The organism is Aeromonas sp. R3-1, assembly GCF_040908345.1.
Classification (GTDB): domain Bacteria; phylum Pseudomonadota; class Gammaproteobacteria; order Enterobacterales; family Aeromonadaceae; genus Aeromonas; species Aeromonas veronii.
In genome coordinates this window covers 1-45,300 of record NZ_JBFODN010000182.1, presented here as the reverse complement: position 1 = coordinate 45,300, position 45,300 = coordinate 1, and the positions used below count along the sequence as shown (strand labels likewise).

The window sequence follows — 45,300 nt, the reverse complement described above, 5'->3', positions numbered from 1 at the left end:
GAAAGAAGCCCGCAACTGCGGGCTTCTTTCATATTGGGCAACACTTGGAGTTAACTGGCGGCCTGCGTCTGCACCGTCTCCACGTTGGCCAGCTGCTGCTTGCCCAGCAACCGCTTGGTGATCATCGCCGCCATGATGGAGCCGTTGACGTTGAGAGCTGTGCGGCCCATATCCACCAGTGGCTCGATGGCGATCATCACCCCCACCAGCGCGATGGGGAAGTTGAGGGTGGAGAGCACGATCAGCGCGGCGAAGGTGCCGCCACCGCCGACGCCGGCCACCCCGATGGAGCCCAGCGCAATCACCGGCAACAGAGTCAGCAGGAACAGGGGATCAAACGGGTTGATGCCGAGTATGGGGGCAATCATCGCCACCATCATGGCCGGATAGATACCGGCGCAGCCGTTCTGGCCGAGGTTGGCACCGAACGAGGCGGCAAAGTTGGCGATGCTGGCGGGCACACCAAGGCGCTGCTGGGTCTCGATGCTGAGCGGAATGGAGGCGGCGCTGCTGCGGGAGATAAAGGCGAAGGTGAGCACGCCCCACACTTCCCGAAGATAGTGCAGCGGGTTCTGGCCGATCAGCAGCAGGATCACCATGTGCACCGCAAACATCGCCAGAATGGCGACGTAGCAGACCAGAATAAAACCGAGCAGGCTGAGGATCTCGCTCAGCGGATAGTGGGCCACCACCCGGGCGATCAGCGCCATCACGCCATAGGGGGTGAGCGCAATCACCACCCGCACCATCTTCATTACCCACAGTTGCAGAGTGTCGATGGCGACAGCGGCGCGGGCACCCGCCTGTGGATGCTCCGCCTTCATCTGCAGCAGAGCAACCCCCGCCAGCACGGTGAAGATCACCACGCCGATCACCGAGAGACCGCGGCTACCCGCCATATCGGCGGTAAAGTTGGTGGGCACCAGCGAGAGCAGCAGGGCCGGCAGGGTCTGGGCACTGTCGAGGGTGCTCATGCTCTGTTGCAGGGCTGCCGTGTCGCTGCCGTGGCTCAACAGCCCCTCGGCAGTGAGGCCACTCAGATGGGTTACCGTCATCCCCACCACACCGGCGATCATCACCAGGGTCAGCATGGAGCCGATCAGCACGGCACTGATCTTGCCGAATGACTGGGCCTGCTCCAGCTTGTTGATGGCGGAGAGGATGGAGGTGAACACCAGCGGCATCATCACCACCTTGAGCAGGCTGACATAGCCACCGCCGATGATATTGACCCACTCCAGAGTCTGCTGGACGCCGGCATCATCGGCGCCCCACCCCAATTGCAGCGCCAGCCCGAACAGGGCGCCAAGCAGCAGACCCGCAAGCACCTTACGCGAGAGCGGCAAACCGGTAGGCAACCGGGTGAGAGCAAAACAGAGCAGACAGAAAACAAGCGATGCAATCAGGACAAACATCATGAATACCTGTAGCGGCCATCAGGCCGAAAGTGGATAGAAACGAAGGGAGATGCGGGCTGGGCCGCAGAACAAAACGCCGGAATGCAGGAGAGTGCAGGCGTGAAAAAGCAGCGGACGCCCGAGGGGGCGTCCGCTGGCAATCGGGTGAATTACTTCTTTATGGGGGCGTCGTACTGTTCGGGTTCGTCGCTATAGACGCAGACATTCCACTTGGCGGCCAAACCATCTTCCGCCAGACAGTAACGCTCGAAGAAAGCCTTGATCTCCGCTCGCTGGCAGTGGGCTTCGAAAGCCGCCATATCTTGCCAAATCTCGTTGAACACGATGGGGAAGCTCTCCCCCTCGGCAAACGGACTCGCGATGTGGCGGGTCACCCGATATTGCAGGCAGCCATCCTCACGCAGGGTGTTGGGCTCGAGCGCCTGCAGCACCTGAAACAGGGCTTGCTCCTGACCGGGTTTGGGCAGGAATTGGGCAATGCAGTAAACCTTCTTGGACATGGGGTCCTCCTGGTTGTGGCGAGCTCAGGCTTGCTGCAGCGTGACCACTTGATTGTCGATAAGGCGGGCCTTGCCAAGATAAGCGGCCATCAGGATCACCAGCTGCGCGCTCTCGTCAGTGGCGGACTCGAGGGTGGCGGCATCGACGATGTCGATGGCATCGGTACGAAAACCGACATTGTCGAGACGCTGGCTGGCCTGCGCCACCAAGGAGGGCAGGTGGTGATCACCCGCTTCAATCTGCTCGGCGATCCAGTTCATGGTGCGCGCCAGCTCGGGGGCAATGGCCCGCTCGGCGGCAGTCAGGTAGCCGTTGCGGGAAGAGAGCGCCAGCCCGTCTTCGGCCCGCACGGTGGGCACGCCAACGATCTCGATGGGCATCGCCATGTCGGCCACCATCTTGCGAATAAGCGCCAACTGCTGGTAATCCTTCTGGCCAAAGCAGGCCACATCCGGCTGTACCAGATTGAACAGCTTGGTGACGACGGTACTGACACCACGGAAGTGACCCGGGCGCAGCGCCCCCTCCAGCAGATTGGAGAGACCCGGCACCTCGACGAAGGTCTGACTGGCCAGCCCCTGCGGATACATGATCTCCGGGGTCGGGGTGAACACCATATCGACGCCAGCCGCTTCCAGCGCAGCGCAATCCTGCTCCAGAGTGCGCGGGTAGTTGGCGAGATCCTCGGCCTTGTCGAACTGCATCGGGTTGACGAAGATGCTGACCACCACCTTCTCGGCGTGGCTGTGCGCCTCTTTCACCAGCGTCAGGTGGCCCTGATGCAGATTGCCCATGGTGGGCACAAATGCGATGGCACGGCCTTCACGGCGCCATTGGCTTATCTGCTCACGCAGAACGACGGGATTATTTACGACCAACATCAGCAGTTCACCTTCCGATAAATCAAAAAGAGAGACGGGTTGCATCTACCGGTAGCACTCGGGCGGGATGGGGCACGAACATTGCTATCAGCAGTTCACCTCTAGATGAATCAATAAGATACGGATTCGCTATACGGATTAACTGTGCGAGGCTGAGAAGCAGAGACGGGGGCCGCAGCCCCCATCATGCAACCGCCAGGATCAGTTGAAGCAGTGCTCCGGGCCGGGGAAGCTCCCCTCGCTCACCTGCTGGACATAGAGGCGGATGGCGGCACGCACATCGCCGGTCTCGGCCAGGAAGTTCTTGGTGAACTTGGGCACATAGCCGGAGGTGACGCCAAAGGCATCGTGCATCACCAAAATCTGACCATCGGTCGCGGGGCCGGCACCAATGCCGATCACCGGGATGCGAAGCGCCTTGGTGATGCGCTCGGCCAGCGCAGTGGGCACACACTCGAGCACCAGCAGCTGGATACCGGCCGCTTGCAGTTCGAGGGCCTGACGGTAGATCTCCTGCGCCTGAAACTCATCGCGCCCCTGCACCTTGAAGCCACCAAAGACATGAACGGATTGCGGAGTGAGGCCGAGGTGACCGCACACCGGCACCCCGTTGCGGGTAAGGTGGCGGATGGAGTCACACAGCCAGTCGCCCCCTTCCATCTTCACCATGCGGGCACCGGCCGCCATCAGGCGGGCTGCGTTCTGGTAAGTCTGCTCGGGAGTGGCGTAGCTCATGAACGGCATGTCGGCGACCACCAGTGCCTTGCTGGCACCGCGCGCCACACAGCGGGTGTGATAGACCATCTCATCCATGTTGACCGCCAGGGTATCCTGACCCCCTTGCAGCACCATGCCCAGCGAATCGCCGATGAGCAGCACGTGGGCACCCTCGTCGTCGAACAGCTTGGCAAAGGTGGCATCATAGGCGGTGATGGCGGTGAACTTTTGACCTTCCTGCTTCATCTTCAGCAGGCTGGCGGTGGTGATCTTGCTCATAGAGGCTCCTGTAGATCTGCACTCGGCGCAATGATGGCCAAATCATTGTGCGGGCAGCGGGCAACCAGTCGGGCGAGCGGGGTGCCGCAGGGCAGCACCAGAGCAGGCGCAATTTCGGCAAGGGGCAGCAGCACGAACTCCCGCTCCTTCATGCCGTAGTGGGGTACGATCAGGCGCTCATGGTTGATCACCTGATCCCCATAGAGCAGCAGATCGAGATCCAGAGTTCTCGGCCCCCACCGCTCATCTTTGCGCACACGTCCCTGTTCCAGCTCGATTTTTTGTAATTGATCCAGCAGCGCAAGGGGCGCGAGCCGGGTATTGAGCCGGGCCACGGCATTGACGTAGTCCGGTTGGTCAGCAGGCCCCATGGGGCGGCTGCTGTAAAACGACGAGGCCTCCACCAGCACAGATTCCGGCAACCTTGCCAACACGGCAACGGCGCGACGAGCCTGACCCAGCGGATCAGACAGGTTGGAACCAATGGCGATGAAGACCTCGGTCATCACGTCTGTTGTCACTCGGCCACTTTCGGTTTGCGGCGACGGGGGCGACGGCGGTTGCGGCTGTTGCTGCTGCGCTTCTCGCCATCGTGGCTACGGGCCTCGCCGCGCTCACCGCTGGCCGGGCGACGGGTCGCTTCACGCTGCAGTTGCGGGCGCACATCCGGATTGGAGGCAACATAACGCTCCCACCAGCTGGCCAGCTCACCGAGACCACGCTCGACCCGGTTGCGCAGCAACAGGAAGTCGAACGCCGCGCGGAACTTGGGATGCTCCATGGCGCGCTCGGGGTGCTTGCCCTGACGACGGGTCAGCCGCTGTTGCAGTGCCCAGATGTCGCGGACATCTGTGGTGAAACGGCGGGGAACGGCGATGATCCGCACCTGATTGTCCAGCACCTCGTTGATCGCCAGCATGAAGGCGTCATACCAGGGCAGGCCGCTCTCGTTCTCCAGCACCCGACCACGGGCCTCGACGCAGCCCCACAGCAGGGTGGCGTAGAGGAAGGCGGGGGTGACGCGCTTATCTTCACGAACGCGGGTGTCGGTATCGATCAGCGCCTGCTCGATAAACTGCTCGTAGGGCGAGTTGCCGTGCGGGGTAAACAGCGCAGCCACTTGCGGGAAGAGCTGCTGGAACAGACCATACTCGCGCAGTAATTTGTAGGTCGCCAGGCCATCGCCAGCCAGGAACAGCTTGAGGGTCTCCTCAAACAGGCGGGCTGCAGGGATGTCTTGCAGCAGTGGCGCCAGCTCCTTGATGGGGGCGGCGGTTCGCGGGCTAATGGTCATATCCAGCTTGGCGGCGAAGCGCACGGCGCGCAGCATGCGCACCGGATCTTCACGATAACGGGTCTCGGGATCGCCGATCAGCTCAAGCTTGCGCTCGGCCAGATCTTCCAGGCCCCCTTCGAAATCGTGCAGGGTGAAATCTTTGGCGCTGTAGTAGAGGGCGTTGACGGTAAAGTCGCGGCGCTCGGCATCCTCTTCGATGGTGCCGTAGACGTTGTCGCGCAGCAGCATGCCTTCATCAGACTGGGCCGACACATGTTTGCTGGTATTGACCTGATGGTGGTGACCCCGGAAGGTGGCCACTTCGATCACGTCACGACCAAAGACAATGTGAGCCAGGCGGAAACGACGGCCAATCAGGCGGCAGTTGCTGAACAGCGCCTTGATCTGCTCCGGCGTCGCATCGGTTGCGATGTCGAAATCCTTGGGCGTCTTCCCGAGCAGCAGATCCCGGACTCCGCCGCCGACTAGGTAGGCCTCATAGCCCCCTTTGTTCAGGCGATAGAGCACCTTGAGTGCATTCTCGCTGATCTCTTTGCGCGAAATAGGGTGCTGATCACGGCTTAAGGTACGACGTTGACCGGCGACACGGGCTGGAATGGGGGATTCCACCGACTGCTCGCCGTCTTCCTTGCCGAGCACCTTGCGGCAAAAGTTTGCGATCTGGGAAAAAATGGTACACCTCTTCATGACTTCTAAATTGACGGGAGGCCAAAAAATAGCGGCCTATGATAGCTCACGCCTAACCAAATGAAAAACCGTGCTGACAATTGATCCCGCATGAAACCGTCTGTCAGCGAAAATAGCGGTCTATCTGCACATAGCTCACGCCTGCACAAATGAAAAACCATGTGGCTACTTCAGCTCATTTGAATCAAACAGAGCCAAAAAATAGCCGTCTATCTGCGCCCAGCTCACGTCTTATTACACGAAAACCGGCTCTCTTTACTCAATGTCCAGCGGGATCTTCTCGCTGGCTGGCACCCGTTCGAGCAGCCAGTTGGCGATGCCCCACTCGATGATCTCGTCGATCCGGCTTGCCATCAGCTCGGGCGGCGGGCACTGGCCGAGGAAGTGCAGTGCCTGCCACAGGGCCGGTCGCACCTCATCAAGCGCCAGCGCAGGCGCATGGTTCTGCTTGGAGAGCTTGTTGCCATCTGCCAGCACCGCCAGCGGCAGGTGCACCCAGTCGGGCACCGGTGCCCCCAGGGTCTGGTAGAGGGCAATCTGGCGCACCGTGGGCTCCAGCAGATCGGCACCGCGCACTATCTCGGTGATGCCGCTGTCCATATCATCCACCACCACCGCCAGGTTGTAGGCGTAGAGCCCGTCGCGGCGGCGGATAATGAAATCCTCCTCGGCGAGCGCCGCCGGGACCGCGATATGGCCCTGCAAGCGATCATCGAAGTGGTAGACCGGATGGTGCTGGCGCAGCCGGGCGGCGCAACCTTCGGCCGCAAGCCCGAGGGTGCGGCAGTGGCCGCTGTAGAGACCGCCCGCGGCCATGATTTCGCGCCGGGTGCAGCGGCACCAGTAGAGATCCCCCGCCCGGTAGAGCTGGTCGATGATCTCGTCATAACGGCGGTGGCGCGCGCTCTGGAACATCACCTCCCCATCCCACTCGAGGCCATATGCTTCAAGAGTCTTGAGGATCAGGTGCGCTGCCCCCGCCATCTCCCGCGGCGGATCGATATCTTCGATGCGTACCAACCAACGTCCCTGCTGCGCTCTGGCCTGCAAAAAGCTGCCGAGGGCGGCGATCAGCGAACCAAAATGAAGCGGGCCTGAGGGTGAGGGGGCAAAGCGGCCGACATAGGGGCGCACAAGGGGTGAGGATGGGGAATTCACTGGCATGACTGTTCGGGTAAGCGATTCATTGAGGCTGCATTCTGGGGCTCGACCGCCAAAAGCTCAATAAAAAAGGGAGCCCGCGAGCTCCCTTTTTCATATACCAGAGGGTCGGGATCAACCGGCCATCTGTTTTTCCTTGATCTCGGCCAGCGTCTTGCAATCGACACAGAGGTCGGCAGTCGGACGGGCTTCCAGACGACGGATACCGATCTCGATACCGCAATGTTCGCAGTAACCGAAATCATCGTCTTCAAGCAGCTGCAAGGTCTTCTCGATCTTCTTGATCAGCTTACGTTCACGGTCGCGGGTACGCAGTTCAAGAGCGAACTCTTCTTCTTGCGCGGCACGATCCACGGGATCCGGGAAGTTGGCAGCCTCGTCTTTCATATGGTCGACGGTACGATCAACTTCCTGCATCAGTTGGTTGCGCCAGGCACCCAGGATCTTGCGAAAATGCGCCTTTTGTTGGTCATTCATGTACTCCTCACCCGGCTTTTCCTGGTAAGGCGCGACACCCGCAATGGCCAGGGGGCCCAGAGATTTCCTGTTTTCGCCTGTTGGCATGCCCTGTCTCCTAATTCAGCACGCTACCCGTGCCATCCATAAATTGAGGGCGACATCTATAGCAGAAGGGTAACGGGTAAGCAAACGAGCCGTACCAATAATGTTACCCACTCCAATATTTATGCACTCCCCTCGGGTAACAGGTGACCAGATTCAAACGGGATAAACCCTTGAGCCACCATGCCTTGCACCCCAACATGGGGCCGATAGCATAAAATTTCAACCCCCGCCGCGATTGCCTGCTCAATTAGCAGACTATAGTGCGGATCTATATGGGTTGCAGGGCGCATCCGGCTTATTCCGGAGTGCAGCACCATAAAGAGCAGCACGGCCCTGTGGCCCGCCGCTTTCATGGCCATCAATTCACGCAAGTGCTTGGCACCACGGGCGGTGACCGCATCAGGGAAGTAGCCCATGCCTGCCTCCTCCCGCTCGTCGAGCAGGGTGACCGATTTTACCTCGATGTAACAATTGCCCTTCTCGTCATCTTCCAGCAACAGATCGATGCGACTGTTCTCTTCGCCATATTTCACCTCGGTACGCAACCGGCTGTAACCCGCCAGCGGAGCGATAGCCTCCTGCTCGATCAACTCCCGGGCGATCTGGTTGGCGCGCGCCGTGTTGACGCAGATAAAGTGGCCCGCCGGGCTCTCGGCGATCTCCCAGCTGTTGGGCAGCTTGCGCTTGGGGTTATCGGAGGTGGAGTACCAGACCCGGGTGCCCGGATCGGCACAACCGGTCATGGCACCGGTATTGGCGCAATGGATGGTAATGACCTCGCCGTTATCGAGTTGCACATCGGTCAGAAAGCGCTTGTAGCGGGCCACCAGCTGGCCCGATTGCAGGGGGGGATCAAAGATCACGGGTTAGCCCTCCGCGCGTCTTCTTTTACCCGGGCGCGCAGCGGCCAGCAGGCAAGCGGCTCGTAGCGCACCCCGTCCGGAGTCGAGATGGATTGATAGAGGCAGAACTCATCTGCCTGCAGCAGAAAATTTGGGGCAGGCAGGATGGCAGGCGCCTCACCCGCCTTGCGCGACAGGGTGACATGGGGGCGATAACCCTGCTCGCCATTGCCAAGACGCAACTTCTCACCGTGGCGTCGCAGCGCCTTTGCCAGCACGGTCAGCTCGTTGGGCCACTCCTTCGGGCCAATCCAGGCAGCCTTGGCCCGGCTGAACCAGCCGGTCTCATCCAGCCTGATGGAGAGCGGCGGACAGTGCTGACGCTCCACGGCGGCGATCAGGCGGCGGGTGGTCAACTCGTCCGCCTCCCCCAGAAAGGCGAGGGTCAGGTGGAGGTTGGCTTGCGGCACCGGCTGACCGGGCCAGGGCAGCTGATCGCGCCAGGCGATGAGCTCGGGGGCGAGCTCCTTGACGGGCAGGGCAAAGAAGAGTTTGGCCATGTGGTGATAATGCCTTTTTCACGCTCATTGGATGAGCCCATTCTATGGCAGCCATCCGGCCATGTCTCGCCAGCCTCCCGCCCGAGTGGCCATCTCCTCACATCCACTCACGGTGGCGCGGGTGGCTGTGGCAGAATAGGCGCCGTTTTACCGGTTGCTACAGAAGGTGCTCATCGCTTTGTCCCAGCTCCCCATCGTTTCGGTATTGCCCGAACTCTTTGCCGCCCTCGACAGCCACACCAGCGTGATCCTGCAGGCGCCACCCGGCGCGGGCAAATCGACCCTGCTGCCGCTGGAGCTGGTGCGTCAGAACCGGCTGCCCGGCCGCATCATCATGCTGGAACCAAGGCGCCTGGCTGCGCGCAATATCGCCACGTTTCTGGCCCGTCAGCTGGGGGAGAAGGTGGGCGAGCGCATCGGCCTGCGGGTGCGTGGCGAGAGCCGCACCAGCGCAGCGACCCGGCTCGAGATCGTCACCGAAGGGGTGCTGACCCGGATGTTACAGCAAGACCCGGAGCTGACTGGCGTCTCGCTGGTGATCTTCGATGAGTTCCACGAACGCAGTCTGCACGCCGATACCGCGCTGGCCTTCGCCATCGAGAGCCAGCAGGGATTGCGCGATGACCTCAAGCTCCTGGTGATGTCCGCAACCCTGGATGGCATGGCACTCGAGACCTTGCTGCCGGATGCCCCAGTGGTTCGCTCCGAGGGGCGTGGTTTTCCCATCGACTATCACTACCGCCCCGCCAATCGCCAGCAGTGGCTGGAGCCGCAGGTCGGTGCCGTGGTGCTCGAAGCGCTGGCCGCCCACCGCGGCAGCCTGCTGGTCTTTCTGCCGGGACAGGGTGAGATCGAGCGACTGGCGCAATGGTTGGCAGACAAACTGCCGGACGACATGACCCTCGCCCCCCTCTACGGCCGCCTCGACATGGCGGCGCAGCAGGCAGCCATCGAACCGGCACCTGCGGGCCACCGTAAGCTGGTGCTCACCACCAATGTGGCGGAGACCTCCCTCACCATCGAGGGGATCTCGGTGGTGATCGACAGTGGGCTGGAACGACGGGCCTCCTATGATCTGAAAAGCGGTGTCACCCGACTGGAAACACGCCAGATAGCCAAATCCTCCGCCACCCAGCGGGCAGGCCGTGCTGGCCGTCTCGGCCCCGGCGTCTGCTACCGGCTCTGGAGCAGCGAGGTGCAGGAGCGGCTCGCCGAGCAGAGCCCGCCAGATATTCTCACTCAGGAGCTGACCGGCCTGCTGCTGGATGCCGCCCAGTGGGGGGCAAAAGTGGAAGATCTGCCGCTGCTCGACATGCCGCCGCCGGCGGCCGTCGCCAGCTCCCAGCGGCTGCTGGTGGCCCTCGGCGCCATGAAGCCGGAGGGTGAGCAACAACTTACCCCGGCTGGTCGTGCCATGGCGGCCTTCGGTACCCATCCCCGTCTCGCCCGCATGCTGCTGCGCGCCCGCGAGCTGGAAGCTGAAGGTCTGACAGGGATTGTCGCCGATGCCGCATATCTGGTGGCGTTGCAGGAAGAAGATCTGCGAGGATCGGAGCGCCTCTCTGTGCTGTTCCACCGCCGTCAAAACGCCCTGCGCCAGGGCGCGGCCCGCTGGTTTGAACGGCTTGGCGTACGCCCTGCCACTGCGCAGGGTCAGTGGCTGGGGCTACTCTGCGCCCTCGCCTGGCCGGATCGCATCGGCAAACTGCGCAGCGGCAGTCGCTATCAACTCAGTGGTGGAGTGAGCTGCGATCTGGTAGAAGGTCATCCCTGTCAGGGACAAGGGGCCCTTATCGCCATCGAGATGGGGCAGAACGATCGCGGTAGCCGCATCTTTATCGTCGAACCGGTCGATCTTGACGAGCTGGTACGCCTGCTGCCGGAACTGGTAAGCGAACGACAGTGGTTCGACTGGGATGAACGGGAAGAGCGGGTGCGCGCCGAACGCCAGCAGGTGATCGGCGAGCTGGTGCTGAGCCAGCGACCGCTGACCGAACTCTCTGACGAGCAGAAAGGACGCTGCCTGCTGCAAGGCATTCGCCGCAAGGGGCTGCATGTGCTGCCGTGGGACGAGAGCAGCGAAGGGCTGCTGGCCCGTCTGCGCTGCGCCCGTGAGTGGCTGCCTGATGAGGAGTGGCCAGCCATGGATGACGACAGCCTGCTGGCCACCCTCGAACAGTGGTTGCTGCCAGCGGTGAGCGGCATGACCCGGCTGGAGCAGCTGAAGAGGCTCAATATGAGCGACATCCTGCGCCAATCCCTGCCCTGGCCGTTGCCCAAACGGCTCGACGAGGCGCTGCCAAGCCACTTTGCGGCACCGACCGGCAGCCGGGTGCGGATCCGCTATCAACCGGGGCAGGCACCGGTGATCCCGGTGCGCATTCAGGAGATGTTCGGTCAAGGTTCGACCCCCTGCGTGGCCGATGGCCGGGTGCCGCTGGTAGTGGAGCTGCTCTCCCCCGCCCAGCGACCACTGCAGATCACCGCCGATCTGGCTGCCTTCTGGGCAGGCTCTTACGAGCAGGTGAAAAAAGAGATGAAGGGGCGCTATCCCCGCCACTACTGGCCGGATAATCCGCTGGAAGCGATGCCGACCAAAGTCACCAAAAAGAAGATGGGCATCTAGGTTCGATGGGTTAATCCCGCTCGAACGTTCGCGAATGCGACATAACAAGTAGAAAGGAAAGCAAAGAGGATTTATGGCAACCCAACGACGCAAGCGTGCCCTCAAGAAGGCAGCGCCCAAACGCACCATCTGGCGCAAGCTGTTCTGGCTTGGCTTCAAGCTCTCCCTGGTGGTTGCGGCCTTTATGGTGGTGTTTGGCATCTACCTCGATACCAAGGTGCGCGAGCGCTTCGATGGCGAGAAGTGGCAGCTGCCGGTGATGGTCTACAGCCGCCCGCTGGAGCTCTACCCCAGCCAGCGCCTGTCGCGGGACCAGATGCTGCGCGAGCTCAACATGCTGAGCTACAAGCAGGTGCGCCAGCCTCACACGCCGGGTGAATACACCATCAACGGCAACCGCATCGAGCTGATTCGCCGTCCGTTCGAGTTCTATGATGGCGCCGACGGTGCCCGTGGCCTGCGCCTCACCTTCAACGGCCCGCGCCTTGAGGGGATCCAGTCGCTGGAGAACCAGCGCCAGCTCGGTTACGCCCAGATGGACCCGGTGCTGCTCGATCGCCTCAATACCGAAGATCGGGAAGATCGCCTGCTGGTGCGTATCGCCGAAGTGCCCGACAGCCTGCTGGTGACCCTGCTCACCACCGAAGATCGCGACTTCTACCAGCATGGCGGCGTCTCGCCGGTGGCCATCATGCGCGCCATGTTCGCCAACCTGATCGCGGGTCGTACCGTGCAGGGGGGCAGTACCCTGACCCAGCAGCTGGCCAAGAACTTCTTTCTGACCCGTGAGCGCAGCCTGTGGCGAAAACTGCAGGAAGCCTACATGGCGGTGCTGATCGACTATCGCTACAGCAAGGACGAGATCCTGGAGTCCTACCTCAACGAGGTCTATCTGGGGCAGAACTTCTCGCAAGGGGTCTACGGTTTCGGCCTCGCCTCCTACTTCTACTTCGGCATTCCGGTCAACGAGCTGGATATCGATCAGGTCGCCCTGCTGGTCGGTCTGGTGAAAGGCCCCTCCTATTACGACCCATGGCGCTTCCCGGAGCGGGCCAAGACCCGCCGTGATCTGGTGCTGAAGCTGCTGATGGATCACGGCAGCCTGACCCAGGCCGAGTATGAACTGGCCAGCCGCCAACCCCTCGGCATCATCGCCCGTGGCCAGATGAGTTATGGCCGCACCCCGGCCTTTATGGGACTGCTCAAGCGAGAGATCCAGAGCCGCTTCGGCGCCGATCTGCTCAAGCAGTCCGGCCTCAAGATCTTCACCAGTCTCGACCCCATTGCCCAGCACGCGGCCGAGCGGGCGGTCGAATCGGGCCTCGCCGATATAGAAAAGCTGCGCGGCAAGAAGAAGCTGGAGGCGGCCATGGTGGTCTCCGACTGGCATAAGGGCGAAGTCGTCGCGCTGGTGGGTGGCCGCGATCCCCGCTACGCCGGGTTCAACCGGGCGCTGGATGCCCGCCGCCAGATCGGCTCGCTAGTGAAACCGGCGGTCTACCTCACCGGTCTCTCCAACGGCCTGACCCTGGCGACCCCACTCAAAGATCAGCCGATCCGTATTCGCGGTCAGGATGGCCAGGTCTGGACACCGCAAAACTACGATCGCAAGTTCCGCCAGAGCGTGCCGCTGATGGATGCGCTGGCCAGCTCCCTCAACGTGCCGACCGTCAATCTGGGTCTGCAAGTGGGGCTGGAGAAGGTAGTCGACACCCTGCACAAGCTGGGAGTCCAGCAGGAGATCCAGCCCTACCCGTCGCTGGTGCTGGGGGCGGTGGCCCTCTCCCCGCTGGAGGTGAACCAGATGTATCTTCCCATCGCCAATCAGGGACTGACCCAGCCGCTGTCGGCCATTCGCGCCGTGGTGAACGGGGATGGCAGCCTGCTCTATCAGCATGATCAGACCGCCAAGCGGGTCACCGACCAGCAAGCAAGCTGGCTGACCCTGTTCGCCATGACCAAGACGGTGAGTCAGGGCACAGCCCGCGCGCTCAGTGCCAAGTTCCCCGGCGCCACCATGGCGGCCAAGACAGGTACCACCAACGAGCTGCGCGACTCCTGGTTTGCCGGGATGGACAACAACGAACTGGTCAGTATCTGGGTCGGTCGCGACGACAACACCCCGGCGGGCTTGACCGGTGCCAGCGGTGCCCTGCAGCTCTTTAGCGGCTACATGAGCCAGCGCGGCGTCAACAGTCTGGGACTGAAGATGCCGGAAGGGGTGACCTGGGCCAACTTCTCCCGCGCCAGCGGCACCCGCGTCACCAGCGACTGCCCGGGCAGCCTGCAGGTGCCGGCCAAAGCCTCCACCATGGGCTCCCCGGCCGGTTGCGCCAGCAGTGCGACGCCACGCAGTGCGCTGGATGACTGGTTCGGCGGTTTCTTCAACTAGATCAACGACACGGGCAGCGCAGGCTGCCCGTTCACTATGCTGCTGACAAGGAAACACCATGACCTTTCCGCTGTTTGAGGCCATCCACCATGTGGCCATCATCGCCAGCGATTACCCACGCTCGCGCCACTTCTACCACGAGGTGCTGGGGCTGCCCATCATCGCCGAGACCCTGCGCGAGGCGCGCCAGTCGTGGAAACTGGATCTGGCCCTGCCGGACGGCAGCCAGCTGGAGCTGTTCAGCTTCCCCTCGCCTCCCGAGCGCCCCTCCCGCCCCGAGGCGTGCGGCCTGCGCCATCTCGCCTTTCGGGTCAGCGACCTTGACCGGGTCATCGCCCACCTACTGACCCATCGGGTCGAGGTAGAGCCGGTACGGGTGGACGAGCTGACCGGCAAACGCTTTACCTTCTTCGCCGACCCCGACGGCCTGCCGCTGGAGCTCTACGAAGCGCCGCGCTGAGCCTGAGTCGGTCAAGCAGTCGGCCAAACAAAAAGCCGCCCGGCGAAACCGGGCGGCTTTTGTTATTGCTTCAGATTATCAGGCGGTAGTCAGCATAACGACAGCCAGCGCCATCACCATCATGCCAGCCCAGCCGATGGGCTTGAGCCGCTCACCGAAGAAGAGCAAACTGCCCAGCGCCGTACCGACGATGCCGATAGCTCCCCAGGTGGCGTAGGCAACAGCCAGGTCAATCTGACCGCCACTTACCACTTCCGAGAGCAGGGTAAAGGCGCCGAGTACCAGCATGATCCCCAGGAATCCCCACCCCTTGTAACGAAAACCCTTGGAGCGGTTAATGGCCATGTTGGCGCCGATATCGATCAGTGCGGCACCCAGTACAATCACAAACGGACTCATGCTGTGGCCTCCGCTTCTACTGACTTGTCTGCAGGCTCATCATGGGTCTCCCCCATGGTCACCATAACAATCCCCACTATCGCGAGAGCCAGGCCAATCAGCTCCTGAACGGTCACATCGTAACCAAGGAACATGACCGACACTATGGTGATCAAGGTGATCCCGAGCCCCTCCCAGAGCGCAAACGCAATACCAATGGAGATTGTTTTGGCGGCTTTCGCCAGCAACCAGTACGAGAAGCCGATCAACAGCCACATCGGGATGTAATTCATCCAGCCAGCTCCCTGCTCGGGGATCATGGCCATGCTGGAGGTACCAGCGACCTCGGTCACGATGGCGCCGGTCAAAAACAGCCGGGCCAGAAACATACGACTTAATAACATATAAGATGCCTTTGTTGCTTCGACGGGAGAGATGGTAAACGGGGAGAAGCAACTCGCGACAATCGCTCAGCGTCGATTATTCCGACGCCACAGGTTTGCCTTGCCTTGGTTCGACACGCTAAGGTGATGGTGAAAAACTCCGCCATAGCCTGTAAAACATGAAGCTATATCAGATAGAACTCTTTGTAGAGTCCGCCAATAGTGGCTCTATTGCCAACACAGCCCGTCGCCTCGGCAAAAGCCGCAGCGCCGTCAGCACCGCCATCGCGGCGCTGGAAGTTGAGCTTGGCGTCGAACTTTTTGAACGAGGCTCCAATCAGAGTCGCCTGACCGAGATCGGCGAGCTGGTGCTTGATGATTGCACTCGCCTGCTGCAGGCAGCCAACAGCCTGCAGCAGAAGTGCAAACATTACGCCTCGGGGGCCGAAGTGGCGCTGCGGGTTGCCCGCGATGACGCCATTCCCGAGCCGGTGTGGCGCGAGATGCTGGCCAGCCTGCACAATCAGTTTCCCGGTACCAGTATCTCTCTGGTGCTCGCCTCCCCACCCGAACTGCCGGCGCTGGTGGAAGAGGGGTTCGTCGATGCCGCTTTTGGCCTTATCACCGAGGATCAGGAGCGCAGCGGCCTCAATATCGACGTGCTCAACCCGATCCGCACCCTGATGGTGGTGGCACCCAGCCATCCGCTGGCCGGACTGAAGCGGGTCAAACAGCAGGATCTGACCGATCACACCCAGGTCACCCTCTCGTATGTAGATGAATTTTCTGTAAAAAGCCTGCTACCTGTGGGAGGCATGCATATCGGTCTCTCCAGCTTCGAGTTGATGCGCAATGCGGTGCTGGACGGGCTGGGCTGGGCAGTGCTCCCCTCGCCACTGATCCAGAGCCAGTTGCGACAAGGCTCCCTGCTGACCCTGAAACACAAGTTCAGCCTGCAGTGGCGGGATTACGGGGTCTATCTGGCGGAAAACGCCTATCACGGCAAGGTGTTGGCCTGGTTGAAGAAGTCGATCCAGGGGTATCTGGAACCTTTCGAGTAGCGATAAAGAGGCGGAGCCAGCTCACGATATCTACTTATCCTGATGATCCGAGAGGATGTGATCGTGCATACTGTTCACATACTCATTGAGCGCCGGAGGCGTAACCGATATGAGCAGTGCCCAAGACAAGGACGATATCTTGCTGGACGACGACATCATCGAACTCGATGATGAGGAGGTCGTGGTCCCCAAGGCACTCAACCCATGGCAAGTGCTGATCGTGGATGATGAGCCGGATATCCATCATGCCACCCGCCTGGCCCTCTCCAACATTCACTACAAATCCCGTCCGCTGGAGCTACTCAATGCCTACAGCGGCGCCGAAGCTGGCCGCATGCTGGAGGCCAATCCCAGGATTGCGCTGATCCTGCTCGATGTGGTGATGGAGACCGAAGATGCAGGTCTGCGGCTGGTGCACAGGATCCGCAACGAAATGCACAACTCGCTGGTGCGGATCGTGCTGCGTACCGGCCAACCCGGCCAAGCCCCCGAGCAGCGGGTGATCCTCGATTACGACATCAATGACTACAAGACCAAGACCGAGCTGACGGTACAAAAGCTCTACACCACTGTCATCGCATCCCTGCGTTCATACGAAACCCTCAGTGCCATCGACAAGAGCCGTCAGGGGCTCGGCAAAATTCTGGAAGGAGCGGGCGATCTCTACCATCTTCATTCACTCAAGGAGTTTGCCTCCGGCGTGCTGAAACAGATCAGCGCCATTCTCGATGTGGGCACCGAAGGGGCTATCTGCGTCGAGCGCCGTCCCGGCGAACAGGGGCTGGAGATCCTCGCCGCCACCGGCGACTACGAGACTCTGCTGGATGATGGCAAGATCACCGACTTCCCCCCCCTCAATGACTCGGTTCTGAAGGCACTGGCGGCGCGCAGCAACCGCTTTGAACACCCGCAGGACTCCCTCTATATCGCCGCCCAGAATGGTCGCGAGTTCGTGCTGAGTTTTACCCCGACCCAGCCCCTCGATCCCCTCGAGTGCGATCTGCTGGATGTCTTCTGCCAGCGCATCTCGGCGGCCTACGACAACCTCTATCTCTACAACCAGTTGCTGCGCGCCCAGGAGGCCACCGTAGTGGCGCTGGCGGCTCTGGCGGAGTTTCGCGACTCCGATACCGGCGAGCATGTCTTGCGGGTGCAGAAGCTCTCGGATGCCATCGTGGCAGAGTTGAGGCAGATGGCGGCCTATCCCGAGCAGCTAACCCCGGAGTTTGTCGAGATGATCGGCATGGCCTCCATCCTGCACGATGTGGGCAAGGTGGGCACCCCGGATCATATCCTGCACAAGCCGGGGCGTTTCGACCCGGATGAGCGGGCCATCATGGAGCAGCACGCCGGTATCGGCGCCAATATCCTGCACAAGGCGGGCGAAATGGTGGAGGGAACCAGCTACCTCTCTCTCGGCGCCGAAATCGCCCGGGGCCACCATGAGCACTTCGATGGCAAGGGCTACCCACAGCAGCTGGCTGGCCAGCAGATCCCGCTGTCGGCGCGGATTGTGGCGGTAGTCGATGTATTCGATGCCCTGCTCAGCAAGCGCCCCTACAAGGAGCCCTGGACGCTGACGCAGACCATGGAGTATATCCAGTCCCGCTCCGGCACCCAGTTTGACCCTCATGTAGTGACAGCCCTGTCGCGACTGGTCAACGAGTCGAGACTCCCCTACTCGCTCTGACCCTCTTTGCTCGCAACTCCACATACCCTGCCGGTGACCAAGGTCAGCGGCAGGGCATCAAAATAGCCGTTTTGTTGCATCCCGCACACATCAAAGCGCCGCAAAGCGGAAACATCCCCCTTCTTTGTTAGCGATAGCCGCTGAAATATGGTCATTTAACATCACATCGCTATAATATCGGCCTGCAAACCTGATACTAACAACGAAGGAATTATCATGAGCCTGAACCTGGTACCGGCCGGCAAGAGCCTGCCCGACGATATCTATGTCATCATCGAAATCCCGCAGAATGCCGACCCGATCAAATACGAAGTCGACAAGGACAGCGGTGCTATTTTCGTCGATCGCTTCATGTCTACCCCGATGTTCTATCCATGCAACTACGGCTACGTGAACGCGACCCTCTCTCTGGATGGTGACCCCGTCGACGTACTGGTTCCGACCCCCTACCCGCTGCTGGCCGGTTCCGTCATTCGCTGCCGCCCGGTTGGCGTGCTGAAGATGACCGACGAATCTGGCGAAGATGCCAAGATCGTTGCCGTACCGCACTCCAAGCTGACCAAGCAGTACGACCACATCCAGGATGTGAACGATCTGCCGGAACTGCTGAAAGCCCAGATCCAGCACTTCTTCGAGCGCTACAAAGAGCTGGAAGCGGGCAAATGGGTCAAGGTGGAAGGTTGGGGCGACAAGGCCGCTGCCGAAGCCGAGATCAAAACCTCTGCCGAGCGTTACGCTGCCAAGTAAGCATCACTCGGTTTGTAAAAAAGGCGCCTTATGGCGCCTTTTTTGTCGGTGTTTGCGGCAGCTGACCGGCCGCATCTTCGGCAGGATTGCCCTGAATGTATATTTCACGACCATCTTTCTGGTAGGGACGATAGTAATCACCGCCACAGCGATAGCCGCCGCCAGGCTGGCTCATCAGCTCGCAGTTGACCGGCAACACCTCCAGCCACTTGATGGCCTGCTGGTAGCGCAGCCACTCCTGCCATTCGTGCTCGCGTGCCAGCTGATCACGCAGGGCAAAGGTATCCGCAATGGACATCCCCTTGTTGACGATCACCTGACCCGCCATGGCTGGCAGGCTGAGCAGCCCAAACAGCACTATGATCCAAGGCTTCATAACCCCTCCAGAGTGACTTAATTTCACAATTAAATTAAAAGTCACATCAATCTGTTATCCAGATCACAAAACGAAACATCACCAAAGTGGTGCCGGCTCACCTAGTTGTTAATTATCGTCCACGGCAGGAAGCACCACCATGAAGCTGACCCCCGCGCTGTTGCTCAGCCTCACTCTCAGCACCACCCTTGGCGCCACAAGCAACGCCAGCGAGATCAACATGAGCTGGCAGTGGCAATCCACCGATGGCCAGCGCAAGCACTTCCAGCTGACCACCGACGATCAGGTGATGGCCGCCAGTCGCCACGAGATGAGCCTGCTGAAGGCCTCTCTCACCAATCCGCTGGAGACCCTTTACGCCTACATCAGCCCGCGGCTCTACAACAGCATCAACCTGATCAATCAGAGCAGCCCCGAGACAGCTACCAAATTTCGCAATCTGGAGCAGGCCTTCACCCTACGGGACGACAGCATGGAGTCGATGCTGTTTTGGCAAGCCTACCAGCAGTATCAGGAGGATGCCTTCTACCAGATGAGGGTGATACCCTGCGTCCATCCGGCCAATCGCAAACTGCCTTGCGTGCGACCCGATTACTCCCAGCTCTTCTACCACTTCAAGGGGCATCTCAAGCCGCTGGCGCAGCAGTTTGCCGCCAAGGATCTCGCCACCAGCGTCAGCCTGCTGCAGGAGTGGCTGAACGCCATCCCCACCCAGCCGGAGCAGCTGGATCACTTCGCACCGCCGCTGCAAGCGTTGCAGGATAACAAGGCCGACAGCGACGAGAAGGCTCTGCTGATGGCCAGCCTGCTGGCAGAGCTGGCGCCGCAATATGTGCTCAGCATCATCTATCCGGATATCAGCATCGGCAGCGTCTCCCCTGCCTGGCTGGCCATTACGGCAGACAGTGGCGTACCCGGTGATGTGGTAGTGATCAACAATCAGCGCCATGTGCTGCTGACCGGCTCGTCCCTGCTGGCCCAGCAGATGACCATGGCCAAGATCCCCCTCATCAGCGAGTCGCTCTACTGACGCAGACAGCTCAGACCAGCAGCCAATTCATTGATTTTTATCGATGTCATGCCATCCTAGCCGCCCTTGCCAGCCAACCACCTGACTGGCGGGGCACCGACGCTTCTGAATTGCGATCTTATTTAACACTTTTTAAACAGATCCGATCAGTTTAGGATGAAGCTCGCCCATTCCCTCAATCCGAAACTCGTTATAACATAACAAATGGAGTGTCATCAGGATGAAACATCTCGTACTTACTTTGGCGCTGCTGCCATCTCTGGTCTTTGCTCACAACTTCAAGGATGGCAACCCGGTTCCGCTGGTCAATGTCAGCGACAAGGGTGAGCTGGTACTGAACGGCAAGGATATCGGTTACCAGCCGTGGCAGAGCACCTCGCTCACCGGCAAGGTGTTCCTGATCCAGCATATTGCCGGTCGCTCCAGTGCCAAGGAGCTGAACGCCCCGATGATCGAGGCGATCAAGGCCGCCAAGTTGCCGCAAGACAAGTACCAGACCGTTACTGTCATCAACAGCAATGACGCCATCTGGGGCACCTCCGGCTTCGTGAAGAGCAGTGCCGAGGACAGCAAGAAAGAGTTCCCCTGGTCCGCCATGGTGCTGGATGCCAAGGGCATGGCGCGCAACGCTTGGGATCTGACGCCGGAAAGCTCGGCGATCATCCTGCTGGATAAAGAGGGCAAGGTGCTGTTTGCCAAAGATGGCCAGCTCGATGCCAACAACATTGCTACCGTGATGGGGCTCATCAAGTCCCATCTCTAAGTCAGAGAGAAAGGGCGCTGATGGCGCCCTTTCCATAAGGGTCTATGGGTCGTATCAAGCTGAAAATCTGGATCTTGCTGCTGGGCTGGTTATGGCTGCAGCCTGCCCTTGCCCGGCACCAGTTTGAATCTGCCCTGCCCGGCCACGACGACCATCATTGCCTGGTTTGCGCCCTCCATCTGGATGGCAAGCAAGTCATCACCGCTACTCCCTATTGTTTCCCCGGTTCGACCTCTGTTCTGCCTGCAGTTGCAACCATGCAGCGCTCGGCGGATACCGCCACGCTTCACAGCTATGCCATCCGTGCGCCGCCCGCCTCTGTTTTTATCTATCCCTTTGTTTAAGTTCACTATTTGTTTTGAAAAAAGGATTAAAGATGAAAGCAGTTACTCTGTTGCTGGCCGCTGCGGCCTTTGGCGCACACGCAAATCACGACGAACACGAGAGCCACAGCCACGGCGCCCACGAGCATGGCCACGGCCACCTCAATCTGGTGGTCGATGGCGACCAGCTGATGATCGAACTGCAGGCCCCCGCAGCCGATCTGGTGGGCTTCGAGCACGCCGCCAAGAGCGATGCAGAGAAGGCGCAATATGCCAAAGCGGTCGCCCGCCTCCAGCAACCTGACGCCCTGTTCCGCTTCGACCCGGCCGCTGGCTGCAAACTGACCCAGCAGGAGCTGCAAGCCGCCAAAGAAGAGCATGATCACGACCACGACCACGACCACGACAAGGCTGCCAGCGACAAACATGAAGACCACCATGATCATGACGAAGCGGGTCACGCCGATATGGGCGCCATGTACACCTACACCTGCGCCACACCGGCCAAACTGACCGGCATTGAGGCGACCCTGTTCAGCGTCTATCCGAGCCTTGAGAAGCTGAGCGTGCAGGGGATCCTGCCCACTGGCCAGACCGCTGGCGAGCTGACCCCGTCCGCCAACAAGCTGAGCTGGTAACGCCATGAAAAAAGCCGTGGTTGAGATCCGCGATCTGGCCTTTACCTGGCCAGGTGGCGACGCTGTACTCGATCTGCCCGCCCTCACCATCCGCGAGGGTGAGCGGGTCTTTATCAAGGGCCCGTCGGGCTCTGGCAAGTCGACCCTGCTCGGGTTGCTGGCCGGGATCCAGACCGCCAACCACGGCACCCTGGAGGTGCTGGGCCAACCATTGGCCCGGCTCTCTAGCCGTGCCCGTGACCACTTCCGGGCGGCCAATCTGGGTTATATCTTCCAGCAGTTCAATCTGCTGCCCTTTCTCTCGGTGCAGGACAACGTGACCGCTGCCCTCACCTTTTCGCCCGCCAAACGGGCCCGCCTGCAAGGGAGCCCGGAGCAGGAGGCGCGCCGTCTGCTGGCGGAGCTGCAACTGCCGGACGAGGCGCTGCACCGCCCCGTTCATGCCCTCAGCATCGGCCAGCAGCAACGGGTTGCCGCCGCACGGGCGCTGATCGGCTCGCCACCGCTGGTGATCGCCGACGAGCCCACCTCTGCACTCGACACCGACAACCGGGCCGCCTTTATCAAGCTGTTGTTCGAGGAGTGTGACAAACAGGGCTCGACCCTCATCTTCGTCAGTCACGATCCTTACCTCGAACCCCTGTTCCCACGGGTGGAAAACCTGCAACAACTTAACCGGAGGGCTACGTGCTAAAGCTCGCCCTGCAAAGTCTCTGGGCCCGTCGCCTCACCGCCGGGCTCACCCTGCTGGCCGTTGCCATCAGCGTCACCCTGTTGCTCGGGGTGGAACGGGTGCGCACCCAGGCCCGTGAAAGCTTCTCCAACACCGTCTCGGGTACCGATCTCATCGTTGGTGCTCGCTCTGGTCAGGTGAATCTGCTGCTCTACTCGGTGTTTCGCATCGGCAACCCCACCAACAACGTGGGGTGGGACTCCTATCAGGCCATCAAGCAGAAACCCGGCGTCGCCTGGACCATCCCGCTCTCCCTTGGTGACTCCCACAAGGGATTTCGGGTGCTCGGCACCAATGGCGACTACTTCACCCACCTGAAGTACGGTCAGCAACAGTCGCTGCAAATGCGCGAGGGGCGGCCGTTCGAGACGCCGTTTGAAGCGGTACTCGGCGCTCAGGTGGCCGAGAAGCTCGGCTATCACCTTGACCAATCCATCGTCATCGCCCACGGCGCTGGCAACACCTCGTTCAGCCAGCACGACAACCTGCCGTTCAAGGTGGTGGGCATTCTGGCGCCGACCGGCACGCCCATCGATCGCACCATCCATGTGCCGCTGGCGGGGATAGAGGCGATCCATCTGGGCTGGGATACCGGCCGCCACAGCAAGAACGTGACGCCGGAGCAGGCGCTGGCGCAGGATCTCACCCCGAAAACTATCACCGCCTTTATGGTGGGCTTGAGCAACCGGATCCTGGCGTTCCAGCTGCAGCGCAGCGTCAACACCTATCCCAAGGAGCCGCTGATGGCGATCCTGCCGGGGGCCGCCCTGCAGGAGCTGTGGAGCCTGATGAGCGTGGCGGAAACCGCGCTGTCGGTCATCGCCGGTTTCGTGGTGGTGGCGGGCCTTATCGGCATGCTGACTACCCTGCTGGCGGGGCTTAACGAGCGACGCCGGGAGCTCGCCATATTGCGATCCCTCGGTGCGGGCCCTGCCCATCTGTTCCTGCTGCTGGCGCTGGAGGCCATGGCGCTGACCACGGTCGGTATCGCCCTCGGGGTCGCCGTACTCTATCTGGGGCAGGGGCTTGCCTCGCCCTGGCTGCTCAGCCACTATGGCCTGCAACTGAGTCTGGGGCTGCCGAGCACCTACGAGTGGCAGTTGCTGGGGGTAGTGTGGCTGGCAGGCATGGTGATCGGCCTACTCCCTGCTGCCCGCGCTTACCGCTACAGCCTGAGCGATGGCATGAGCATTCGCGTCTAGCGAGACGCCCAAAATAGAAACAGAAGGACAGATGATGAAGTGGAAAATTGTGGCGCTGCTCGCCAGCCTGCTGGTGCTGCCCGCCCTGGCCGCCGATTACAAGACCATCGACTGGGATGTGCTCATCCCGGAAGGGGAGAAACTGCTGCCACCACCCCAGGTCAATCACGAAGATCCCATGTCGGTGCCGCAACCGGTGGGCGGGGTAAACAAGAAGCTGGACAACCAGGATGTGCGCATTCCGGGCTTCGTGGTGCCACTGGAGGGGGATGCCAAGAAGATCACCGCCTTCCTGCTGGTGCCCTACTTCGGCGCCTGCATCCACGTGCCGCCGCCCCCCACCAATCAGGTGATCTATGTGAGCTACCCCAAGGGTGCGCCGGTGGATGATCTGTGGGATGCCATCTGGGTGAAAGGCAAGATGCGCACGGTCAGCTCCAGTCACGAGATGGCCACCGCCTCCTACTCGATGGAAGCGGTCGAGGTGAGCGTCTACGAGGAGTAATCCTCCCATTGCAAAAAAAGCGGCCTCCACGGAGGCCGCTTTGTTATCTTGGCATCCCGGTTGGAGTAACATTCAGCTCCAGAACCTGTGCGAATGGAGTCAGCATGGCAGACCTCCCCCCCCCGAAAAAAGAGAGTTCGATCCTGAGCAGCCAGGAGCAGACCCTGCGTCTGGCCCGCAGTCGCGGCATCGACGGCATGCTCACCCGCAATACCGACAGCACCTTCGAACAGCGCGCCACCTTTCGCCATCTGGCAGATCAGGCCGCTCGCCAGCGCAATCTGGAAGCCATCATGGTGATGGCCTCCCGCCACTGCGAAGAGACGGCGGCTGGCGGCGAGATGGACAGCGACTGGCTGACCCGCTTCCTGCAACTGGCGGAAGATATCAGCATGGTGCCGATGCAGCAGCTGTGGGGGCGGATCTTCGCGCTGGAAGTCGCCACGCCGGGCCGCTTCTCCATTCGGGCGCTCGCCACCCTCAAAGAGATGACCCAGCGCGAGGCCCAGCTGTTCCAGCGCATCTGTTCACTGACTTGCCACTACACCGGCAGCGACGAGCAACGGCTGCTGCTGGGGCTGCACAAGGGGGCCACCCTGCTGAGTCGCGCCAAGGCGACGCGCCTCGGCCTTGGCAAATACCGCCTCCCCTACAACGCCCTGCTGCAACTGTTCGAGCTCGGGCTGCTGCACCGCGCGGAGCTGGAGTCCGGCCCGCTGCCTGCCGATGGGGTCGAGCTGGAGTTTGGCAACCAGCGCTGGCGGCTGCAGTGCAAGCAGAACAACATCACCCTGCTCTACTACCGCCTCACCCCGGTGGGCAACGAGCTTGCCCAGCTGCTGCAAGAGTCGCCGCTGGAGGAGTACCTGCAGGATCTGAAAACCGTGCTGGTGCAGGGTATCCAGATTGAAGTGATGCAGCTCGTCAGCCCCCCCTCCTCACCCGCTCCCGACCCTCTTCCCTGAGCTCTGACGGGGCAGCGGATGCCCCGTCGGTTCGTGGTTCCTTCGCATCAAGCTGCTGGCTCCCAGCTTATGGGCTTGTCCAGAATAGGTTGCAAATTGCAGATGCCGCAGAGGCACACCCCGTCTGCTCCGTTGCATATTGCAAACAGCAACGGTCTTTTCCTGCCAAAACGACACTAATAACACATCAATCATTAGCTTTTGCCAGCTGGCCTGCCCTTTGCACACGTCTTGATACAGATCAAAATTTAACCACCACAGCTCGGGAGCAAGGCCATGAGAATCAATCAACCGGTTACCCAAAGAGAGCGTCTCTATCCAGACCACCAGAGCCTCATCTCCACCACGGATCTGGAGAGCCGCATCACCTACGCCAACGAGGAGTTCTGCGAGATAGCAGGCTTCTCGCTCGACGAGCTGGTGGGGGAACACCACAATCTGGTGCGTCATCCTGACATGCCGAAACAGGCCTTTGCCGATCTGTGGAACCATATCCGCGAAGGCAAGAGCTGGATGGGGCCGGTGAAAAATCGCTGCAAGAGTGGCGATCACTACTGGGTCAGCGCCTTTGTCACCCCCATCAAGGATGCCAGCGGCCGGGTGGTGGAGTATCAGTCGGTGCGCACCGCCCCGAGCGAGGAGATCAAACAGCGGGCCGAGAAGGTCTATGCCGACCTTCGCAACAACAAGCTGCCGCTGGCGCTCAAGCTGCCCACCTTCTCCCATACCCTGACCATCAACCTCTGCCTGCTGCTGAGCCTGCTCGCCATGTTTGCGCTGGGCTACAACCACGACATGAACTGGCAACTGGCGCTGGCCGCCCTGCCGCTGGCGATAGCGGCCATCACCCTGAATGCCCTCTCCCGCCGCCTCGGCAAGCTCAACAAGATGGCCCGCAGCCGCTTTGACAACCCGCTGATGCAGCTGCTCTACACCAACAAGGTGGACAACATCGCCGCCATCGAACTCTCGATGGTGATGAATCAGGCCGAGTTCAACGCCGTGCTGGCCCGCACCCAGCAGACTTGTAGCAAGATCCTGCAGGCCGCCGAGGGGGATCTGCGCAACGCCGAATCCATCACAGACAACCTGCAACAGCAGCAGGCCGAAACCAATCAGGTAGCCACTGCCGTGACCGAAATGTCGGAATCCATTCGCGAGGTGTCACAAAGTTCGACTGACTCCTCCAGCCTGCTGGATGAAACGGCCGTGCTGTTCAAGAGCGGCAACAGCAGCGTGGCCGAAACCGTGGCTGCCGTGGCGGGTATGAACAGCGAGCTGACCACCTCCAAGAGCGTGATCAGTGCGCTGGTCGGCCACTGCCGCGATATCGACGGCATCCTCGATGTGATCAACAACATCGCCAACCAGACCAACCTGCTGGCCCTCAATGCCGCCATCGAAGCGGCCCGGGCTGGCGAAGCGGGTCGCGGCTTCTCGGTAGTGGCCGACGAGATCCGCACGCTCGCCATCAAGACCCAATCCTCGACCAGCGAAATCCAGAAGATGATCACCGAGCTGCAAACCAGCGCCGGGGATGCAGAACAGGCGATGGAGAAGGGCTGCCAACTCTCCGAAAGCTGCCAGCAAAAAGCCTCGGCGACCGGCACCATACTCCAGCAGATCAACGATATGCTGCAGCAGGTGGCCTCTGGCAGCGGCCAGATTGCCCAGGCGGTACAGGAGCAGTTCCACGTCACCGCCGAGATCAACCGCAACGTACTCAGCATCAAGACCCTGGCCGATGACTCCAGCGTCGGCAGCCAGCACGCCGTGCACGGCATCACCCAACTGGTCAATCAGTTGAGCGATCTCGACCGGCTGGTACGCCAGTTCCAGAAAGGGGCTCCGGCAAGCCAAAGCCGCTACGAAGTGGCCGCCACCCGCGCCGTGCCGGTTCGCCAAGCCAGATAACCACTACCCAAACAATCACCGCAGAAAAACCCTATGGGCCCGCAGGCCCATAGGGTTTTTTAATGCCCGCCAGCAAGAGGCGACACTGCCGTTTCACTGTCCGATTTCCCTCTGCGCTGATGGGCCCAAGCGGTTGAGTGACCACATTTAAACCCATTAATGATTAATTTATTGATCTTGCTCAGGAAACGGCCCGCTTGCGCTTTTCACCCCAGCCCCGTTCGGTAACATAGCCGCTTGGCAACCTCTTGCAGGAGTCAGCCATGAGCCAAACCAGTTCCAAATCACAGGTAAAAGCAGCAAGCTGGAGGCTGGAATTCAGGGGCGGTAGCGTTGTTTTTACAGGTTGGTATAGAGCGTAGCGAACTCCAACAGACGAGATAATCTGGCTGAACGAACGATAGTCATTGCACCGACTAGGCGGAATAAAGCAAGCAAAGCAGCATGTTTCGCTGCAGTAAATTTTGAAGGGGCCTCCATCAGCTCAATATCTACATTCGCGCTGGATAGCCTAAAAGCAGATTCCGCCTTGCTTATAAAATTATTTAGGCCTCTAGGAGAAATAAAATGGATAGCCAGATAGCAGTTTTGGAACATCTAATTGAAGAGGGAAAAAAATTCAACTTTGGAAACTTTTGCTATCCAAACGAGAGTTTCCGAGGTGATTTCGGTGGTAAAGATAAGGCGGAGTGGTTAGAGTGGAAAACCCGCTCATTAAATATCGTAAACAAATTAATGGAAAGGAACAGTCCAGCGGCAAAGCTTGCTGCTGTTGCTAGCGAAATTCCAACATCAGGTTTTAAACCTGAAAATTTTGAGAGAGCAAAATCATCCTTTTTAAAAGCCCTTGAAAATACCCGCGATGCATTACATGAAGACTTGTTTGGTGAACTAAACAAAAGCGGAAGCGAAAATACATCACCAGCACTTTCCAACAAAGTTTTCATCGTTCACGGACATGATTCAGAGCTAAAAAATGATGTGGAGCGATTTATTCACGAGATTGGTTTGCAACCTATAGTGCTACACCGCCAAGTCGATGCTGGCGCAACAATCATAGAGAAGTTTGAAAAACACAGCGATGTTGGATATGCATTCATCCTCCTCACTCCAGATGAGATCGCCTATACGATAGATCAAGAAGCACTCCATGATGGAGACAGAAAAAAGGAGTCTCGTGCAAGGCCCAATGTCATTTTTGAGTTCGGTTATTTTGTTGGGAGACTCGGCCGAAAAAGAGTTAGCTGTCTACACAAAGGTGATGTTTCAATTCCCAGTGACCTAGCGGGTATCGTATACAAGAAAATAGACACATCTATCGAATCGCAGGCATACTCTATAATCCGCGAACTCAAAGCCGCAGGATACAAAATCCAAGTTTAACAACGCAAACCATACACACACATTATTATCAGGGATGGTCTCCATCCCTATTCCGTTTAATTTCACATACATCAACCCATGAATTATCTATTTTTCCACTAAAAAATTACGTTACAAATAAGGCTACCCCTCAAATTCATAAAATGAATGAAAACCTAGCCCGTAGGTTCGAATAGCGCAGCGTATTCGGACAATGGCGAATAACCCCGCCGCGATATAAGCAAGGATCGGAAGATCCCTTTGCGGGGTTGCTATCGACCGCCTTGGGGTGGCTCAAGGCTCGTCGGTGCCACTATAAGCTGGATTTATTGGTTTTCCGATAATGACCCAACTTTTGCTTATAGTGGTGGCCGCCTACCCATAAGCGCCGGTGGTGGCCAGCTTAAGGGGCGCCGGGCGCTTGTTATAGGTTCTTCCGATCCAACTACAGGTAGTTCCCCTGCCGCAGGGCGGTCAGCAACTCATCCACCAGCGTATCTACCGGTTTACCGGCATTCAGCAGATGAATTTCCGGCTGCTCCGGTGCCTCGTAGGCGGAGTCGATACCGGTAAAATTCGTAATTTCCCCTGCCCTAGCCTTCTTGTAGAGCCCCTTGGGGTCGCGCTCTTCACAAACGGCGAGCGGCGCATCGACAAAGACTTCGACAAACTCCCCTTCGCCCAAGAGGCTGCGCACCAGCTCGCGCTCGGCACGGAACGGCGAGATAAAGGCGGTGAGCACGATCAGGCCCGCATCCACCATCAGCTTTGCCACCTCGCCAACCCGGCGGATATTCTCCTGCCGCGCAGCATCATCGAAACCGAGATCACCGCAGAGGCCGTGGCGCACATTGTCCCCATCCAGCAGATAGGTGTGCTTGCCTTGTGCCGCCAGCGCCTGCTCCAGCGCTCCCGCCAGGGTCGATTTGCCCGCCCCGGAGAGCCCGGTAAACCAGATCACCAGCGGCTTTTGCCCTTTCAATTCGGCCCGACTCTGTTTGTCCACGGCATGCTTGTGCCACACGATATTGCTCATCCCACACTCCTTGATTGGCGCTCACGCCTCAAAACTTAAACGGTCCGGCACCACGGGGAGCCGCCTCGGACTATCAGCCGACAACGTGCTGGTGCCATGGTATTGCTCATCCAACACGCCTTGATTGGCACTTACGCCTTAAAACGGAAACAGCAGGGGCACCATCACAATCACCCCGAGGCTATAGGCCAGCGAGACCGGCAGGGCCAGCTTGAGGTAGTCCGGCATCTTGTAGTTGCCCGCGGCATAGACCATCAGGTTGGTCTGGTAGCCGTAGGGCAGGATAAAGCTGGAGCTCGCCCCGAACAGCACCGCCAGAATAAACGGCATGGTCGAGACATCCATGCTGAGTGCCAGCTGGTAACCCATGGGGAAGGCCAGCGCAGCGGCGGCGTTATTGCTCATCAGTTCGGTCAGCACCAGCGTAAACACATAGATACCGATAAAGGTGATGATGGGGCTGGCACCGTTGAACTCCCCCATCAGCCAGTCGGCGATAAGCTTGGCCAGTCCGCTCTTTTCCAGCTGATCGGCGATGGCGAGCGCCCCGCCCACCACCAGCCAGATATCCAGCGGAAAGCGGCGGCGGATCTCGTCCAGGGTCAGAATGCGGGTAAGCAGCAGCACCACCAGCATCAGCAGCAAGCCCTTGAACAGCGGCACCAGATCGAATACCGAGAGCGCCAGCACCCCGAGAAACCCCAGCACCACGGCGGCGCTGCGCTTGCCATCGAGGCGGGTAGAGGCTTCCAGCCCGCTCACCACCACAAACTCCCGCCCCAGCGACTTGTTGCGGGCAAACTGGGGACCGGGGGCCAGCAGCAGGGTATCACCGGCGTGCAGTTCAATCTGGCCGAGGCCGCCGGTAAGCTGGGTTTCGCCGCGACGCACCGCCAGCACCACCGCATCGAAGTGGGTACGAAACTCGGCATCCTTGATGGTCTGCCCCACCAGCCGCGAGCTGTGGCTGACAATCACCTCCACCAGATGCTGGCCGTTGAGGCGGTGCTGGCCGTAGAGATCAAGCCCCTTCATCTCCTGCAATACGCCGACGCTCTCCACATCGCCGCAAAAGAGCAGCACGTCCCCTTCGTGCAGTTCGTGTTCCGGCTGCACCGGGCAGATCACCTGCTCGCCGCGAATGATTTCCGCCAGATAGAGGCTTTTCAGGCTGCGCAGGCCGTTCTCCTTGACGCTGCGCCCCGCCAGCGGTGAACCGGCGCCCACCTTGGCCTCGAGAAAGTAGCCGGATTCGCGGCTCATCTCGGTATCCTGCTCCGGCAGGTGACGGGCAAACAGCAGCACGGCCACCAGACCGGTCAGCAGGGTGCCCGCCCCCACCATAAAGAAGTCGAACATGCCAAGCGGCGGTGCCCCCATCTTGATGAGGAAGCTGTTGACGATCAGGTTGGTGGAGGTGCCGATCAGGGTCAGCACCCCGCCAAAGGTGGCCGCGAAGCACATGGGCAGCAGCAGCCGCGACGGCGCGTGGTTGGGGTTGCGTTTGACCGCTCCCAGCATGGAGGCCACCACGGCGGTGTTATTGACGAAGGCCGACAGGAAGGCGGTGGAGAACCACACCTTCACCAGCACCTTGTTGAATGAACCCGTGCCCACCAGATTGGCGAACCAGCTCATGATGCGGGTCTTCTCCACCGCCAGCGACACCAGCAGCAACAGCACCAGCGTCAACAGAGCACTGTTGGTGTAGCCCGCCACCACGGCGTTGATATCCGCCAGCCCGCTCAGGTAGGTGATGAGCACGGCGCCCGAGAAGAGCAGCGCCGGGCGGAGTTTGCCCTGGATCAGCAGGGCCACGAGAGCAGCCAGCAGACCCAGCACCAGGAATTGTTGCCAGGTCATGGGCTTACTCCTTGCTTGTGTCGTTACCGATGGCAAGGGCTTGCCAGTGCGGGAAGTGCTTGCGCACCAAGGCGTTGAGCTCGATTTCGAACTCGCTGTAGTGCCCTTTTACCGCTTTGGCGGCCAAGCCTTCCACTATCATGCCGGCGCCGACGGTGACATTGGTCAGCCGGTCGATCAGGATAAAGCTGCCGGTATCGCGGATCTCCTGATACGGGTCGAACGCCACCGGATCGGTGAGGCTCAGCTCGCACAGGCCGATCTCGTTGAGCTTGAGCTCGCTCGCAGGCAACTCGTCCAGCTTGTTGATCTCGATGCGATGGCGGATAGCCTCCACCTGACCGCGACTCTTCTTGGTGGCCAGTTTGACGTCGTAGACCCGCCCCGGTTGCAGGGACTCCTCCCCCATCCAGACGATATGGGCCAGCACATTCTGGGTCACTTGCGGCCGCTTGGCGGCATCCACCAGCAGGTCGCCGCGACTGATGTCGATCTCGTCGGCAAAGGTGACGGTGATGGCCTGCCCCGGCAGGGCGTACTCCAGATCCCCGTCGAAGGTGACGATGCGGGTCACAGTGCTCTCCTTGCCCGACGGCAGCACCGCAAGCCGGTCGCCCACCCGCAGGATGCCGGAGGCGAGCGTCCCCGCGAAGCCGCGAAAATCGAGGTTGGGGCGGTTCACATACTGCACCGGCAGGCGCACCGGATGACGCTCCAGCTCGCGCTCAACCTCGGCAGACTCCAGCAGGGAGAGCAGGGTTTCGCCTTCGTACCAAGCCAGCTTGTCGCTCGGGTTGACCACGTTGTCGCCATCCAGCGCCGAGACCGGCACGATATGGATAGTGTCGACGCTGAGCTTTTTGGCGAACTCGCGGTAGTCGGCACTGATGCGCTCGAACACCTCCTGACTGAACTCCACCAGATCCATCTTGTTGACCGCCACCACGAACTGCTTGATACCGAGCAGGCTCGCGATAAAGCTGTGGCGGCGGGTCTGATCCAGCACGCCTTTACGAGCGTCGATCAGAATGATGGCCAGATCGCAGGTGGAGGCGCCGGTCGCCATGTTGCGGGTGTACTGCTCGTGGCCCGGAGTATCCGAGATGATAAATTTGCGCTTGGCGGTGGAGAAATAGCGGTAGGCCACGTCAATGGTGATGCCCTGCTCGCGCTCAGCCTGCAGGCCGTCTACCAAGAGCGCCAGGTCCAGCTTCTCGCCGGTGGTGCCGAGCTTCTGGCTGTCGGACTCCAGCGCTTTTAGCTGATCTTCATAAATCTGCTGGGAGTCGTGCAGCAGGCGACCGATAAGGGTGCTCTTGCCGTCATCCACGCTGCCGCAGGTGAGAAAACGCAGCAGACTCTTGTGCTGCTGGGCGTGCAGATAGGCTTCGATGCCCTGTTCGGTGATGGCGGTCTGAATATGGCTGTTCATGCTGACGACTCCTTAGAAATATCCCTGACGCTTCTTCTGCTCCATGGAGCCGGCCTGATCGTGGTCAATCAGCCGCCCTTGCCGCTCGCTCGAGGTGGTGAGCAGCATCTCTTCAATAATTTCCGGCAAGGTGGTGGCATCGGATTCGATGGCCCCGGTCAGCGGGTAGCAGCCGAGGGTGCGGAAGCGCACCAGCTCCTGCTTTACCTCATCCTCGGCGGTGAGCGGCATGCGCTCGTCATCCACCATGATCTTGATGCCGTTGCGCTCCACCACCGGGCGCATGGCCGCGAAGTAGAGCGGCACTATGTCGATGTTCTCGAGATAGATGTATTGCCAGATATCCAGCTCGGTCCAGTTGGAGAGCGGGAACACCCGGATGCTCTCCCCCTTGTTGACCTGGCTGTTGTAAACGCGCCACAGCTCCGGACGCTGGTTCTTCGGATCCCAGCGGTGGGACTTGTCACGGAAGGAGTAGACCCGCTCCTTGGCGCGGGACTTCTCCTCGTCGCGACGGGCGCCACCGAAGGCGGCGTCGAAGCCATATTTGTTGAGCGCCTGCTTGAGCCCCTCGGTCTTCATGATGTCGGTGTGCTTGCCACTGCCGTGGACGAAGGGGTTGATGCCCATGGCGAGCCCTTCCGGGTTCTTGTGGACGATGAGATCCAGCCCGTACTTCTTGGCGGTCTCGTCGCGGAACTTGATCATCTCCTTGAACTTCCAGTCGGTGTCGACGTGGAGCAAGGGGAACGGGATCTTGCCAGGATAGAAGGCCTTGCGGGCCAGATGCAGCATGACGGAGGAGTCCTTGCCGATGGAGTACATCATCACCGGGTTTTCAAATTCGGCAGCCACCTCGCGGATGATATGGATGCTCTCGGCTTCCAGCTGCTGCAAGTGCGTCAATCTTTCACGGTCCATGTTGGTCCTCGGGTCATTGCTTATGCGCCTGCTCGGGGCGCTGGGTGGTTCAGTTCGCGGCCGCGCTGGCAGCCGCATCAAATATCTCTTTCTCGGTCAGGCCAGCTGCACCAGCTTGAGGTCGCAGCCATCGAGATCCGGGTTAGCGCGCAGCGGCTCGCCGCTTTTTTCTCCGCTCTTTTCTCCAAACCAGGCGAGCCGCTCGCGCAGGGCAACCACTTCGCCGATGACGATAAGCGACGGGCTCACCGCCTGTTTGGCCAGCTCGGCCAAGTCGGCCAGCGTGCCGGTCAGCACCCGCTGACGGGATGTGGTGCCGCGCTCGATGATGGCGATGGGGGTGGCTTGGCTTCGGCCGTGATCCACCAGCTGCTGCTGGATATGCTCGGAGCGCATCAGCCCCATGTAGATCACCAGGGTCTGACTGGTGGCGGCCAACTGCTGCCAGTCAGGCTCCTTGCCCTCTTTCTGACAGTGGCCAGTGATAAAGACGGCGCTCTGGGCGTAATCACGGTGGGTGAGTGGAATACCGGCATAGGCGGTGGCACCGGCAGCAGCCGTGATGCCGGGCACCACAGAGAAGGGGATACCTTCGTCGGCCAGCACTTCCAGCTCCTCGCCACCCCGGCCAAACATAAAGGGATCGCCCCCTTTCAGCCGCACCACCCGATTGCCCGCCTTGGCGTACTCCACCAGCAAGCGATTGGTCTCCTCCTGCGGCACGCTGTGGGCGCCCGCCTTCTTGCCGACCGACACCAGAGTGGCGTCGCGGCGCACCAGATCGAGGATCTCGGCGGAGACCAGCTGGTCGTAAAGCACCACTTCAGCCTGTTGAATCTGTTGCAGCGCCTTGAGGGTCAAGAGGCCCGGATCGCCGGGGCCCGCCCCCACCAGCACCACCTCGCCCACTTCGCTTTTCGCCTGATCGAGGCCATCGCTCAGCCACTGCTCGGCACCTTGCCAATCCTCTTTCTCAATCAGGCTGGCGAGAGTGTTGGAGGCAAAAGCGCGCTCCCAGAAGCGGCGGCGGTCGGATATGGAAGAGAGCACCCGCTTGGCCTTGTCACGGACCCGACCTGAGAGCTCGGTCAGCCCGCCAAGATGGCGCGGCAGCAGACTCTCCAGCCGCTCGCGCAGCAGGCGCACCAGCACCGGCGCCTTGCCACCGCTGGAGACCGCCACCATCAGCGGCGAACGATCGATGATCGAGGGAAAGATAAAGCTGGAGCGCTTGGGGTCATCCACCACGTTGACGAACAGACCCAGCTGGTTGGCACTTTGATAAACCAGTGCGTTGACTTCGAGGTTGTCGGTCGCCGCCACCACCAAAATCTGACCAGCCAGATGGGCCGGAGTGAAGCGCTCCGCCAGATGGGTGAAGCGACCGGTGAACTCAGCGAATTCCGGTTCAAGATCCGGGGAGACCAGGGTCAGCCGGGCTCCGGCCGCCAGCAGCAGGCGCGCCTTGCGCAGGGCAACCTCGCCCCCGCCCACCAGCAGTACCGGGCGGCCTTCCAACTTGGCAAACATAGGTAAATAATCCATTTCGGCCCATCCCTCGGAACACGACTAATATGGGGCGACTATAGGCAGGGCAGCTTATCCCTCAAAATAATAAAAAATGCTTTTTAATGCGTTTTAGTAATTAGCAAAGCCAATTCATGACAAAGGCGTACGAAGTCACTTGTGGTACCTGACGCCAGACCATAGGCTAGGGACTGTGTTTCATAAGGAGCTAAATGATGAATGAATCATTGATTGTGCTAGGGATTTTCGTGTTCCTGGTGCTCGCCACCCTGAGCGCGGGTATCAAGATAGTGCCCCAGGGCTACAACTGGACGGTGGAGCGCTTCGGCCGCTACACCCGCACCCTGACCCCGGGTCTCAACCTGTTGATCCCCTACGTGGATAGGGTCGGCCACAAGATCATCATGATGGAGCAGGTGCTGGATATCCCGGCACAAGAGGTGATCTCCCGCGACAACGCCAACGTCACCATCGACGCCATCAGCTTTGTGCAGGTGGTGGATGCCCGCAAAGCGGGTTACGAGGTCAACGATCTCACCAGCGCCATCCGCAATCTCACCATGACCAATATGCGCACCGTGCTCGGCGCCATGGAGCTGGACGAGATGCTCTCCCAGCGCGACACCATCAACGAGAAGCTGTTGCGCACCATGGATGCCGCCACCGCCCCCTGGGGCATCAAGGTGACCCGCATCGAGATTAAAGATGTGCGCCCGCCGCTGGCACTGGTCGAGGCGATGAACGCCCAGATGAAGGCCGAGCGCCAGAAACGGGCCGAGGTACTGGAAGCCGAAGGGGTGCGCCAGTCCAAAATCCTGAAAGCGGAAGGCGAAAAGCAGTCCCAGATCCTGAAAGCCGAAGGTGAGCGTCAGGCCGCCTTCCTCGCTGCAGAAGCACGGGAGCGGGCTGCAGAAGCGGAAGCCAAGGCGACCCATATGGTTTCCCAGGCAATTGCGGAAGGAGACCTGCAGGCCATCAACTACTTCGTGGCTCAGAAATATACCGAAGCTCTGGCCCGCATCGGTGAAGGCCCCAACAGCAAGATCATCATGATGCCGCTGGAAGCGGGCAGCCTGATTGGCTCTGTGGCTGGCATGGCCGAGCTGTTCAACAAAGATGGCAAGGGCAGCAAGTCATGACAGCCCTGTTAGAGGGGCTGACCCACTGGCACTGGCTGGGGCTCGGCTTCATTCTGCTGGCCATCGAGGTGCTCGGCTCGGTGGGCTTTTTGCTCTGGACCGGCATCGCCGCGCTGGAAGTGGGGCTACTGCTGCTGATCTGGCCCTTTGGCTGGCAGGCGCAGTTGCTGCTGTTTGCGGTGCAATCCCTGCTCACCACCTGGGTCTGGTGGCGCTGGCAGCACCAGCGTGACAACTCGGGTCAGGATGCCGCCAGCACCATCAACGAGCGGATGCAGAGCTATATGGGCCGCGAGCTAACCCTGCTGGATGATGTCGCCCAAGGCACCAGCCGGGTGCATCTGGACGACACGGTCTGGACGGTGCGCTGTGACGAGTCTCTGCCGGCGGGTAGCAAGGTCAGGGTGGTGGGGGCCGATTCCCACATCCTGCTGGTTGAACCCCGCAACTGACGCAACTCTGCCATCGAGTCATGAAAAAGCCCGCGATCGCTCGCGGGCTCTTGTCTCTCTGGCTGCCACTCAGGTACGCAGCCGATCGAGCTGACTGGCGAGCGCCGTGGCTGCTTGCTCCAGCGCCTCGCTCAGTTGATGGCTGGAGCTGGCCTCCTGCCCGATCACGTTGGCGGTATCGCCGATCCGCATCAGGTTCTGGTTGATGGTATCGCTCACCGCACTCTGCTGCTCGGCGGCGGTAGCTACCTGACTGATGTGGTCGTGGATCTGCTGGATCTGCGCCACCACCCGATTGAGCGCCTCAAACGCCTGCTCGGTACCCTGTACCGTGGTGGTGGAGCGCTCGATACCGGTATTCATCAGACGCTGACTGCTGCTCACCTCGGTCTGCAAGCTGCCAATCAGCTGGCCGATCTCGTCGGTCGATTCACGGGTCTTGGTCGCCAGCGCCCGCACCTCGTCCGCCACCACTGCAAAGCCACGCCCCATGTCCCCTGCCCGTGCAGCTTCGATGGCGGCGTTGAGGGCCAGCAGGTTGGTCTGCTCGGCAATGGCGCGGATCACATCGAGGATCCGGCTGATATTGGTGCTGCGCTGGGCCACCAGCGCCACCGCTTTATCCGCCTCATGCATATCACCGACCAGAGTATGGATCTCGTTGCGGGCATTGCTGAGGGTCTGCTGGGCGGTATTGATGTGGTGGGTCGCCGCTTCCGACTCCTGCGCCGCCTGCTCGGCATAACCTGCCACGCTGACTGCCGTGGTGCTCATCTGGTGCATGGCGCTCACCACGCTCTCCAGCTCCAGATTCTGCTCATCCAGACTGTTGCGCATGGTGTCGGCGGTATGTTTCATCTCCCGCGCCTGCTGGTAGACCTGCTGACCGATCCCCTTGCTCATTTGCACCATGCCCCGCAGCTTGCCGAGGAAGGCATTGAGCTGGGACCCCAGATCGATCAGCTCCTGATGGGTGTCGATCTCCACCTGCTGGGTCAGGTCACCCTCGTTGCTGGAGAGGTGGCCCACATGGCGGCTGATAAGAGAAAGCGGCGCTGTGATGGTCTGGATAAACCAGACCAACAGCCCCAGCACCAACAGGGTAATCCCGCCCATGGCGATGATCTGCTGCCGCTGGGCATCCACCAGCAGGGCGCCCAGTTCATTGCTGATGGCGTGCGCCTTGCCGAGCGCCAGCGCCTTGGGCACCTTGATCATCAACCACCACTGGGTATTGGCTGCTTCAACCCGGATGGGCTGATGAAGAATGAAGTCACTGTCGCTGCTGACCGGCTGACCGTCAGGCAGGGTCAGGCCCACCTCCTTGAGTGGACGGCCCAGCTTGTCGGCATAGCGGTTGCTGCCCACAATCAGCCCCATCTTGCTGACCAGGGTCACATCCGCCTTGTTGTCATAGAGGCTCTTGCCAAGGTTTTCAGCCAGTTGCTGGAAGATGGGCAGGTTCATATCCACCCCGGCCAGCCCGACAAACTTGCCGTCACGCAGCACGGGCACCGTCAGACTGGTCATCAGCATCTTGTTGCCCGGGCTGATTTCGTAAAGGTAGGGCTCCATCAGGCAGGGCTGGCGGGTATCGCGACCACAGAGATACCACTCGCTGTTGCGAATGCCAAACTCGTTGAGGGAGGTATCAAACTTGGCCTCGCTGGCAGCGGCGTCCACCGCTTGCTGAGCGACGGCCCCTCCCTGATCCTTGGTGAAATAGACCTCCAAACTCCCCTTGCCTGCCACCGAGTGGCTGGCCCCGCCCAGCCAGTTGCCATCCTCGCCATCATAGCCGTCCGGTTCAAACTGGGCGTAGATGGAGCTGATCCCGCTCGCCTGTTGCAGGCTGCTGCCGAGCAGAGACTCCACTTGGGGTCGCGACAAGCGCAGTTCCGGTTTGGCCATCCCGGCTTCAATCTGGGCGGTCACGGTCAGGGGGATCTGATAGGAGTTCTGCATCAGCGAGGCAATCTGGATGGCATAGCGTTCTGCCTGATACTGCAGGCTGCGGGAGACCTCCTCTTCCAGTGCATCGCTGGTCTGGGTCATCACCATGTTGCGAAGGGAGCTGAAAGAGGCCGATTGCAACAGGGTCATGGCCAGCCCGGTCAGCAAAAACAGCCCCATGGTAAGGCACAACAGCTTGAACTTGAGGGAACGTTGCTTCATGCGACAACTCCTTATGGCAGAATAACAACGAATTACTTGAGTATATTCGCCCACTTGCGCTTCACCCGATTTGTTGATGGGTTTGTGGCAGGCTTCTGGTTATAATTTTTGCCTTCCCGAGCGTTGATGGAACAGTCGCAATGAGCAATGCACTGAGCAGTGTCCCGCCGGTAGTCGCGATGGACTACCCCTTTCCGGCCAAACCTCTTCCCCTGAGTGCCGAGCAGAGAACGACCTTGACCACAGAAATCAAGGCGCTGCTCAAGGAGCGCAAAGCGGTACTGGTCGCCCACTACTACACGGATCCCGAGATCCAGGCGCTGGCCGAAGCCACCGGCGGTTTCGTCGGTGACTCGCTGGAGATGGCCCGCTTTGGCCGCGATCATGAGGCACAAACCCTGATCGTCGCCGGGGTGCGCTTTATGGGGGAAACCTCCAAGATCCTGAGCCCCCACAAACGGGTGCTGATGCCGACTCTGGAGGCCGAATGCTCCCTCGATCTGGGCTGTCCCATCGAGCAGTTCTCCGCCTTCTGCGATGCCAATCCCGACCACACCGTGGTGGTCTATGCCAATACCTCGGCGGCGGTCAAAGCACGGGCTGACTGGGTCGTTACCTCCAGCATCGCGCTCGAGATCGTCGAACACCTCGACAGTCTGGGTCACAAGATCATCTGGGCCCCGGATCGCCATCTGGGTGCCTATATCGAGAAGAAGACCGGGGCGCAGATGCTGCGCTGGCAGGGCCACTGCATCGTCCACGACGAGTTCAAGGCCCGCGCCCTGCGCGAGCTGAAAGAGCAGAATCCGGATGCCGCCGTGCTGGTTCACCCGGAATCCCCCGCTTCGGTGATCGAGCTGGCCGATGCGGTCGGCTCCACCAGCCAGCTGATCAAGGCAGCCAAAGAGCTGCCCCAGCAAAAGCTGATCGTGGCGACCGATCGGGGCATCTTCTACAAGATGCAGCAGGCTTGTCCGGAGAAAGAGATGGTGGAAGCACCGACCGGTGGCGATGGCGCCACCTGCCGCAGCTGCGCCCACTGCCCCTGGATGGCGATGAACGGTCTGGTGGCGATCAAGGAGGCCCTCACCGATGGTGCCGAGCGCCACGAGATCCATGTCGATGAAGATCTGCGGGTCAAAGCCTTGATCCCCCTCGATCGCATGCTCAATTTCGCCGCCGAACTCAAGCTCAAGACCCAGGGCAACGCCTGATTGCCACCGTCACGAGATGCAAAGAGGGCTCCCGCGGGAGCCCTCTTTATTTATCTGAACCTCATCCTGCTCAGATGATCACGGTGGAGAGGCTGTGCTCTTCATCCGGCGCAACGGTCACACCCGCCTCGCCAGCGATGGCTGCTTCGACGCAGAGCATGGTGCGATAGCCATCGTCGCTCATGTCGGCCATGGCGGTGGCCCCTTCCAGCCAGGGGGTCCAGACCACCACGCTGTCGTGGTTGCCACTGACAACCCGGCTCTCGCGCTCACCATCCTGCACGCTCACCAGCGCCTCTGGCTGCCAGTAAACCCGATCCAGCGGCCCGCTCAGGGTCAATGCCCCCTGCTGCTTGGCATCCTGTCCGGTCAGCTTGTCGGCATAGGGCTCGCCCAGGCCGGTGACGCTTACCGCCTCTGGTGCGCTGATCTGCAAATAGGTGTGCAGCGCACCGCTATAGGTCAATGGCTGAGCACCTGTGTTGCGAGTGGTCAGCACCAGCGAAAGCTCTTTGCCCACCAGCACGTCTAGTTCCAGCTCGAAGGAGTGATCCCACAGGGCGCGGGTTGCCTCGCTGTCGCGCAGGGAAAGATGAACAAGCGTGCCGTCAGCATGATCGGAGACCCCGTCCAGCATCCAGAGGGTGGTACGGGCAAAACCGTGGGAGGGCTTGCCGCTACCGACGCGGGCGGGCGCCGGGCCAAACCAGGGCCAGCAGATCGGGATACCACCACGAACAGGCTTGCTGCCATCCAGCACCGCTTTGTCGCTCAGCCAGATAGAGGCCGGCTCGCCATGACGCTGATAGCTCAGCACATGGGCGCCAAACAGGCTGATCTCGGCCTTGGCATAGTCGTTATTAATGGTGAGAACCGGCAGACCGGCCGCATTGTTGGCAAGCTTGCAATTGGCTGTCAGGGGACGAATGAATTGCATGTGGACTCCTGTCATCAGGGGAAACCGAAAAACAAAAAGGCGGCCAATGGCCGCCTTTTTCAAGCTACGCGATTGCGCATCCCAAATTACTTGGAGATGTGAGCGATCAGATCCAGAACTTTGCTGGAGTAGCCCATTTCGTTGTCGTACCAGGATACAACTTTAACGAATTTGTCGTTCAGCTGGATACCAGCCTTGGCGTCGAATACGGAGGTCTGACGCTCACCCAGGAAGTCGGTAGATACAACTTCGTCTTCGGTGTAGCCCAGAACGCCTTTCATAGCGCCTTCGGAAGCAGCTTTCATCGCTTCGCAGATTTCTGCGTAGGTGGCAGCTTTCTTCAGGTTAACGGTCAGGTCAACAACAGACACGTCCGGAGTCGGAACACGGAAAGCCATACCGGTCAGCAGGCCTTTCAGTTCCGGGATAACTACGCCAACAGCTTTGGCAGCACCGGTAGAGGACGGGATGATGTTCTGAGCCGCACCGCGGCCACCGCGCCAGTCTTTGGCAGACGGACCATCAACGGTCTTCTGGGTAGCAGTGGTAGCGTGAACGGTGGTCATCAGGCCAGACTCGATACCGAAGGTATCGTTCAGAACCTTGGCGATCGGTGCCAGGCAGTTGGTGGTGCAGGAAGCGTTGGAAACGATGTCCTGGCCAGCGTAGGTAGAGTCGTTAACACCCATTACGAACATCGGGGTAGCGTCTTTGGACGGGCCAGTCAGAACAACTTTCTTGGCACCAGCAGCGATGTGCTTACGAGCAGTCTCGTCGGTCAGGAACAGACCGGTAGCTTCAGCAACAACGTCAACACCGATTTCGCCCCACTTCAGGTTGGCCGGGTCACGCTCAGCGGTAACACGTACGGTTTTGCCGTTTACAACCAGGTTGCCGTCTTTAACTTCAACGGTACCGTTGAAACGACCGTGAGTTGAATCGTACTTCAGCATGTAAGCCATGTAGTCAACATCGATCAGGTCGTTGATACCAACAACTTCGATGTCTGCACGCTCGCAAGCCAGACGGAATACGAAACGACCGATACGGCCAAAACCGTTAATACCTACTTTGATAGTCATATTTAGTTACCTAACTGTTCAGTAGTCAAAGAAAATTCCGCTTGTAAATTTACTAGAACTCTCCGGTGAGTCAACCAACATTCTGTCTGAAATTGCGCTATATCATGAAAAACTGTGAAATTAATTTTCTGTTTATGTAACTGATTACCACGTTTTGACGAAAAAAGTGCCAGATCGTGGCATCGCGCAGATATCAACAATAGTGCCTACTCGGTCACACAACCATTCACAGAGATATGTAAAAATGTGCGCGGTTTAGCATGGCCAAAGAGCCACTGTTCAAGTACCACCCCATAAAAATCAAACAAAATAGTATAGATAGAATCCACAGCGGGAATTCTCAAACTATGACCACCCTGATTGAACAGCTGGCTGCCGCAAAAGGTATCGCCAGCGAGTATGTCGATGCCTGGGGCCACCCGGCCCAGGTATCAGAAGAGAGCAAGGCCGCCATGCTGGGCGCCATGGGCTACCGCGTCGATGACGAGGCCGCACTGGTGCAGCAGCTGGAAGAGGAGCATCGCCAGCACTGGCTGCGGGCGCTGGATCCTGTGATGGTGGTTCGCACCGGCGACGCCGTTACCCTTGAGGTTCGCCTCCCCATCGAATTCGTCAACGACGCCCTCACTTGGCAGCTCCAGCAGGAGCAGGGTGCAGTGCTGTCCGGTCAATTCACCCCCATCGAGGGTGAGCTGATCGGCGTGGCCGAATTTGAAGAGATGGAGTGCCAGGCCTATCGCGTCACTCTGGATATGGCCCCGGAGCTGGGTTATCACCAGCTGGTGCTGCTGGAAGAGGGCAATGACGAACCGCTGGCCACCATGCGCCTCATCGTCGCCCCCAAGGCTTGCTACAAACAGGCGCCGATTGCCGATGGCCGCAAGGTATGGGGCCCGAGCGTGCAGCTCTACTGCCTGCGCAGCCGCCACAACTGGGGTATCGGTGATTTCAGCGATCTGGGCCAGCTGGTCGAGAAAGCGGCCGCCTGGGGTGCCCACTTCGTCGGTCTCAACCCTATCCACGCCCTCTATCCGGCCAATCCGGAGAGCGCCAGTCCCTACAGCCCCTCTTCCCGTCGCTGGCTCAACGTGGCCTATATCAATGTGGAAGCGGTGCCCGAATTCCAGCAGAGCGCTCGCCTGAAGGCGGAAGTGGCGAGCCCTGCCTTCCAGCAACATCTGGCCGATCTGCGCGCCAAAGAGAACGTCGATTATACCGGCGTGATCCAGACCAAACTCGGCATGCTGCGTCAGGTGTTCGATGAAGCCAGCCTTGGCGCCGAGCGTCAGGCCGCCTTTGATGCCTTCGTGGCCGCCGGTGGCGACAGCCTGCAACAGCAGGCAGCATTTGATGCCCTGCAGGCCCACTTCTATGCCAAAGGCGAAAATGCCTGGGGCTGGCCGGTATGGCCGCAGGAGCTGCGCGATTACCACAACCCTGCCGTTGCCGCCTGGATGGCCGAGCACCCGCAAGATGTCAACTTCTACCTCTATCTGCAGTTCCTGGCCGACGAGCAGCTGGCGCAAGCCGATGCCCGCGCCAAGGCTGCCGGCATGGTGATGGGGATCTATCGGGATCTGGCGGTGGGCGTCTCCGAAGGCTCCACCGAGATCTGGGCCAACCGGGATCTCTACTGCCCGAAAGCCTCGGTCGGTGCGCCGCCCGATATCCTCGGCCCGCTCGGTCAGAACTGGGGCCTGCCCCCGATGAACCCGAACAAGCTGTTTGAAGCGGCCTATCAGCCGATGGTGGACTTGTTCCGTGCCAACATGCGCTCCTGTGGCGCACTGCGTATCGACCACGTGATGGCCTTGCTGCGCCTGTGGTGGGTACCGCCCGGAGCGTCCGCCGCCAAGGGCGCCTACATCTACTATCCGGTCAACGATCTGCTGGGCATTCTGGCCCTCGAATCCCACCGCAATCAGTGCCTGCTGATCGGCGAGGATCTGGGCACTGTGCCGGAGGGGATCGACGTGACCCTGAAAGAGAACGGCGTTCACTCCTACAAGGTGTTCTTCTTCGAGCGCTCCAAGGAAGATGGCGGCTTTATCTCCCCGGCGCACTACACCGAGCAGGCGATGTCGGCCCTGACCACCCACGACATGCCGACCCTCAAGGGCTTCTGGCACTGCGATGACCTGGCACTCGGCCGTCAACTGGGTCTGTATCCGGATGAAGATGTTTTGAAGACTCTGTATGCTGATCGCCACCAGGCCAAACAGCGGATCCTCGACAGCTTGCATGCCCACAAGGTCATCTCTGACAACATCAGTCATGACGTGAACTGGGTCGGCATGAACACCGAGCTCAACCACGGTCTGCAGATCCACATGTCCCGCGGCAGCTGCGCCCTGTTCAGTACCCAGCTGGAAGATTGGCTGGAGATGGACAAGCCGGTCAACGTACCGGGCACCAGTTACGAATACCCCAACTGGCGCCGCAAGCTCTCCGCTGATCTGGAAGATATTTTTGCCAATGAGGCACTCAAGGCACTGGCTGGCAAGATGAGCCAAGCCCGTGATGAGGCCAGTCGTTGAGACGCTGTCTCCCACAGCGATCTCACCTAAATCCACTCCGGCTTCGGCCGGAGTGGATGCTCTGTCATGAAAGGAAATCTCGATGCTCGTTGAACGTTTGGTTGCTGCCCGCTGTTCCGATCCCTTCTCTCATTTAGGCCTGCAGGCCAATCCGGATGGGCCCGGCCTTAAACTGACCGCCTGGTTGCCTGATGCCCTCGAAGTCCGCGTCAAGGATCTCAAGTCGGGCAAAGTCGTTGCCACCCTGGCGCCCACCGATGAATCGGGTCTTTTTGAAACTGTTTTCACCCGCCGCAAAAACGCCTTCCCCTATCAGCTGATCGCCAGCTACCAAGATGCCACCACCGAGGTCATCGACCCCTATCAGTTTCAGGATGCCGCCTGGGCAGGCCTGGCCGAACTGACCGCCCAGCCGGAAAACCTCTACCACACCCTTGGCGCCCAGCTGCGCACCGTGGAGCATCTTGGCCAGCAGGTGGAAGGGGTACGTTTTGCGGTCTATGCACCGAGCGCCACCGCCGTGAGCCTCA

Annotated in this window: 41 protein-coding genes and 1 pseudogene; 21 read left to right on the top strand and 21 right to left on the bottom strand. The window is 60.1% G+C overall.

Annotated elements, in window-relative coordinates:
• Window positions 1-50: 50 nt before the first annotated feature.
• The 10 genes from AB5Y85_RS11160 to thpR form a co-directional block, all read right to left on the bottom strand.
• Window positions 51-1,415, bottom strand: coding sequence for a cation:dicarboxylase symporter family transporter (locus tag AB5Y85_RS11160; RefSeq protein ID WP_307772292.1), 1,365 nt, complete (start codon window positions 1,413-1,415; stop codon window positions 51-53).
• A gap of 152 nt (window positions 1,416-1,567) precedes the next feature.
• Window positions 1,568-1,918: a putative quinol monooxygenase gene (locus tag AB5Y85_RS11155; protein ID WP_042079948.1), complete on the bottom strand. Its 351-nt coding sequence runs from the start codon at window positions 1,916-1,918 to the stop codon at window positions 1,568-1,570.
• A gap of 24 nt (window positions 1,919-1,942) precedes the next feature.
• On the bottom strand, window positions 1,943-2,800 hold the full coding sequence (panC, locus tag AB5Y85_RS11150) for a pantoate--beta-alanine ligase (protein WP_257687399.1): 858 nt from the start codon (window positions 2,798-2,800) through the stop codon (window positions 1,943-1,945).
• A 201-nt stretch (window positions 2,801-3,001) separates the two neighbouring features.
• The gene (gene panB / locus AB5Y85_RS11145; RefSeq protein ID WP_005335640.1) at window positions 3,002-3,796 is read right to left on the bottom strand and encodes a 3-methyl-2-oxobutanoate hydroxymethyltransferase; all 795 of its coding nucleotides are present in this window, start codon (window positions 3,794-3,796) and stop codon (window positions 3,002-3,004) included.
• Window positions 3,793-4,302 (bottom strand): 2-amino-4-hydroxy-6-hydroxymethyldihydropteridine diphosphokinase, encoded by a 510-nt coding sequence (gene folK, locus AB5Y85_RS11140; RefSeq protein ID WP_101529629.1) that lies wholly within the window; start codon window positions 4,300-4,302, stop codon window positions 3,793-3,795. Before folK ends, panB begins: the two co-directional genes overlap by 4 nt.
• Window positions 4,303-4,313: 11 nt before the next feature.
• Complete coding sequence (gene pcnB / locus AB5Y85_RS11135; RefSeq protein ID WP_005335642.1) at window positions 4,314-5,780, bottom strand: polynucleotide adenylyltransferase PcnB; 1,467 nt, start codon at window positions 5,778-5,780, stop codon at window positions 4,314-4,316.
• 255 nt (window positions 5,781-6,035) lie between these two features.
• A complete protein-coding gene (gene gluQRS, locus AB5Y85_RS11130) occupies window positions 6,036-6,944 on the bottom strand; it encodes a tRNA glutamyl-Q(34) synthetase GluQRS (RefSeq protein WP_139443331.1) in 909 nt (302 codons plus the stop codon).
• Between the two features lie 111 nt (window positions 6,945-7,055).
• The gene (gene dksA / locus AB5Y85_RS11125; protein ID WP_005335644.1) at window positions 7,056-7,505 is read right to left on the bottom strand and encodes an RNA polymerase-binding protein DksA; all 450 of its coding nucleotides are present in this window, start codon (window positions 7,503-7,505) and stop codon (window positions 7,056-7,058) included.
• A 119-nt stretch (window positions 7,506-7,624) separates the two neighbouring features.
• Window positions 7,625-8,368: a DNA/RNA nuclease SfsA gene (gene sfsA / locus AB5Y85_RS11120; protein ID WP_019444756.1), complete on the bottom strand. Its 744-nt coding sequence runs from the start codon at window positions 8,366-8,368 to the stop codon at window positions 7,625-7,627.
• Window positions 8,365-8,907 carry an RNA 2',3'-cyclic phosphodiesterase gene (thpR, locus tag AB5Y85_RS11115; RefSeq protein WP_064335479.1) on the bottom strand — a complete coding sequence of 181 codons (543 nt, stop codon included), beginning with the start codon at window positions 8,905-8,907 and terminating at the stop codon, window positions 8,365-8,367. The genes sfsA and thpR overlap by 4 nt, the downstream gene beginning before the upstream one ends.
• A gap of 178 nt (window positions 8,908-9,085) precedes the next feature.
• Here thpR and hrpB point away from each other — a divergent pair, with 178 nt between their 5' ends.
• The 3 genes from hrpB to AB5Y85_RS11100 all read left to right on the top strand — a co-directional run bounded on the left by hrpB (window position 9,086) and on the right by AB5Y85_RS11100 (window position 14,385).
• Entirely contained in the window at window positions 9,086-11,533 is a 2,448-nt protein-coding gene (hrpB, locus tag AB5Y85_RS11110) for an ATP-dependent helicase HrpB (protein WP_257687398.1), read from the top strand.
• 73 nt (window positions 11,534-11,606) lie between these two features.
• Window positions 11,607-13,925, top strand: a complete 2,319-nt coding sequence (gene mrcB, locus AB5Y85_RS11105) for a penicillin-binding protein 1B (RefSeq protein WP_139443327.1) — start codon at window positions 11,607-11,609, stop codon at window positions 13,923-13,925.
• 58 nt (window positions 13,926-13,983) lie between these two features.
• Window positions 13,984-14,385 (top strand): VOC family protein, encoded by a 402-nt coding sequence (locus AB5Y85_RS11100; RefSeq protein WP_139443326.1) that lies wholly within the window; start codon window positions 13,984-13,986, stop codon window positions 14,383-14,385.
• Between the two features lie 78 nt (window positions 14,386-14,463).
• On the opposite strand, the gene AB5Y85_RS11095 is transcribed toward AB5Y85_RS11100, so the two are convergent.
• Both AB5Y85_RS11095 and AB5Y85_RS11090 read right to left on the bottom strand, forming a co-directional pair.
• The gene (locus tag AB5Y85_RS11095; RefSeq protein WP_257687397.1) at window positions 14,464-14,784 is read right to left on the bottom strand and encodes an SMR family transporter; all 321 of its coding nucleotides are present in this window, start codon (window positions 14,782-14,784) and stop codon (window positions 14,464-14,466) included.
• A complete protein-coding gene (locus AB5Y85_RS11090; protein ID WP_005335660.1) occupies window positions 14,781-15,167 on the bottom strand; it encodes a multidrug efflux SMR transporter in 387 nt (128 codons plus the stop codon). Before AB5Y85_RS11090 ends, AB5Y85_RS11095 begins: the two co-directional genes overlap by 4 nt.
• Window positions 15,168-15,325: 158 nt before the next feature.
• Between AB5Y85_RS11090 and AB5Y85_RS11085 the strand changes: the two genes are divergently transcribed.
• The 3 genes from AB5Y85_RS11085 (at window position 15,326) to ppa (ending at window position 18,644) form a co-directional block, all read left to right on the top strand.
• Window positions 15,326-16,207: a LysR family transcriptional regulator gene (locus AB5Y85_RS11085; RefSeq protein ID WP_257687396.1), complete on the top strand. Its 882-nt coding sequence runs from the start codon at window positions 15,326-15,328 to the stop codon at window positions 16,205-16,207.
• A 109-nt stretch (window positions 16,208-16,316) separates the two neighbouring features.
• Window positions 16,317-17,897 (top strand): DUF3369 domain-containing protein, encoded by a 1,581-nt coding sequence (locus AB5Y85_RS11080; protein ID WP_047439568.1) that lies wholly within the window; start codon window positions 16,317-16,319, stop codon window positions 17,895-17,897.
• A 216-nt stretch (window positions 17,898-18,113) separates the two neighbouring features.
• The gene (ppa, locus tag AB5Y85_RS11075; protein WP_005335667.1) at window positions 18,114-18,644 is read left to right on the top strand and encodes an inorganic diphosphatase; all 531 of its coding nucleotides are present in this window, start codon (window positions 18,114-18,116) and stop codon (window positions 18,642-18,644) included.
• Between the two features lie 28 nt (window positions 18,645-18,672).
• On the opposite strand, the gene AB5Y85_RS11070 is transcribed toward ppa, so the two are convergent.
• Window positions 18,673-19,020 (bottom strand): hypothetical protein, encoded by a 348-nt coding sequence (locus tag AB5Y85_RS11070; protein WP_005335669.1) that lies wholly within the window; start codon window positions 19,018-19,020, stop codon window positions 18,673-18,675.
• Between the two features lie 139 nt (window positions 19,021-19,159).
• Here AB5Y85_RS11070 and AB5Y85_RS11065 point away from each other — a divergent pair, with 139 nt between their 5' ends.
• The 10 genes from AB5Y85_RS11065 (at window position 19,160) to AB5Y85_RS11020 (ending at window position 28,476) form a co-directional block, all read left to right on the top strand.
• Complete coding sequence (locus AB5Y85_RS11065; RefSeq protein ID WP_047439570.1) at window positions 19,160-20,050, top strand: hypothetical protein; 891 nt, start codon at window positions 19,160-19,162, stop codon at window positions 20,048-20,050.
• 220 nt (window positions 20,051-20,270) lie between these two features.
• A complete protein-coding gene (locus tag AB5Y85_RS11060; RefSeq protein ID WP_005343253.1) occupies window positions 20,271-20,813 on the top strand; it encodes a YtfJ family protein in 543 nt (180 codons plus the stop codon).
• A 44-nt stretch (window positions 20,814-20,857) separates the two neighbouring features.
• Window positions 20,858-21,157 carry a DUF2607 family protein gene (locus AB5Y85_RS11055; protein ID WP_199427620.1) on the top strand — a complete coding sequence of 100 codons (300 nt, stop codon included), beginning with the start codon at window positions 20,858-20,860 and terminating at the stop codon, window positions 21,155-21,157.
• 32 nt (window positions 21,158-21,189) lie between these two features.
• Window positions 21,190-21,774, top strand: coding sequence for a DUF2796 domain-containing protein (locus AB5Y85_RS11050; RefSeq protein WP_257687395.1), 585 nt, complete (start codon window positions 21,190-21,192; stop codon window positions 21,772-21,774).
• Between the two features lie 4 nt (window positions 21,775-21,778).
• Window positions 21,779-22,468 carry an ABC transporter ATP-binding protein gene (locus AB5Y85_RS11045; RefSeq protein ID WP_257687394.1) on the top strand — a complete coding sequence of 230 codons (690 nt, stop codon included), beginning with the start codon at window positions 21,779-21,781 and terminating at the stop codon, window positions 22,466-22,468.
• The gene (locus AB5Y85_RS11040; RefSeq protein ID WP_158112796.1) at window positions 22,462-23,709 is read left to right on the top strand and encodes an ABC transporter permease; all 1,248 of its coding nucleotides are present in this window, start codon (window positions 22,462-22,464) and stop codon (window positions 23,707-23,709) included. Before AB5Y85_RS11045 ends, AB5Y85_RS11040 begins: the two co-directional genes overlap by 7 nt.
• Window positions 23,710-23,740: 31 nt before the next feature.
• Window positions 23,741-24,214 carry a DUF3299 domain-containing protein gene (locus AB5Y85_RS11035; protein ID WP_026034852.1) on the top strand — a complete coding sequence of 158 codons (474 nt, stop codon included), beginning with the start codon at window positions 23,741-23,743 and terminating at the stop codon, window positions 24,212-24,214.
• 104 nt (window positions 24,215-24,318) lie between these two features.
• Window positions 24,319-25,179: a TIGR03899 family protein gene (locus AB5Y85_RS11030; protein WP_005354697.1), complete on the top strand. Its 861-nt coding sequence runs from the start codon at window positions 24,319-24,321 to the stop codon at window positions 25,177-25,179.
• Window positions 25,180-25,455: 276 nt separating this feature from the next.
• Window positions 25,456-27,093, top strand: coding sequence for a PAS domain-containing methyl-accepting chemotaxis protein (locus tag AB5Y85_RS11025; protein WP_257687393.1), 1,638 nt, complete (start codon window positions 25,456-25,458; stop codon window positions 27,091-27,093).
• Window positions 27,094-27,660: 567 nt separating this feature from the next.
• The gene (locus AB5Y85_RS11020; RefSeq protein WP_257687392.1) at window positions 27,661-28,476 is read left to right on the top strand and encodes a nucleotide-binding protein; all 816 of its coding nucleotides are present in this window, start codon (window positions 27,661-27,663) and stop codon (window positions 28,474-28,476) included.
• Between the two features lie 424 nt (window positions 28,477-28,900).
• Here the strand turns inward: AB5Y85_RS11020 and cysC are convergent, their stop codons facing one another.
• The 5 genes from cysC to cysG all read right to left on the bottom strand — a co-directional run bounded on the left by cysC (window position 28,901) and on the right by cysG (window position 35,252).
• Entirely contained in the window at window positions 28,901-29,491 is a 591-nt protein-coding gene (gene cysC / locus AB5Y85_RS11015; RefSeq protein WP_257687391.1) for an adenylyl-sulfate kinase, read from the bottom strand.
• Between the two features lie 138 nt (window positions 29,492-29,629).
• Window positions 29,630-31,354 (bottom strand): SLC13 family permease, encoded by a 1,725-nt coding sequence (locus AB5Y85_RS11010; protein ID WP_257687390.1) that lies wholly within the window; start codon window positions 31,352-31,354, stop codon window positions 29,630-29,632.
• 4 nt (window positions 31,355-31,358) lie between these two features.
• Window positions 31,359-32,786: a sulfate adenylyltransferase subunit CysN gene (gene cysN, locus AB5Y85_RS11005; protein ID WP_257687389.1), complete on the bottom strand. Its 1,428-nt coding sequence runs from the start codon at window positions 32,784-32,786 to the stop codon at window positions 31,359-31,361.
• A 12-nt stretch (window positions 32,787-32,798) separates the two neighbouring features.
• Window positions 32,799-33,731 (bottom strand): sulfate adenylyltransferase subunit CysD, encoded by a 933-nt coding sequence (gene cysD / locus AB5Y85_RS11000; RefSeq protein WP_320109984.1) that lies wholly within the window; start codon window positions 33,729-33,731, stop codon window positions 32,799-32,801.
• Between the two features lie 72 nt (window positions 33,732-33,803).
• Complete coding sequence (gene cysG / locus AB5Y85_RS10995) at window positions 33,804-35,252, bottom strand: siroheme synthase CysG (RefSeq protein ID WP_257687387.1); 1,449 nt, start codon at window positions 35,250-35,252, stop codon at window positions 33,804-33,806.
• 197 nt (window positions 35,253-35,449) lie between these two features.
• Between cysG and AB5Y85_RS10990 the strand changes: the two genes are divergently transcribed.
• Window positions 35,450-36,373, top strand: coding sequence for an SPFH domain-containing protein (locus AB5Y85_RS10990; protein ID WP_005335703.1), 924 nt, complete (start codon window positions 35,450-35,452; stop codon window positions 36,371-36,373).
• On the top strand, window positions 36,370-36,825 hold the full coding sequence (locus AB5Y85_RS10985) for an NfeD family protein (RefSeq protein WP_005343235.1): 456 nt from the start codon (window positions 36,370-36,372) through the stop codon (window positions 36,823-36,825). The genes AB5Y85_RS10990 and AB5Y85_RS10985 overlap by 4 nt, the downstream gene beginning before the upstream one ends.
• Before the next feature lie 69 nt (window positions 36,826-36,894).
• On the opposite strand, the gene AB5Y85_RS10980 is transcribed toward AB5Y85_RS10985, so the two are convergent.
• On the bottom strand, window positions 36,895-39,000 hold the full coding sequence (locus AB5Y85_RS10980) for a methyl-accepting chemotaxis protein (RefSeq protein WP_047439602.1): 2,106 nt from the start codon (window positions 38,998-39,000) through the stop codon (window positions 36,895-36,897).
• A gap of 140 nt (window positions 39,001-39,140) precedes the next feature.
• Here AB5Y85_RS10980 and nadA point away from each other — a divergent pair, with 140 nt between their 5' ends.
• Complete coding sequence (nadA, locus tag AB5Y85_RS10975; RefSeq protein ID WP_257687386.1) at window positions 39,141-40,214, top strand: quinolinate synthase NadA; 1,074 nt, start codon at window positions 39,141-39,143, stop codon at window positions 40,212-40,214.
• 70 nt (window positions 40,215-40,284) lie between these two features.
• Here the strand turns inward: nadA and AB5Y85_RS10970 are convergent, their stop codons facing one another.
• Window positions 40,285-41,151, bottom strand: coding sequence for a D-hexose-6-phosphate mutarotase (locus AB5Y85_RS10970; protein WP_257687385.1), 867 nt, complete (start codon window positions 41,149-41,151; stop codon window positions 40,285-40,287).
• An 86-nt stretch (window positions 41,152-41,237) separates the two neighbouring features.
• Window positions 41,238-42,233, bottom strand: a complete 996-nt coding sequence (gene gap / locus AB5Y85_RS10965; protein ID WP_005335708.1) for a type I glyceraldehyde-3-phosphate dehydrogenase — start codon at window positions 42,231-42,233, stop codon at window positions 41,238-41,240.
• A 347-nt stretch (window positions 42,234-42,580) separates the two neighbouring features.
• Between gap and malQ the strand changes: the two genes are divergently transcribed.
• Complete coding sequence (malQ, locus tag AB5Y85_RS10960) at window positions 42,581-44,770, top strand: 4-alpha-glucanotransferase (RefSeq protein ID WP_257687384.1); 2,190 nt, start codon at window positions 42,581-42,583, stop codon at window positions 44,768-44,770.
• A gap of 82 nt (window positions 44,771-44,852) precedes the next feature.
• A pseudogene (locus AB5Y85_RS10955) lies at window positions 44,853-45,300 on the top strand (1,4-alpha-glucan branching enzyme); the annotation flags it as partial.

Bases quoted from the DNA above. Each gene is read 5' to 3' on its own strand.
- AB5Y85_RS11160 (WP_307772292.1), bottom strand. From the start codon at position 1,415: ATGTTTGTCCTGATTGCATCGCTTGTTTTCTGTCTGCTCTGTTTTGCT.
- AB5Y85_RS11155 (WP_042079948.1), bottom strand. From the start codon at position 1,918: ATGTCCAAGAAGGTTTACTGCATTGCCCAATTCCTGCCCAAACCCGGT.
- panC (WP_257687399.1), bottom strand. From the start codon at position 2,800: ATGTTGGTCGTAAATAATCCCGTCGTTCTGCGTGAGCAGATAAGCCAA.
- panB (WP_005335640.1), bottom strand. From the start codon at position 3,796: ATGAGCAAGATCACCACCGCCAGCCTGCTGAAGATGAAGCAGGAAGGT.
- folK (WP_101529629.1), bottom strand. From the start codon at position 4,302: ATGACCGAGGTCTTCATCGCCATTGGTTCCAACCTGTCTGATCCGCTG.
- pcnB (WP_005335642.1), bottom strand. From the start codon at position 5,780: ATGAAGAGGTGTACCATTTTTTCCCAGATCGCAAACTTTTGCCGCAAG.
- gluQRS (WP_139443331.1), bottom strand. From the start codon at position 6,944: ATGCCAGTGAATTCCCCATCCTCACCCCTTGTGCGCCCCTATGTCGGC.
- dksA (WP_005335644.1), bottom strand. From the start codon at position 7,505: ATGCCAACAGGCGAAAACAGGAAATCTCTGGGCCCCCTGGCCATTGCG.
- thpR (WP_064335479.1), bottom strand. From the start codon at position 8,907: ATGGCCAAACTCTTCTTTGCCCTGCCCGTCAAGGAGCTCGCCCCCGAG.
- mrcB (WP_139443327.1), top strand. From the start codon at position 11,607: ATGGCAACCCAACGACGCAAGCGTGCCCTCAAGAAGGCAGCGCCCAAA.
- AB5Y85_RS11100 (WP_139443326.1), top strand. From the start codon at position 13,984: ATGACCTTTCCGCTGTTTGAGGCCATCCACCATGTGGCCATCATCGCC.
- AB5Y85_RS11095 (WP_257687397.1), bottom strand. From the start codon at position 14,784: ATGAGTCCGTTTGTGATTGTACTGGGTGCCGCACTGATCGATATCGGC.
- AB5Y85_RS11090 (WP_005335660.1), bottom strand. From the start codon at position 15,167: ATGTTATTAAGTCGTATGTTTCTGGCCCGGCTGTTTTTGACCGGCGCC.
- AB5Y85_RS11085 (WP_257687396.1), top strand. From the start codon at position 15,326: ATGAAGCTATATCAGATAGAACTCTTTGTAGAGTCCGCCAATAGTGGC.
- AB5Y85_RS11080 (WP_047439568.1), top strand. From the start codon at position 16,317: ATGAGCAGTGCCCAAGACAAGGACGATATCTTGCTGGACGACGACATC.
- ppa (WP_005335667.1), top strand. From the start codon at position 18,114: ATGAGCCTGAACCTGGTACCGGCCGGCAAGAGCCTGCCCGACGATATC.
- AB5Y85_RS11070 (WP_005335669.1), bottom strand. From the start codon at position 19,020: ATGAAGCCTTGGATCATAGTGCTGTTTGGGCTGCTCAGCCTGCCAGCC.
- AB5Y85_RS11065 (WP_047439570.1), top strand. From the start codon at position 19,160: ATGAAGCTGACCCCCGCGCTGTTGCTCAGCCTCACTCTCAGCACCACC.
- AB5Y85_RS11060 (WP_005343253.1), top strand. From the start codon at position 20,271: ATGAAACATCTCGTACTTACTTTGGCGCTGCTGCCATCTCTGGTCTTT.
- AB5Y85_RS11055 (WP_199427620.1), top strand. From the start codon at position 20,858: ATGGGTCGTATCAAGCTGAAAATCTGGATCTTGCTGCTGGGCTGGTTA.
- AB5Y85_RS11050 (WP_257687395.1), top strand. From the start codon at position 21,190: ATGAAAGCAGTTACTCTGTTGCTGGCCGCTGCGGCCTTTGGCGCACAC.
- AB5Y85_RS11045 (WP_257687394.1), top strand. From the start codon at position 21,779: ATGAAAAAAGCCGTGGTTGAGATCCGCGATCTGGCCTTTACCTGGCCA.
- AB5Y85_RS11035 (WP_026034852.1), top strand. From the start codon at position 23,741: ATGATGAAGTGGAAAATTGTGGCGCTGCTCGCCAGCCTGCTGGTGCTG.
- AB5Y85_RS11030 (WP_005354697.1), top strand. From the start codon at position 24,319: ATGGCAGACCTCCCCCCCCCGAAAAAAGAGAGTTCGATCCTGAGCAGC.
- AB5Y85_RS11025 (WP_257687393.1), top strand. From the start codon at position 25,456: ATGAGAATCAATCAACCGGTTACCCAAAGAGAGCGTCTCTATCCAGAC.
- AB5Y85_RS11020 (WP_257687392.1), top strand. From the start codon at position 27,661: ATGGATAGCCAGATAGCAGTTTTGGAACATCTAATTGAAGAGGGAAAA.
- cysC (WP_257687391.1), bottom strand. From the start codon at position 29,491: ATGAGCAATATCGTGTGGCACAAGCATGCCGTGGACAAACAGAGTCGG.
- AB5Y85_RS11010 (WP_257687390.1), bottom strand. From the start codon at position 31,354: ATGACCTGGCAACAATTCCTGGTGCTGGGTCTGCTGGCTGCTCTCGTG.
- cysN (WP_257687389.1), bottom strand. From the start codon at position 32,786: ATGAACAGCCATATTCAGACCGCCATCACCGAACAGGGCATCGAAGCC.
- cysG (WP_257687387.1), bottom strand. From the start codon at position 35,252: ATGGATTATTTACCTATGTTTGCCAAGTTGGAAGGCCGCCCGGTACTG.
- AB5Y85_RS10990 (WP_005335703.1), top strand. From the start codon at position 35,450: ATGAATGAATCATTGATTGTGCTAGGGATTTTCGTGTTCCTGGTGCTC.
- AB5Y85_RS10985 (WP_005343235.1), top strand. From the start codon at position 36,370: ATGACAGCCCTGTTAGAGGGGCTGACCCACTGGCACTGGCTGGGGCTC.
- AB5Y85_RS10980 (WP_047439602.1), bottom strand. From the start codon at position 39,000: ATGAAGCAACGTTCCCTCAAGTTCAAGCTGTTGTGCCTTACCATGGGG.
- nadA (WP_257687386.1), top strand. From the start codon at position 39,141: ATGAGCAATGCACTGAGCAGTGTCCCGCCGGTAGTCGCGATGGACTAC.
- AB5Y85_RS10970 (WP_257687385.1), bottom strand. From the start codon at position 41,151: ATGCAATTCATTCGTCCCCTGACAGCCAATTGCAAGCTTGCCAACAAT.
- gap (WP_005335708.1), bottom strand. From the start codon at position 42,233: ATGACTATCAAAGTAGGTATTAACGGTTTTGGCCGTATCGGTCGTTTC.
- malQ (WP_257687384.1), top strand. From the start codon at position 42,581: ATGACCACCCTGATTGAACAGCTGGCTGCCGCAAAAGGTATCGCCAGC.